The organism is Streptomyces sp. LE64, from assembly GCF_052606915.1.
Genome location: NZ_CP199708.1, coordinates 2,765,382 through 2,821,163 on the forward strand (window position 1 = coordinate 2,765,382; position 55,782 = coordinate 2,821,163).

Here is a 55,782-nt window from a genome sequence, read left to right on the forward strand (position 1 = left end):
GAAGAAGCTGTGGGCAGCCGCGGCCGTCGCCGCCTCCGTCGCCGGAGTAACGGCTGCCGCCGCCCCCGCCATGGCGATCGGCAACGACGGTGGCGCCACCACCGTCAACGGCAACGGCGCCACCCAGGCGTACGGCAACTCCGCCACCCACGGCAACTGGAGCCCGCAGTTCGCGCTGATCCAGGGCTCCCTGAACAAGCCGTGCGTGGGGCTGCCGGCCAAGGTCAACGCGGGCTCGCTGATCGGCCTCATCCCGATCACCGTCCAGGACGTCAACGTCCTGTCCTCCCCGCAGAACCAGCAGTGCGTCGAGAACTCCTCGCAGATCAAGGGCGACGAGCCGCTGTCGCACATCCTGGAGGACATCCCGATCCTGTCCGGCAACGGCGCCGGCAACAGCTGACGCACCCGCCCGGGTCACGAAGGGGCCGACCGTCCACCGGTCGGCCCCTTCGCGTTGCCCGCACCGCCCCCGGGGCCGGCGGGCGGCGCCGCGGCCCGGGGCGTCTACCGTGGCCCGGACGACCGGACGACGCAGGGGGGCCACCGATGACGACCACGACCGGGACGCCGCCGCCCGCCGAGCGCGTCGAGGGCCCGGGCGACGGCATCGCCGGCCCCCGGCTCGACCTCGACGACTACGCGCGGGCGCTCGCCGAGGTCGCCGCGACGGGGCGACGGCTGACCCGCGAGGAGCTGACCGCCCGGCGCGCCCTCGGGGAACTGGCCGCCGAGGGCGGCCACCCGATCCGGCCGTTGATCGCCGCGCACCTCGCGGCCACCCGCACCCACTGGCCCGCCGCCGGCTCCCCCGACCGGGTCCTGGCCGCCGTCGAGCAGGCCGTGGACGCGGTCGCCGAGGGGTACGAACGGGCCCAGCGGGTGGCCGTCCGGCAGGAGGCGGCGGCCCGGCGGGAGTTCGTCGACGACCTGCTGTACGGGCGCAGCGACGTGGGGCGGCTCGCCGCCCGGGCGGAACGATTCGGGCTGCGGTTCTCCTCCGCGCACGCGGTGGCGGTGGCCGCCGGGCCGACCGCCTACGAGGAGGGGGACGCGGTGCCCCGGCGGGTCGAGCAGGCGCTGCTGGCCCGGTTCGGGAACCGCAGCGTGCTGGTCACCACCAAGGAGGGGCTGTTGGTGTGCGTGGCCCCCGGCGACCGGGACGACGGCGAGGGGGTCCTCACCCACTTCGCCAAGCAGGCGTACGCGGCCACCGGGGGGTCCCGGGTCGCGGTGGGCCGGCCGAAGCAGGGGGTGGGCGGAGTGGTGCACTCCTACGAGGAGGCGCTGAACGTCCTCGACCTGGCCGAGCGGCTGGACCTCGAAGGGCCGGTGCTGCGCGCCGCCGACCTGCTGGTGTTCCCGGTGCTGACCCGGGACCGGCAGGCCATGACCGAGCTGGTGCACCACACGCTGGGCCCCCTGGAGCAGGCCCGGGGCGGGGCCGGGCCGCTGCTGGAGACCCTGACCGCGTACTTCGACGCCGGGTGCGTCACCGCCGAGGCGGCGCGCCGGCTGTCGTTGAGCGTCCGGGCGCTGACCTACCGGCTGGCCCGCATCCACCGGCTGACCGGCGCGGACCCGGCGGACCCGGTGCAGCGGTACACCCTCCAGACCGCGGTGATCGGCGCCCGGCTGCTGGACTGGCCGCGGCGCGGGGGCGGCGCCCGCTGAGGGGCGGGCGGCGGCCGGGGTCGTGCCGGTGCGGGGATCGGGTTGGATGGTCGCATGACTGATGCAGGGGCGATGCCCGACTGGGAGAAGCGGTTCCGTGCGGCTCGGGTCTCGTTGCCGGGGTGGGCCGAGGACGCGCCGCAGCGGGCGCTGTTCGTGTCGAACGCGACGGGGACGTACGAACTGTACGCCTGGGACCGGGACTCCGGGGCGCAGCGCAAGGTGACCGAGCGGGCCAACGGGACCACGGACGGGGCGCTGTCCCCGGACGGCGCGTGGATCTGGTGGTTCGACGACACGGACGGCGACGAGTTCGGGATCTGGCGGCGGCAGCCGTTCGCCGGACGGCCGGCGGGACGGACCGGGCCGGACGAGCCGGCGGTGCCGGGGCTGGCCCCCGGGTATCCGGCGGGCCTGGCGATCGGCCGCGCCGGCGGGCCGGTCGTGGTGGGCCGGTCCACCGACGAGGAGGGGTCGACGATCCACGTGGTGCACGGGGACGGGCCGCCGGTGGAGGTGTACCGGCACCGGCAGTCCGCCGGGGTCGGGGACCTGTCCCACGACGGCGCGCTGATCGCCGTGGAGCACACCGAGCACGGGGACGCGATGCACTCCGCGCTGCGGGTGGTCCGGCCGGACGGGACGACCGTCGCGGAGCTGGACGACACCGCCGGGGGCACGGTGGAGCTGGGCCTGGAGGTGCTCGGGTTCGCACCGGTCGCCGGGGACGCCCGGCTGCTCGTCGGGCACCAGCGGCGGGGGCGCTGGGAGCCGATGGTGTGGGACGTGGCCTCGGGCGAGGAGCGGGACCTGGCGCTCGACCTGCCGGGGGACGTCTCCGCCGAGTGGTACCCGGACGGTTCCGCGCTGCTGGTGGTGCACGACTTCGAGGCGCGCAGCGACCTGTGGCGGTACGACCTGGGCACCGGGGCGCTGGAGCGGATCGACACCCCGCGCGGCACGGTCTCCGGGGCGACCGCCCGGCCGGACGGCAGCGTCGAGTACCTGTGGTCCTCGGCGGCCGAGCCGCCCGTGGTGCGCTCCACCTCGGGCGCGGTGGTGCTCGACCCGCCGGGGCTGCGGGCGCCGGCGTCGGTGCCGGTGGAGGACGTGTGGGTGGAGGGCCCCGGGGGCCGCATCCACGCACTGGTGCAGCGGCCCGCCGGGGCGAGCGGACCGCTGCCCACGGTGTTCGACGTCCACGGCGGGCCGACCTGGCACGACAGCGACTCCTTCGCGGCGGGCCCGGCGGCCTGGGTGGACCACGGGTACGCGGTGGTCCGGATCAACTACCGGGGCTCCACCGGTTACGGGCGGGAGTGGACCGACGCGCTGAAGCACCGGGTCGGGCTGATCGAGCTGGAGGACATCGCGGCGGTCCGGGAGTGGGCGGTGTCCTCGGGGCTCGCCGACCCGGGGCGGCTGGTCCTGACCGGCGGCTCCTGGGGCGGCTACCTGACGCTGCTGGGGCTGGGCACCCAGCCGGCCGCCTGGGCGGTGGGCATCGCCGCGGTGCCGGTCGCGGACTACGTCACCGCCTACCAGGACGAGATGGAGGCGCTGAAGGCGATGGACCGGACCCTGCTGGGGGGCTCCCCGGAAGAGGTCCCGGAACGGTTCGCGGCCTCCTCGCCGCTCACCTACGTGGACGCGGTGAAGGCGCCGGTGTACGTCTCCGCCGGCGTCAACGACCCGCGCTGCCCGATCCGGCAGATCGACAACTACGTCGACCGGCTGCGGGCCCGGGACGCCGTCCACGAGGTGTACCGCTACGACGCCGGGCACGGGTCCCTGGTGGTGGACGAGCGGGTCAAGCAGGTGCGGCTGGAACTGGAGTTCGCCCGCAGGCACCTGGACGGGCGGGGGGCCTGACGGCCCGGTCCCTCCCCGGCCGGTCGCGGCCGGCCGGGGAGGCGACCCCCGTACCCCGGTGGCGGCCGGGGACCCGTACCGTGGGGGCGTGTACCGCTTTCTGCTGACTCCGCGCTGGTGGGGCATCAACGTCTTCGTCGTGCTGGCGATCCCGTTCTGCCTGTTCATGGGCTCCTGGCAGCTGGGGCGGTTCGAGGACCGGGTCGACGACCACCGCTCGGCCACCGAGCGGACCGCTGCCGAGGACCGGGCCGAGGCCCGGCCGCTGGCCGAACTGCTGCCGGTCACCAAGGAGACGTCCGGCGAGCGGGTGAGCGCCACCGGCCGGTACGCCGAGCAGTTCCTGGTGCCCGACCGCACCCTCGACGGGAAGCGGGGGCACTACGTCCTGGGCATGCTGCGCATCGAGGGCGGACCGGCGCTGCCGGTGGTCCGCGGCTGGCGCCCCGGTGCCGCCGACCCGGCCGGGGTGCCCGCGCCGCCCGCCGGCGAGGTGACCGTCACGGGTGCGCTCCAGGGCTCGGAGAGCCCGGGCAGCGACGGGGCCCGCACCGCGGGCGGGCTGCCGCCCGGGCAGGTCGGGATGATCAGCGCGGCGACCCTGGTGAACCTCGTGCCGTACGAGGTCCAGGGCGCCTGGGTGACCTTGGACCCGGCCGACGACGGGATGACCGCGGTGCCGGCGGCGGCCCCGCAGAACACCGGGCTGGACCTGAAGGCGTTCCAGAACCTCGGCTACACCGGCGAGTGGTTCGTGTTCTCCGGCTTCGTGCTGTTCATGTGGTTCCGGTTGCTGCGCCGCGAGGTCGAGGCAGCACGGGACGTCGAACTCGGGCTGGCCCCCGCGGCCGGCCCCGACCCGGAGGCCCCCGTGGAGGGCTCCGGGACGCGGCCGGTCGATCAGGAGGCGGGCAAGGCGCCCGTGTAGTACACGGTCCCGGCGCAGGCGTTCGGGATCGTCGTCGAGGTCGAGGGCGCACCCGGGTCCGCGGTGTGCGACACCGCCACGCTGCCGTCGCTCGGCAGGCCCTCCTGGCCGCCGAGTTGGGTGACGGTCCCGGTGCCCGAGTCGAACTCCCCGCTGCCGGTGCCGGTGGTCTCCCCGGCGGAGGCGGACGGGTCGGGCGAGGGGCCCTCGGTGCCGCCCCCGCCGGGACAGGACGCGGACGGCACCCAGGCGAAGTGCACCTCGTACGCCGCGCCCGGTTCCAGGATCAACTGCGCCGGCTCCTCGGAGGGGGCCGGCAGCATTCCGCTCGCGGCGTCACCGGTGGTGTGGGTGAGCGAGGCGACCTGGGCCGGGTCGGCGGAGCCCTGGGCGACGGCGTCCACGCTGCCGCCGCCGTCGACCGTGCAGTTGCCGGCGGAGACGTTGGCGACCCGGAAGGTGCCCTGGACCGAGCCGTCCGCGCCGGGCGCGCCGAGGCTGGCCGCGGCCGAGCCGAGGTCGGTGGGGCCGCACCGGGGCGAGGTGGCGTTGTCGAAGACCGGACCCGAGCCGGGGGCGATCGGGCCGCTGCCGGAGGGTCGGTCGCCCCCGCCGCCGGTGGAGCCGGGGCGGTCCCCGCCGCCACCGGAGGTGCCGCCGCCGCCCTTGACGGGCTTCTCGGTGCTGCCCTTCCCCTCGCCCTTGGCGGGGCGGCTCGGGGCGTCGGACGGCTTGGGGGTGGTCTTCCGGGAGGGTGCGCCGCTCTGCCGCTCCGCGGGGGCGGTGCCACGTGTCTCCTCGCCGTGGCCCACGTGCGACACCGTGGTGTCGGTGGAGCCCGGCGCGTTCGCCACGTGGACCAGCGCGGGGATCGCGGTGCCCACCAGGACGGCCGCCGCGGCGACCCCCACCAGGGCCTGCCGCTTGCGGGCCCGGCGGGCGGGGACGGCGTGCCGCAGGCGTTCCAGGGCGCCGTCGGCGGGTTCGAGGCCGTCGACGCTGCGGTGCAGGAGCCGGTGGAGGTCCAGGTCGAGGTCGGCGGCGGGGGCCGGCGCCGGTTCCTCGGGGTCCTCGGCCTCGTTGACGGGGAGGTCGGCGGGGTCTTGGGCGTCCTCGGGGGCGGCGGGCCCCTCGGCCGGCGGGGCCGGGGGGGTGCCCGTGCGGTCGGTGCGGTGCGACGTCGAGCCGTCGTCGGGCCCGGTGGGGGGAGAGTCGTTCACAGGAGTGTTCCCAGCGTCTCGCTCGTTCTTCGGGGCGCGGTCGGCTCCGGGGCGGGGCTCCGGGGCGGAGCCGCTGCCGGGCGTGGGGGTGCCCCCGCGGCTCACTTCTTGGCTCCCATCGCCACCCGTAGGGCGGCTATGCCCCGCGAGCCGTACGCCTTCACGGAGCCGAGGGAGACCCCGAGGGTCTCCGCGACCTGGGCTTCGGTCATGTCGGCGAAGTACCGCAGCACGAGGACCTCGCGCTGTCGGCGCTGGAGGCCCTTCATCGCCTGGATCAGGGCGTCCCGCTCCAGTTGGTCGTAGGCGCCCTCCTCGGCGCTCGCCATGTCGGGCATCGGCTTGGAGAGCAGCTTGAGGCCGAGGATGCGGCGGCGCAGCGCGGAACGGGAGAGGTTCACGACCGTCTGCCGCAGGTAGGCGAGGGTCTTCTCGGGGTCCCGGACGCGTTTGCGCGCGGAGTGCACCCGGATGAACGCCTCCTGGACGACGTCCTCGCAGGAGGCGGTGTCGTCGAGGAGGAGCGCCGCGAGGCCGAGCAGCGAGCGGTAGTGCGCCCGGTAGGTCTCGGTGAGGTGGTCGACGGTGGTGCCCTCCGCCGGTACGTCCTCCGCGCCCTGGCGCGGGGTCGGCACCGACGTGGGTCGGGTAGCGGGCACGGGGGCGATCACCGGCATGCCGCCGGGCGCGACGGCCGCGCGGGGCCGTCGGGGCGGACGCAGGGCGCTGCCGCGCACCTGGACCTTCGGGAAGTCGAGTACCTCTGCCACGCCAGTTGGACGCGTTCCCCGGGCCCAGGGTTGTACGCGATGGACTCCCGAGTGGTTCCGGTGGTTCCGGGCGCTCTGCCCGGCCCGGCGTCATCCGCCCACATGCGTACCAGCTCTTCCCTCGCCCCGATGGTGTCCGCGCCCCCCGCGCACCCCTGGCAGGCCGTTCCAGCACGCCCCGCAAGGGCGTGGGGGAAGACGCGGGCCGCCGTCCGTTCGGTTGCAGCGCACGGGAGGGCCGCGAGAACGGGCCCGTGGCGCCCTGGGTGTCCCTGTGAGACTTACGGTGATCCTACAAATGAATTCGGCCTTGGCCACCAGGGATTTCCTCCGGCTGGGGCGGCTTGGGCGAGTTGTGACCTCTGCCGCCCGGTGCGGCGTTTCGGCGGGTTACTCGCGGCCCTTCGGGATCAGGCTCCGGGTCGGGCGATGAGTTCGGCGAGTTGGGTGGTGTTGAGGGCGGCGCCCTTGCGGAGGTTGTCGCCGCAGACGAAGAGTTCCAGGGCGGTGGGGTCGTCGAGGTGGCGGCGGACCCGGCCGACCCAGGTGGGGTCGGTGCCCACGGCGTCGACGGGGGTGGGGAACTCGCCGGCCTCCGGGTCGTCGAAGAGGACCACCCCGGGCGCGGTGGCGAGGACCTCGCGGGCCCGGTCCACGGTGACCTCGTCCTGGAAGCGGGCGTGCACGGTCAGGGCGTGCGTGGTGACCACGGGGACGCGGACGCAGGTCGCGGTGATCCTGAGGTCGGGCAGGTCGAGGATCTTGCGGGACTCGTCCCGGACCTTCATCTCCTCCGAGGACCAGCCCCCGTCCCGGACGGTGCCGGCCCACGGGACGACGTTGAGGGCGACCGGTTCGGGGAAGGGCCCGGTGCGGTCGCCGACCGCACGGCGGACGTCGCCCGGGGCGGTGCCCAGTTCGGTGCCGGCGACCAGGGCGAGTTGCTCGCGCAGGATGTCGACGCCGGCCTGACCGGCGCCGCTGACCGCCTGGAAGGCGGAGACGACCAGTTCGCGCAGCCCGAACTCGGCGTGCAGCGCGCCGATCGCGACGATCATCGACAGGGTGGTGCAGTTGGGGGTGGCGACGATGCCGCGCGGGCGGATGCGCACGGCGTGCGCGTTGACCTCGGGGACGACCAGCGGTACGTCCGGGTCCATCCGGAAGGCCGCCGAGTTGTCGACGACGACGGCGCCCTTGGCGACGGCGATCGGCGCCCACCGGGCGGCGACCTCGTCGGGGACGTCGAACATGGCGATGTCGACCCCGTCGAGCGCCTCCTCGGTGAGCGCCAGCACCTCGACCTCCTCGCCGCGTACGACCAGCCGGCGGCCGGCCGAGCGCGGCGAGGCGATCAGACGGATCTCGCCCCAGATGTCCGCGTGCTGGGACAGGAGCTGGAGCATGACCGAGCCGACGACCCCGGTCGCTCCCACGACCGCGAGCGTCGGGCGGGCGGTCATCGCCCGGTGCCTCCGTAGACGACGGCCTCGTCGGAGTCGGAGTCGAGGCCGAAGGCCGTGTGCACGGCCTGGACGGCTTCCTTGACGTCGTCGGCGCGGGTGACCACCGAGATGCGGATCTCGGAGGTCGAGATCAGCTCGATGTTCACCCCGGCGTTGCTGAGCGCCTCGAAGAAGGCGGCCGTGACGCCCGGGTTGGTCTTCATGCCGGCGCCGACCAGGGAGATCTTGGCGACCTGGTCGTCGTAGCGCAGCGACTCGAAGCCGACCCCGTTGCGGGCGGACTCCAGGGCGTCGATCGCCTTGCGGCCCTCCGCCTTGGGGAGGGTGAAGGAGATGTCCGTGAGCCCGGTCGAGGCGGCCGAGACGTTCTGCACGATCATGTCGATGTTGATCTCGGCATCGGCGATCGCCCGGAAGATCGAGGCGGCCTCGCCCGGCTTGTCGGGGACCCCGACGACCGTGATCTTGGCCTCGGAGGTGTCGTGCGCGACACCGGAGATGATGGCCTGCTCCACCTTGCGCTCTCCCTTACCGGGGTGTGGTTCGTTGCTGACCCAGGTGCCTTGGAGTCCGGAGAAGGACGAACGGACGTGGATCGGGATGTTGTAACGGCGGGCGTACTCCACACAGCGGTGGAGCAGCACCTTCGAGCCCGAGCTGGCCAGCTCCAGCATGTCCTCGAAGGAGATCCGGTCGATCTTGCGGGCCTTCTTCACCACGCGCGGGTCGGCGGTGAAGACGCCGTCCACGTCGGTGTAGATCTCGCAGACCTCGGCGTCCAGAGCGGCGGCGAGCGCCACGGCCGTGGTGTCCGAGCCGCCGCGCCCGAGCGTGGTGATGTCCTTCTTGTCCGCGGAGACGCCCTGGAAGCCGGCGACGATGGCGATGTTGCCCTCGTCCAGCGCGGTCCGGATGCGACCGGGAGTGACATCGATGATGCGGGCTTTGTTGTGGACGGAGTCGGTGATGACGCCGGCCTGACTGCCGGTGAACGACTGGGCCTCGTGGCCCAGGTTTTTGATCGCCATCGCCAGCAGGGCCATGGAGATCCGCTCTCCCGCGGTCAGCAGCATGTCGAACTCGCGCCCGACGGGCATCGGTGACACCTGCTCGGCGAGATCGATCAGCTCGTCCGTCGTGTCGCCCATCGCGGAGACCACGACAACCACCTGGTTGCCGTTCTGCTTGGCCTCGACGATCCGCTTGGCGACGCGCTTGATGCCTTCGGCATCGGCTACGGAGGAGCCTCCGTACTTCTGCACGACAAGGCCCACTTGCGTACGCTCCTCGCTCGGTCCGGTTTGCCCACCTTGCGGCGACCGGATCGGTCAGTTGGGGGGTCAGGACAGTCTAACGATCGGGGTGGAATCGCCCCGAAGGGGTCGCATCCTGAGACGGGGTGACCACAAAGTGATCACCGCGTCACCTGCCCAGCCGACCGGCGCCGCACGCCCGAAGTGGGCGGCCTCACACCCCCGACCGCCCCCGCGCCGGGGAGGAAACCCCACAAGGGACGACGAAAGGACCGGCACCCCCCGATCAGCGGGGGCTGCGCAGGCCCAGCGGCTCCGCGATCTCCTCGGTCATCACCCGGCCCGCCTCCTCGGCGAGCACGTCGTCCCCGAGGTCCTGGTCGGTGTCCAGCCCGTCGAGTTCCTGGAGCGGCTGGTTCAGCCGCACGTGGGCCACCAGCGACTGGAGCGCCCGCAGCGCGCCGGAGGCGGTGGAGCCCCAGTTGGAGAAGTACGAGAACTGCCACCACCACAGCGCCTCGGTGGTGCGCCCGGCCCGGTAGTGGGCCATCCCGTGCCGCAGGTCCGCCATCACGTCCGCGAGGTCGTCGGAGATGCGGCAGGGCACCGGGGCCTTGCGCGGCTCGTACGGGTCGAAGACCTCCGAGTACACGTCGACCGGCTCCAGCAGCACGGCCAGCCGCTGCCGCAGCTCGTCCACGTCGGGCTCGTCGCCGAGGTCGGGCTCGTACCGCTCCTCGGGGACGATGTCCTCGTGCGCCCCGAGCCGGCCGCCGGCCAGCAGCAGTTGGGAGACCTCCAGGAGGAGGAACGGCACCGCCGAGTCCGGCTCGTCGCCCTTGGCGACCTCGGTGACCGCCACCAGGAAACTGGCGATCTGGTCGGAGACCTGGACGGCGAAGTCGTCGGGATCCTGCGTCGTGGAGTGCAGCGTCACATCAGACATCTAGGAGTCTTCTCCCCTCGAAGGCGCGGCCCAGGGTCACCTCGTCCGCATATTCCAGGTCGCCGCCCACCGGCAGGCCGCTGGCCAGCCGGGTGACCCGCAGTCCCATGGGCTTGATCATGCGCGCCAGGTAGGTGGCGGTGGCCTCGCCCTCCAGATTGGGATCGGTCGCCAGGATCAGCTCGGTGACCGACCCGTCCGCGAGCCGGGCCAGCAGTTCGCGGATGCGCAGGTCGTCGGGGCCGACGCCCTCGATCGGACTGATCGCCCCGCCCAGGACGTGGTAACGCCCGCGGAACTCCCTCGTCCGTTCGATCGCGACGACGTCCTTCGGCTCCTCCACCACGCAGATGACGGCCGGGTCCCGACGCGGGTCGCGGCAGATGCCGCACCGCTCCTCCTGCGCCACGTTGCCGCAGACCGCGCAGAAGCGGACCTTCGCCTTCACCTCCATCAGCGCCTGGGCGAGCCGGCGCACGTCCGTCGGCTCGGCCTGGAGGACGTGGAAGGCGATCCGCTGCGCGCTCTTGGGCCCGACGCCGGGCAACCTGCCCAGTTCGTCGATGAGGTCCTGGACCACGCCTTCGTACAACGAATCAGCCTTTCCAGCGGGCCCGGTCTTCGGCCGGGGCCGTGCGGTCGGTGGTGAACGGGAGGCCGGGTGCGGCCCCCGGTTCCCCGGGTGGTGCTACGGACGCCACCGTAGTTGCCCGCGGGCCGCCGCAGAAGTACGGGGACCCCTGCCGTTCCCGTTCGGGTGCGGGACCTCCTCCCGTGGGGGTGGATCAGAAGGGCAGGCCCGGGATCGAGCCGCCGCCGAGCCCCTGCGCCAGCGGGCCGAGCTTCTCCTGCTGGAGCCGCTGGGCGTTCTCGTTCGCCGCCTGGACCGCGGCCAGCACCAGGTCCGCGAGGGTCTCGGTGTCCTCCGGGTCGACGGCCTTCGGGTCGATCACCAGACCGCGCAGTTCGCCGGAGCCGTTCACCGTGGCGCGGACCAGGCCGCCGCCCGCCTGGCCCTCGACCTCCGTCGACGCCAGCTCCTCCTGCGCCCGGGCGAGGTCCTGCTGCATCTTCTGGGCCTGCTGGAGCAGCTGCTGCATGTTGGGCTGGCCACCACCGGGAATCACGATCAGCTCCTGTTGCCGGCGCCTGGCGCGCCGACGGGGACGACAGTACGGTCGGCGGGCTTGCCCGCCTGGCACGAGCCTACGTGCTCCGGGGGCCGCTCGCCCCAGCACTCTTTCGAGTGACACGGCAGCACCGGCGCCGGGCCCCCGCGCCGGGCCCCCGGGCGCGTGACCGGCGACCTGCTGCCCGCGGCCGGGCAAGGGCGCGGCGCGCCGGGGCGCACCGGGCGTCCGGAGCACCCCGACGTCCACCCGCCACGTCACGTACGGTCACAGTGTGCATACGGAACGGAGTGCATGGCCCTGAACGGCCGTCCGCACCCCGCGAACGGATGAGCGATCCGGTGTCCGGGCCGGAGCCCGGCCGGCCGCCCCTTCGCGAGGCCGCACCGCCGCACCACCGACCGACCGCGACCGACGGAACGCACGAGGGAACAAGGGGAGTGCCGGGTGACTCAGCCGGAGATGCAGCCCGAAGGGGCGTCCGAGGGGAACACCCCGGACGACCGTGACGGAGGCAGGGGCCTCCGGCCGGGCGACCTGGTGGGACGGCCGCTGCCGCTGGGCGACTGGGCCGACCCCACCGAACGCCTCGACGAGCTGTACCAGTGGGTGGAGCGCGGGGCGCTGGACATGGCCGAGTGGTACCTGGCCGACCGGGTGTGGAAGCGCCGGTGCGCCCGGGTGCTGCGGGGCGGGGCCGCCGCGCTGGCGCTGATCGGAGTGGTGCTGCCGCTCGTCCCCGGGGGCGGTCTCGCCCGCTGGGGGTACCTGGCGCTGCTGCTCGCCGTCGCCTGCCTGGGGTGCGACCGCTTCTTCGGCCTGACCTCCGGCTGGATGCGGGACGTCGCCACCGCGCAGGCGGTGCAGCGCAGGTTGCAGGTGCTCCAGTTCGACTGGGCGTCCGAGTGCGTGCGGGAGGTGCTGGGGCCGGCGGAGGGCACCGCCTCGGAGGCCGTCGAACGGTGCCTGGGGGTGCTGCGGCGGTTCTCCGACGACGTGTTGGAGCTGGTGCGGGTCGAGACCGCCGACTGGATGGTGGAGTTCCGCGGCGGCCCCGCCCCGCTGGGCCTCCAGGTGGGGTGTGCGGGGGCCGGCCCCGGCACCCGCCCGGACCTGGTGCCCCCGCGGTTCGCCCTGGCCCACCCGGCGACCGCGCCCCGACCCAACATGCCCCGGCAACGCCCGCCGGAGCCGCGCTGACGTTCCGTCCCCGGGCGGGCGCCGCCCGCGTCCGCCCGGGGCCGACCGTCAGCTGAAGATGATCATCGAGCCCTGGGCGAGGCTCCGGGTGGCGGCGGCGTGCAGGCCGAGCCAGACGTGGCGCTCGCGGGCGTAGGGGCCGCCGTCGAGCGGGATCGGGGCGGCCGGTTCCTCCAGGGTGGTGGGGCCGGCCGGCGGCAGGGGGGCCAGCGGCGGGTTGCGCGGGTCGATGCCGATGGCCGGGGCGACGTACTCCAGCTCCCGCAGCAGCCCGTGCGAGGAACCCAACGGGCCCCCTCCGGCGAGGAGTTCGTCATTGGAGAGCGGGGCGGGGAAGTCCAGCGGGACGTAGGCGCCGGCGTGGTCGTAGTGCCAGACCAGGTGCGACTGCTTGGCCGTCGCCTCGAACATCTCCAGCAACTGCTCGTAGTCCCCGCCCAGCGCGTCCACCGGGGTGACGGTCAGTCCGCAGAGCTGGAGCAGGTACGCCCGGCGCAGGAAGTGCAGGGCGTCGTAGTCGAATCCGGCCACCGGGGCGACGTCCCCGGAGAGCCCCGGCATATAGGCGTAGACGGGGACCGGCGGTAGGCCGGACTCGGCCAACGTCCGGTCGTAGAGCGCGAGTTCCTCGGCGAAGGGGTTGTCGGGGCTGTGACAGAGCACATCGACGAGCGGGACCAGCCAGAGGTCACAGGCCAAGGGTGGGCACTCCTTGCAGAAGTCCGGCGGACGGGGCGGAACCGGGGCCACCGCGCACCCCGGTCCACCGAAGGGTAATGCGCCCGCGGCGGCTTGGCGCCCGGTCGTCGGGACCGACCTCGTCAGTCGGACGGCACGGTGGCGTCCAGCCCTCGGATCAGCTCCAACGCGTGCGTGTTGTACGCGGCGAACACCGATCGGGCGGCGGCCGGATCGCGACGGGCGAGGGCGTCGACGAGTTCGGTGTGCGCGGACCACAGCCGGCCCGCGAGGCTCGGCTGACGGCGCAGCAGCGGCACCGCGCAGCTCCAGGACTGCACGCGCAGCCGGTGCAGGAAGTCGGTGAGGTACGGATTGCCGAAGATCGCCCCGAGTTCGCGCCAGAACCGCAGGTCGTAGCCGATGAGGACGTTGAGGTCGCCGGCGAGGGCGGCGCGTTGCGCCTCCTCCCCGCGCCGGCGCACGGTGTTCAGCGCCTCCTCGACGTCGGCGTTCCAGGCGGTGCCGGTGAGTCCGCTGAAGAGGGCGTCGGTGACCAGGGCGCGGGCCTCGACCATGCCGCGGAAGTCCGCGAAGGAGTAGGCGCGCACCTCGAAGCCGCGGTGCTGGACGGCGTCCAGGAGCCCCTGCGCGGAGAGGTCCACCAGGGCCTCGCGCACGGGGGTCGCGGAGACGCCGTACTGCTCGGCGATCTCCTTGACGGTGAACTCCTGCCCCGGTTGGAGGCGCCCGGCCAGCACCTCGTCCCGCAGGGCGTCCGCGATCTGCTGGCGCAGCGTGCTCCGGGTCACGGCGGGGGCCGTACCGGTCCCCCCGTGTCCTCTGCTGCCGTCTGCGCTACCGCTTCCGGACATGAAACGCGTCCCTCCCCCGCGTGACAGTGGCGAAATCGCCGCTACGGGCGGAGGAACACCCTACGCGCTCCCCGGGCCGTCGGACCCCTCCGTGACGGCCCGGGAACGGCGCCCGGGGTCACACGGTGTGCTCGTCGGCCACCGACAGGGCGGCGTCCAGGGCGGCGAGCCCCTCCGCGGCCTCCTCGGCGGTGAGGTTGCAGGGCGGGACGACGTGGGTCCGGTTCATGTTGACGAACGGCCAGAGTCCGTGGCGCTTGGCCTCGGCGGCGAAGGCGGCCATCGGGGCGTTGGCCCCGCCGGTCGCGTTGTAGGGAACGAGCGGTTCGCGGGTCTCGCGGTCCCGGACGAGTTCGAGCGCCCAGAAGGCGCCGAGGCCGCGCACCTCGCCAACGCTGGGGTGGCGGGCGGCGAGTGCGGCGAGGCCGGGGCCGAGCACCTCCCGTCCCAGGCGCTCGGCCTGCCCGACGACGTCCTCGTCCGCCATCGTCTCGATGGTGGCGACGGCGGCGGCGCAGGCCAGCGGGTGTCCGGAGTAGGTGAGGCCGCCGGGGTAAGGGCGGCGGGCGAAGGTGTCGGCGATCTCGGGGGAGATCGCCACGCCGCCGAGCGGCACGTATCCGGAGTTGACGCCCTTGGCGAAGGTCAGCAGGTCGGGCACGACCCCTTCGTGGTCGGCGGCGAACCAGGCCCCGGTGCGGCCGAAGCCGGCCATGACCTCGTCGAGGATCAGCACCACGCCGTGTTCGTCGCACAGGGCGCGGACCCCGGCGAGGTAGCCGGGCGGCGGGGGCATGATGCCGGCGGTGCCGGGGACCGTCTCCAGCACCACGGCCGCGACGGTGCCCGGGCCCTCGAAGGCGAGGGTGTCGGCGAGGTGGGCGAGCGCCCGGTCCCGTTCCTGCTCCTCGGTCTCGGCGTAGAACGGGGAGCGGTAGAGGAAGGGCGCCCAGAAGTGGACGACGCCCGCCGAGCCGCTGTCGGAGGGCCAGCGGCGGGGGTCGCCGGTGAGGTTGATGGCCGCGGCGGTGGCGCCGTGGTACGAGCGGTAGGCGGAGAGCACCTTGGGGCGGCCGGTGTGCAGCCGGGCCATCCGGACGGCGTTCTCGACGGCCTCGGCGCCGCCGTTGGTGAAGAAGACCTTGTTCAGGTCGCCGGGGGTGCGTTCGGCGATCAGCCGGGCGGCCTCGGAGCGCGCCTCGACGGCGAAGGCCGGCGCGAAGGTGGTGAGCTTGGCGGCCTGTTCCTGGATCGCGGCGACCACCCGGGGATGCTGGTAGCCGATGTTGGTGAAGACGAGCCCGCTGGTGAAGTCGAGGTAGCGGTTGCCCTCGTAGTCCCAGAAGTGGGCGCCCCGGGCGCCCGCGACGGCGAGCGGGTCGATGAGTTCCTGGGCGGACCAGGAGTGGAAGACGTGCGCGCGGTCGGCGGCCTTCACCGCGGCACCGGTCGCCGGGTCGGGCTGCGGCTGCCGGGTCGTCGGCGGCTGCGGCATCGGCGGCTGCGGTGTCGGGGCCTCGGGGGTGCCGGTCGTCTGAGGGCTCATGGTCGCCGAGCGTAGGCGGCCGCCGGGACGGGGCGGTATCGGCGGGCTGTACGGCTCTGGGGGTGCGGGGCGGACAGTTCGTCCAGGGGTGGGCGGCTTCCGGGGGCAGTTATTGACAGCACCCTGTCATGATGACAGGGTGCTGTCATGAGCCGGGCGGTAGCCGCGGGTCGGTTCGCCGGCCGGTCCGGCCGGCCCGGCATCACGCTCACCCATCGCGCCCATTGCAGTCATTGCAGTCATTGCAGTCATTGCAGTCATTGCAGTCATTGCAGTCAGGAGATCGTCATGCCCGGCTCCCCCGCCCCCGAAGCCGCTCCCGTGCACCTCGCCGTCTACGACACCTTCGCCGACTGGGAGACCGGCCACACCACCGCCTTCCTCGCCCGCGGCGGCTACCGGGTCCGCACCGTCGGCCCGACCCTGACCCCGGTGACCAGCATCGGCGGACTGCGGGTCGCCCCCGACCTCACCCTCGACGAACTCGCCCCCGAGGACGCCTCGCTGCTGATCCTGGTGGGCGCCGACCGGTGGGACACCGGGGACGACCTCGCGCCCTTCGCCGAGAAGGCCCGTGCCTTCCTCGACGCCGGCGTCCCGGTCGCCGCGATCTGCGGGGCCACCGCGGGCCTCGCGCGCGCCGGGCTGTTGGACGACCGCGCCCACACCAGCGCGGCGGCCCCCTACCTCGCGGCCACCGGCTACCGGGGCGCGGCGCGGTACGTGGAGACGGACGCGGTCACCGACCGCGGCCTGGTCACCGCAGGCCCCACCGAGCCGGTCGCCTTCGCCCGGGAGGTACTGGGGCTGCTCGGGGTCTTCGAGGGCGAACTGCTGGACGCCTGGTACCGGCTGTTCCACGACTCGGACCCGGCCGCGTACGAGGTGCTGGCCGCGGCGGACGGCGATGAGTGAGGCCGGCGCGAGTGAGCACGGCGCCGACGAGGGGCGCGCCCGGCAGGACCTGTTGAGCGCCACCGCGCTCGGGGTGTTCCGGTTGAACGGCCAGTTCCTCGCCGTCTCGGAGGCGCTGGCCGCCCCGGCCGGGTTGTCCGCGACCCGCTGGCAGGTGCTGGGTGCCGTGTTGCGGGAACCGCTACCGGTCGCCGGCATCGCCAGGGCGATGGGGATCACCCGGCAGAGCGTCCAGCGCACCGCGGACGCCCTGGTCGCCGGGGGCCTCGCCGCCTACGACCCCAACCCGGCGCACCGGCGGGCCAAGTTGCTGCGGCCCACCGCGGCGGGCCGGGCCGCGGTCGAACGGATCGGCCCGGCCCACGCCCGCCTCGCGCAGCGGCTCGCCGAGGAACTCGGCCAGCCGGAGTTCGCCGCTGCCGCGCGGGCCCTGGAGCTGCTGTCGGCGGCGCTGGAGCGGATCGACCGGGACCCGGACCGGGAGCTGGACGGGCTCGGGGACGGCTGACGGGTCGGGGCGGCGGGCGGCGGGCGGCGGATCAGCCGAGCTTGCCCAGTCCGCGCTGGAGGTCCTCGGCGTTCATCACGGGCAGCACCTCGACCTCGGCGTCCATCTCCACGAAGAACGGCTCCCCGGCCGGCACCAGGTCGGAGCTGTCGGCCAGGTCCATCACCAGCAAGCAGGTCCGCTTGCCGCCCAGCGGCAGGAAGTAGGCGGCCTCGGGCTTCAGGTGATCCATCGTCTGCTGGATCATGTGTGGCATCTTGCCGCTGCGCAGCAGCTCGTTGCCCTTCTCGGTGTCCAGGGTGGCCCGGAGCATGACACGCATGACACTCACCTCGACTGTGGCGGTCCCCCCGTTCCCCTTTTCTCCCAGAATATTCCTCATGGGGCGGGTCGGCTCGTGATCGATGAACGATCGGGTCCGCCCCGTCGTCCGGGCCCGACCTCGGACGGCGGGGCGCCCTCGTCCCTGGCCCCGTCGCGCGCCCTCAGCGCCGGCCGAGCAGCGCGGCGACCCCGACGAACCCGTCGGCGTCGTGGCCCCGCCCGATGGCCCGGCGGGCCAGGCCCTCCGCCGCGCGCATCACGCCCGCGTCGATGCCGTGCGCCTCGGAGGTGTGGATGACGTGCGCCATGGACGAGGCCGCCGAGGTGAGCGGGTTGCCCTCGCCGGAGGTCGTCCCGTTGTCCATGTCCGGTGCGAGTTCCTCGAAGAACGGCGGGAGGATGTCGCCGATGCCCTTGGCGAACGGCGCCAGTTCCCGCGCCGTGATCCCTTCCGCCCGCGCCACCGCCACGGCGTGGGCGTACCCCGCCATGGCCGTCCAGAAGACGTCGAGCAGCGCGACGTCGAACGCCGCCGCCCGGCCGATCGGCTCGCCGAGGTGGGTGTGGGTGCCGCCCAACACCTCCAGGACGGGCCGGTGCTCCTGGTAGAGGTCCCGGGGGCCGCTGTGGATGAACACCGCGGCGGGGGTGCCGATGGTCGTCGTCGGCGTCATGATCGCGCCGTCCAGGTAGCGGATGCCGTGACCGCTCGCCCAGCCGGCGGTGTCCCGGGCCCGGTCCGGGGTGTCCGCGGTCAGGTTGACCAGCGTGCGCCCCCGGAGCGCCTCGGCGACCTCCCGGCGTCGCAGGATGCCGTCGGCCGCGTCGTAGTCCAGCACGCAGACCACGGTGAGGTCGCTCGCGGCGACCGCCTCCTCCGCCGACCGGGCGCCGAACGCGCCCTTCGCGACCAACTCCCGCTCCCGGCCCGGCGTCCGGTTCCAGACCGTGGTGCGCAGACCGGCGTTCAGGAACGCCTCCGCCAGGGCCCGCCCCATCGGCCCGAGGCCGAGAACGGTGACGGTGACGGTGACGGTGGCGTCAGACTGTTCGGTGTACGGGGACATGACGCAACTCCGTGGGAATCTCGTGGAAATGGATTGATGGAACGGGGTGAAGATGACGCGCAAGCGCGCCCAGGACCCGAACGTCTGCGGGGTGACCGCCGCGATCGCCGTGATCGACGGCAAGTGGAAGACGAGCCTGCTCTGGCTGCTGGAGCCCGGCCCCTGCCGCCCGGGCGAGCTGCGCCGGCGGCTGCCGGGGCTCAGCGAGAAGGTGCTGACCCAGGCGCTCCGCGACATGGAGGCCGACGGACTGGTGCACCGCGAGGTGCACGACGTCCTGCCGTTGAAGACGCTCTACTCCCTGACCGCCTTCGGCCGGGACCTCTCCGAGGCCCTGGCCCCCCTCTCCGACTGGGGCCACCGTCGCCTGGAGCAACTCACCGACACCCGGCCGGACACCCCCTGACGCATCGCCCCTTCCCCGGATCCTGGTGGTGGTGGAACCGCTTCCACCACCACCAGGATCGGCCCGTCGCCCGGCACCGCCAAGTACCCACAAAAAAGTGGCTACCGCGGACGGTGGTGAACCAACCGCCCCACCGGTCCGCCCCACCGGTCCGCTCCGTCGTTCCGTCGAAGGACCGCTCGTGTCCGTCGCCGGGGCGGGCGGTGTCGGAGGCGGGAACTACGGTGCCGCCATGACACCTGAACCCGCCGGTCCCCCGAACTCCCTGGCCACCACGGTCCCTCCGGCTCCTCCCGAGGCCCGACGGTCGTCGGAGGGTGACTGGAGCCGGCAACTCTCCGACGCCTTCGCCGTGTTGCTGGGCCGCCCCCTGGAGGAGTACGACCCCGACGCGGTGTACGCCGCCTCGGTCAACGGCAACCTGATGTACGAGACCGGGTTCGCACGGGACCCCGCCTGGGTGCGTCCCGCCGCCCTGCGCGGCGGCCAGCCGGTGGTGTGGGACTGTCCCCTGTTCGACGAGTCCGACCGGTTCCCGACCTTCGACGCCGGCGGGTCGGTCTTCGACTTCTCGACGTCCGGGGAGGGAACGACGGCGCTGCCCCGTGACTTCGCCGACGCCGTCGACACCGTGTGCTTCGGCCGGGGCCTCGTCCGCGGCGCCGACCTCGCCCCGTTGACGGAACGGTACGGCGTCGACCTCGCCGATCCCGCCCTCGCCGGCGCCTGGACGGTGTTCTTCCCCCGGTTGGTCTCGGACGGCACGCTCCTCGACGCCCTGCGGGCGGCCCTCGACACCGGGCACGCACCCGAGCAACTCCTCCCCTTCGAGGTGGAACCCGACGAGGAGTGGCAGGAGGAGCTGGCCGCCATCGACCACCCCCGACTCCGCGCCCACCTCGGGTACTTCTGCACCGACGGCGAGGAAGGGTTGATGCCCCTCCTCGACGACGCCACGACGGGCGGCCTCCAGGACGAGGGGTGCCGGCCGGTGGTCGGCTGGGAGGACGGGCACGGTCAGATCGACATCAGGGTCGTGCGGCTGAGCGACCGGGTCGCCGGGCCGCCCCGCGTTCCCCGCACGCCGTCGCGCCACTGAACCCGATGACCCGCCCCCCGTCCCGTCGAGCGGGCTCCTCCGTCCGATGCGCACGGCCGCGCCGGGCCGACCGCGCTTCACCCGTGGACGGGACCGTGCGGCGGTGCCGCGACCGGGACGCCCCGGGGCCCGGGCCGGGGCGCCACCGGAAGGCGCCGACCGTCGAGCCGCTGGCAGCCGACCTGGACACCCAGCGCCACCAGGAGCAGGGCCGCCGCGACGGGTGCGCCGAAGGACAACACGAAGCCTGCCTTCACCCTCGTCTTCGTACTCCCCGGTCCCCCGGGTTTATGCCACAACGCGCATAGTCATCCTCCGATGTGGACGCCCGTGACGGCATGCCCCTACGGTCGGGGGCGTCAAACTCCAGCCCGCACCGGTCACGAGGGAGTTCCATCATGGCTCGCGCAGAACTGATTCGGCTCACCGGCAACGGAACCGGTACGTGCGGAGGAGAGGACTGCCCGAACGTCTACCGGACGCCGACCGGTTCGTTCCTGGTCCAAGGCAACGTGTCCCACGCGTTCGACGCTCCCCGGGGTGAAGGGCTCGTGGAGATCCCGGAGGAGACGTTGAGGGAGGCTGTCCGTGGTCCGAGCGGGAGACGACATCCGCATCCTGGACGTGACCGACCGACCGAATCCCCTGGAGGGAGTCCAGGACTTCTGGATGTTCGACCGGTCGGAGGTGGTCCTCACGAACTACGAGGCGGACGGCACACAGATCAACCGCACGGTCTTCGAGGGTGACGTCTCCGCCTTCGTCGAGTACCAACGCATCGCCGTCGCGGAGTCGGTGCCCTTCGAGGAGTACGTCGACGGTGGCCATCCAGCCTGAACGGCTCGACCAGTCCCGGATGGAACTGGCTGCCATGCTCCAACGCCTTCGCAAGCAAGCCGGGCTCTCAGGAGCCCGGCTAGCCGCACGTTGCAACATGTCGCAGTCCAAGATCAGCCGTATCGAGGGCAACAAGATCCGCCCGTCCCTCGTGGATGTCGAGCAGATCCTGAAGGCTCTGGGAGCGCCTCCGACCGTCACGGCCGAGGCCACGGCACTGGCTCGCATCTCTCAGACCGAATGGCAGGGTCGGAGAACCCTCCATCGCAAGGGGCTGGAAAAGAAGCAGTGGGAACTGGCAGGGATCGAAGCATCCACAACGGACTTCCGGTACTTCCTCCTCTCCATGACCACCGGACTGTTGGCAATCCCGGAATACATCACGGCGAGCATCTCCGACACGCCACCCGCACAGCAGGCCCAGGCCGTTGCCATGAAACTCGAACGGCAGGCCGTGTTACTCGATCACGCCAAGAACTTCACGTTCATCCTCACCGAACAGGCGGTCAAGTACCCACTCCTCCCCCCTCCTTCCATGGCCATGCAGATTGACCGTTTGACCCTCCTTTCCCATCAGGTGAACATCGAGATCGGGCTGCTGCCGCTGGGCGTGAATTTCGGTAGCACTCCACTCAGCACGTTCACGGTGTACGACGACCGATTGGCGACCATTGAGACAGACCTGGGCGCAGCCGTGTTCAGGGACCCCAGGGACGTCCGCTCACTCCTCGATCGTTTCGACGGGTACCAGTCGCGAGCCGTCTTCGGCGACGAGGCCAGGGGGCTGCTGACCCAGTGGGCACGGGCATTCCGGCGGTGATCTTTATTCCGGAACGCGCACGATTTCACCAGGCCCGTCATTTTTGGGGAAGATGGCATTTCAACGGGCCGACTGATTTTGAAGGCCAGTGGGATGACCGAAGTCTGTCCAGGATTCCCGACCGGTCGACCAGGCCCGTACCCGTGCCGTGCGCTACTCCACACAGCAGGAGGTCTTGCACCATGAGCACAGCGGTTCAGACGAGGACCCGTGATCCTCGCACCATCCTCAACGCCTTGGAGGAGCGTGTTCCCCACCTCGTGACGGACACGGGCGTGGCCGATCTGTGGGAGCGCGAGGTTCGCCTCCTCCTCCGCGACAGCGTGTCCGTACGCAGCCTCGCGGAGCGCGTCCTGGGGCAGGGCATCGCATACGTCGTCACCGCGATGGAGAAGCCCGGCACCGACATGGGTGTCGGGTACACCGTGGACATCGGAGTCCACCAACTGATCCTCGACACCCCTCTGTACTTCGCCCTGTGCGACGCGCACAACGGCGGCCGGTACAAGCACCACGCCCCGCTGATCGAGCGACGCCGTGACGGCGTGGTCGCGCGCACGGCCGAACTCATCCGCGCGGCCGGGTTCGCGGTCGACGACGAGCTGTGGGAAGTCGACGCGTCGGACTGCTCGCCGTGCGACGACAAGGTCCCCGACAGCCACTGAACCGGCCCGGTTCTCCTTGCCCCTGCCCCTCCTTCCGGAGGGCAGGGGCAACCTGCACACCCCGACCAGACACGAAGGACACTCCGTTGCCCGCACGGCACGACCTCGACAGCGAACGCGAACTCTGGAACACCTATGCCGAGAGCACCCGGAAGGACGTGTTCGAATCGGACCCCGGCTTCCGCTGGACGCAGTACGCGGGGCACGGGCCGGGGCCGGAGCTGCTCGGCTCACCGGAGTCCGTCCTCGAAGTCGGCTGCGGGACCGGGCGCGCCCTGGCATACCTCGCCCAGCAGGGCGTCAAGGCGACCGGCGTCGACATGTCACCCGTCATGGTGGCGAACACCACGGAGCGATGGGGGCCCTTGGGGGTCCGGTTCGTCTGTGCGGACGTCCTCTCTCACCTCGCCGAGAGCACGGAGACCTACGACGCCGTGTACTCGATGTTCGGCGCGGTCTGGTTCACCGACCCGGCCAGGCTGCTCCCCCTGGTCGCCGACCGACTGAATCCGGGCGGCGTGCTCGTCTTCTCCCACCCCCCGGCCATTCCCGGCGCGTACGGGCCGCAGGGGATGTACAAGGGGGGATTCGCGGGCAAGGCGATGTACACGTACCGCTACAGCTACACGCCCCGGAAGTGGAAGGGGCTTCTCCTCAAGGCCGGGTTCCGGGAAGCGGAGGTGTACGAGCTGGCGGCCCCGACACGGGGCCACATCGGGACCCTGATCGGTCGCGCGGTGGTGGACTGAACGACGAGCTGCACCGGGGTGCGGGTCGGGCGCGGCAGCGCCCGTGAAAACCCGGCGACCTCGGCCGCTCCTTCCCGGAACACTGGTCGCCCATGGACGAGGTACAGGTCGTGGTGGCCCATTCCGAGCGGGTGACCCTTCGCGTGGGGGACGTGTTCCTGAAGGTGGACGCCGATCAGGCCCGCGTCGACGCCGAGGTCGAGGCGATGTCCCTCGCGCCGGTGCCGACCCCGGAGGTCCTGTGGCGCGAACCGCCCGTGCTCGCGATCGCCGCACTCCCGGGAACGACGCTCGGGCGCCTCGGCGGGCCGTCGACCGGAGCGTCGACGGCGTGGGCCGCGGCGGGCGCCGTCATCAGGACGCTGCACGAGGCGCCGCCCCCGCCGTGGCCGGGCCGAGCCGGCCGCGACGTCCTGGCGCTGGCGACGGAACTCGACGACGAGTGCGCGGCGCTCGTGGCGAACGGCGTGCTGCCCGCCGACCTGGTCACCCGCAACCGCCGGGTCGCCGAGGCCGCGCTACGGCCGTGGACTCCGGCCTTCACCCACGGCGACCTCCAGATCGCCCACGTCTTCCTCGACGGCGACGAGGTCACGGGCGTCATCGACTGGTCCGAGGCGGGCCGGGGCGACGCCCTGTACGACCTCGCCACCTTCACGCTCGGACACGAGGAGCACCTCGACGACGTCATCGCCGGCTACGGCACCGAGGTCGACCTCGACGTGATCCACGCGTGGTGGTCCCTACGGAGCCTGCTGGCCGTCCGCTGGCTGGTCGAGCACGGCTTCGATCCCTTCGCACCGGGCTGCGAGGTCGACGTGTTGAAGTCCCGTATGTGAGGCGGTGCCTGAGCCCACGTCAGCTCTTCCCAGGTCGGCGACGACTCCTGAGGTGCTGCCCTGGGGGCCACCGGGCACCGCGCCCCCGTCCGGCGCTCGATCGGACGGGAGCGGTCCGCGTGCTTCCGGGCTACGCGCGGTCGTGCTGGAGGCCGGCCACGAACGCGGACCAGCCCGGAACGGACACGGACACGGCCGGCCCCGAATCGGCGCACTTGCTGTCGCGGAACTGGACGGTGCCGCAGAGACCGCGAACCTCCACGCAGTTGTGCGTGTTCCCGTTGCTGTACGACGACTTCGTCCAGTCCTGTCCTATGGTGCTCATGTCTCTTGATAGCTCCTCGCTGCCTCAGCAAGGACGCGACTACTCGCGTCCTCGTCAAGTGCCTTGGACCAGATACTTGCAAAGGCAGCACCGTACTGTTCAACTTCGGCGCCCTTGTCAAGGTAGTACCCGCTGGTCAGCGTATCGCCGTAGACCGTGGTGGGCTCTCCTCCAACTCCGGGAGGAAAGCCCATCATCACGAATGGTCCCGCCAGGACTCCGGGGTGAACGCCCACCGACAACGGGACCACCCGGATCGATGCCCGTCGGACACCTGCCACGTAGACCAGATGCCCGATCTGCGCCGCCATCACCGCAGGACTGCCGACGGGCCGAAGCAGCGCGGCTTCGTCCAGGGCGACCCGAACCCTGGGTGCCCCATCCGTCCGGGTCAGGATCCTCTGCCGTGCCATTCTGATGTCGACGCGGGTCTCCACCTCTTCGTCAGTCAGGTTGGGGTAGTGGCAGCGCGCGATGGCACGGACGTAATCAGGCGTCTGGAGCAGTCCCGGCACCAGACCGCTTTCGTACGTGTCGATCTGCCAGGCGGCTTCCTCCAGGCTGGCGTACACGTCGAAGCCGGGGACGCCGTAACTGTGCCACCAGGCGCGCGCCTTCGACTCCTGGGCCAGCTCCATCAAGCCTGCCGCCGCCTCGTCAGCGCCGTACACGCTGCACATGTTCTGTACGTCCATGGACCGGAGCGGAGCTTTGCCCCCTTCGATCCGCCAGATCTTCGACTCTGACCATTCCAGGCGATCGGCGGCCTCCCGCTTCGTCATCCCCGCCGCTTGACGGAGCTGACGGAGGTTCCGGCCGAGTTGTCGCCGCGCGACGGTTGTCTCTCCCCTGCCCATTCGGCCCTCCCAAAAAGTCGTGCACGGTACATGACCCGTCACGCACCGTGCGCTGACGAAGGACTGTTCGCACCTCTTTTGGTGCCAATCCCACGGTGCACTGTTGCACGGTACGCCGCTTCCCCGGCAACGTTGAAGCCACACAACACCCGCCAAAAGGCGCGTAGTTGACAGACGTCACCCACACGAGGAATCTCATGCAACAGCCAAACCTTCAGCCCCATGAACCCCAGTCACCCCAACCGCAAGAGCCGTCCGAACCGTCCAACCCGCCGCGTCCGTCGTTGGCCGAGATTCGGTCGGGCGACCGTGGCGCCCCGCCTCCGCCCGGTGGGGACTGGGCGGCGGATCTGGCCGTCGAGTTGTTGTCCGCTGCGGCGAAGCAGGCACGGATCGAGTTGCCGGGGTTGTCGGTGTTGGAGGACGGGGCGCGGCCTCCGCTCGTGTATCTGGGGTGGTGCAACGGTCGGGCGGCGGAGATCATCGCGGAGGCGTTGACGATCCGGCACCTGGCGAACGTGCGGGCGGACCGGGGATGAGCGGTCGGAGCCGAGCGCGCCGTGGTGGTCGGCGGCGGTACCGGGTGACGGCGGACGGGGCCCTGTGGGGCGGCATCATCGCCTTGATGACCTGGGGGTCGCTGATGGTGGTCGCCGTCTTCGTCGCCACGGAAGGCATGTGAACCCCGCCCCACCCGACGCCGACACCCACGCCGACGAACCCGCCCCCGTCGGCACGCTCGTCTACGACCCCACCAAGGGCACCACCGGACGCGTCATCGACCGCTACCACCGCCACCACCACCCCGTGGCGCTCCTCCAACGCCCCGGCGGACGCCCCTGGGAAGCGCGCCCCGAAGCCCTCCGCCCCGCCACCACCCACCAACGGCACTGCTTCGCCGCCCTGGACCGCCGACACGTGTCGGCGAACCGATCGGCAGGCGGCCCGCGAGCCTGAGGGAAGCACCCAGAAGACGGGACGTGCCCCGTGCCCGGTCGCAGGACCGGGCACGGGGCACCGGGGCGCACTCCGTGGAACGGGGCAGGACTACAGGAAGGAGTTGATCTCGATCGTCTGGTCCCGACCCGGGCCGACGCCGATCGCGGAGATCGGGGCGCCGGACATCTCCTCCAGCGCCTTCACGTACGCCTGCGCGTTCTTGGGCAGCTCGGCGAAGGTCTTGGCGCCGGTGATGTCCTCCGTCCAGCCCGGCAGGTTCTCGTAGATCGGCTTCGCGTGGTGGAAGTCGGTCTGCGAGTAGGGCAGCTCCTCGACGCGCTTGCCGTCGATCTCGTAGGCGACGCAGACCGGGATCTGCTCCCAGCCGGTGAGCACGTCGAGCTTGGTGAGGAAGAAGTCGGTGAGGCCGTTGACCCGGGTCGCGTAGCGGGCGATCGGGGCGTCGAACCAGCCGCAGCGGCGGTCCCGGCCGGTGGTGACGCCGCGCTCGCCGCCGATGCGGCGCAGGGCCTCGCCGTCCTCGTCGAACAGCTCGGTCGGGAACGGGCCGGCGCCGACGCGGGTGGTGTACGCCTTCAGGATGCCGATGACGCGGCTGATCCGGGTCGGGCCGACGCCGGCGCCGGTGCAGGCACCGCCGGCGGTCGGGTTCGACGAGGTCACGAAGGGGTACGTGCCGTGGTCGATGTCCAGCAGGGTGCCCTGGCCGCCCTCGAACAGGACGACCTTGTCCTCGTCCAGCGCCTGGTTCAGGACCAGGGTGGTGTCGGCGACGTAGCGTTCGATCTGCCGTGCGTAGCCGAGCAGCTCCTCGACGACCTGCTCGACGGCGATGGCCCGGCGGTTGTACAGCTTGGCCAGCACCTGGTTCTTGAAGGCGAGGGACGCCTCGACCTTCTGGGTCAGGATCGACTCGTCGTAGAGGTCCTGGACCCGGATGCCCACGCGGTTGATCTTGTCCGCGTAGGTGGGGCCGATGCCACGACCGGTGGTGCCGATCTTCCGCTTGCCGAGGAAACGTTCCGTGACCTTGTCGACGGTGACGCTGTACGGCGTGATGATGTGGGCGTTGCCGCTGATCAGCAGCTTGGACGTGTCGACGCCGCGGTCGTTCAGGCCGCTCAGCTCGGAGAGCAGGACCGAGGGGTCCACGACGACGCCGTTGCCGATCACGGGAACGCAGTCCGGCGAGAGGATTCCCGAGGGGAGCAGGTGGAGCGCGTACTTCTGGTCGCCCACGACGACCGTGTGGCCGGCGTTGTTGCCGCCCTGGTAGCGCACCACGTAGTCGACCGAGCCACCGAGCAGGTCGGTGGCCTTCCCCTTGCCCTCATCACCCCACTGAGCACCGAGCAGCACAAGTGCGGGCACAGGCGTACACCCCTTCCGGGCGGGGCATGTCCAGGGTCAGGGGCGTGCGGGTCGCACACCCCGGCGACCCTCGTTGGCCGCACCCGTCGGACCGGTGCCCCGGTATAGACGAAGCCCCTGGCGCAATAGCGCAAGGGGCTCTTGCACAAAGATGCTACCCGAGGAAGCGAGGAAGGACCGAGGTGTCGGTTTCCGACCAGTTGCTGCTCCTCGTCGATCCGGTCGCCCGGCGGCACGACGGGGAATCGGTGCGCATCGCGAAAGACGTGCTCAGCGGGGGTGCGGGGGTCAAGGTGTGCCTGCCGGAACACCCCGGGGAGTTCGCCCGCTCGCTGGCCCGGAGGGGCTCCCGGCGGCCGGTGGTGGTCGGCGACGACCACGCACTGTTGCGGACGGTGACCCTGTTGCACCGGGAGCGGGAGCTGGAGTCGACGGCGTTGTCCCTGGTCCCGGTGGGGGGCGAGGTGTCCTTGGCGAGGTCGCTGGGGGTGCCCGCCGGGACGGTGGGGGCGGCCCGGGCGGTCCTGGAGGGCACGGCCCGGCGGTTGGACCTGCTGGTCGACGATGCCGACGGGGTGGTGCTGAGGGCGCTGCGGGTTCCCCACGGCGACGGGCCCGGGCCGGTCGTGACCGGAGGCGGCGCCGGGTGGTTGCGGTCGTCCTGGGCGCGGGTGCGGGGCGCGGTGGTACCGGTGCCCGCCGGGGCGGTGCGGGTGCGGGTGGAGGTGGACGGCGAGGTGCTGGTGGAGCCGGCGACGCCGGTGGCGGCGGTGGACGTGGGGCCGGGCGGGGACGGGGAGTGCGAGGTGGTGGTGCGGTGGGCCGGCGCCGGGGCGCGGGCGGTGCGGGCCCGGGGGCGCACGGTGGCCGTGTCGGGGGCGGGGGCGTCCGGGGAGGGCTTCCGGTACCGGGCGGACGCGGTGGCCGGCGGCCCGGTGCGGCGGCGGACCTGGACCTGCCGTCCGAAGGGGTGGACGCTGACGCTGCCCGCGGGGGTGTGAGGAGCCGTGGGGGCGTGAGGGGCGCTTCCGGTCCCGGTCAGGGCTGCTGCCGGGACCTGCGGTAGACCTCCCAGCGGGCCATCAGGTCGCCGAGTTCGCGGTCGACGAACTCGAAGAACATCAGGGTCTCCACCAGCCTCTCGCCGGCCGGGGAGTCGGCGCCGAGGCTGGCGACGCCCTCGCGCAGCGACTCGGTCCACCGCTTGAGCACCGCCTCGCGGTTGGTGAGGGCCTCGTACCACTGCCAGCCGTGCACCACGTAGCGCTCGCGCCGGGTGCCGGGCTCGCGCTGCCGGGTCACCATGTGCTGCTGGGAGAGGTACTTCACGGCGCCGGAGACCCCGGCGGGGCTCACCTTGAGCCGCTCGGAGAGTTCGGCGGAGGTCATGGAGCCGCTGTCGGAGGAGAGGATCGAGGCGAACACCCGGGCCGCCATGGGGGGCATCCCGGCGCCGACGAGTTGGGCGGCGAAGTGTTCGACGAACCGGGCGACCCTGTCGTCGTCCCGCGCGGCGCCCTGCCCGGGGTCCCGCGCGGGCTCGGCGGACACCGGGTCGTTCTCCGTCATGCCTCGACCATCCCCTCGTGCGACGTGCCTGGGCAGAGGCTATACGGTTCCTTAACTTCACAATTTTCTGAAACTAGCGTACCTTCCGAATATGACGAAGGCCATCACCGTATCCGGTCTGTGCAAGTCCTTCGGTCGCACCCGGGCCCTGGACGGACTCGACCTCGCCGTCGAGAAGGGCGAGGTGCACGGCTTCCTCGGGCCGAACGGGTCCGGGAAGTCCACCACCATCCGCGTCCTGCTCGGCCTGCTGCGGGCCGACTCCGGCGCCGCCCAACTCCTCGGTGGCGACCCCTGGCACGACGCCGTCGACCTGCACCGTCGGCTCGCCTACGTCCCCGGGGACGTCACCCTGTGGCGCAACCTCAGCGGCGGCGAGGTCATCGACCTGTTCGGGCGGCTGCGCGGCGGCCTCGACCGCGACCGCCGAGACCGGCTGCTGCAACGCTTCGAACTCGACCCCACCAAGAAGGGCCGCGCCTACTCCAAGGGCAACCGGCAGAAGGTGGCCCTCGTCGCCGCCTTCGCCTCCGACGCGGACCTGCTGGTCCTCGACGAACCCACCTCCGGCCTCGACCCGCTGATGGAGGAGGTCTTCCAGGACTGCGTGCGCGAGGAGCGCGACCGCGGACGCACCGTACTGCTCTCCTCCCACCTGCTCAGCGAGGTGGAGAGCCTCTGCGACCGGGTCAGCATCATCCGCCGGGGGCGCACCGTGGAGAGCGGTTCCCTCGCCGACCTGCGCCACCTGACCCGCACCAGCGTCAGCGCCGACCTCGCCACCGACCCCGGCCCGCTGACCGAGCTGCCCGGGGTGCACGACCTCCAGGTGCAGGGCCGACGCGTCCGCCTCCAGGTCGACACCGACCGGCTCGACGGCGTGCTGCGCGCCCTCACCCGGTACGGCGTCCGCTCGCTCACCTCGACCCCGCCCACCCTGGAGGAACTCTTCCTCCGCCACTACCAGCAGGACGAGCCGGACGGGGCGAGCACGGCGGTGGCCCGATGAGCGCCACCGCCGCCCCCGGCGCCCGCCGGCCCGGCCCGCTCACCGGCGCCGGCACCCTGCTGCGCCACGCCCTGCGCCGGGACCGGATCGTGCTGCCGGTGTGGGTGCTCGTCATCGCGGTCATGGTCGTCAGCGGCCCCGGCTCCCTCGGCGCGCTCTACGGCACCGCCGCCGAACGGGCCTCCTTCGCCGAATCGGTGACCGCCAACGGCTCGCTGCGAGCCATGTACGGGCCGGCCTTCGGCGATTCGGTGGGCGCCCTGACCGCCATGCGGCTGGGGGTGTTCGCCGCCCTGTTCGCCGGGATCATGAGCCTGATGCTCGTCGTCCGGCACACCCGGGACGAGGAGGAGAGCGGACGCCAGGAGCTCGTCTCCGCCCTGGTCGTCGGCCGCCGCGCCCCACTGACCGCCGCCCTGTCGACCGCCGCCGTCGCCAACGGGGCGCTGACCCTTCTCGTCGTCGCCGGACTGTGGGGAGAAGGACCGGCCGGGGCGCTCGCCCTCGGGCTGGCCATCGGCGGCTCCGGCATGGTCTTCGCGACCGTGGCCGCCGTCGCCGCGCAACTCACCGAGAGCGGCCGACTCGCCCGGGGCCTGGCCGTGGGGGTGCTCGGCGCGGCCTTCGTGCTGCGCGCCGCCGGCGACGCCGGAACCGCGGACGGGTCCTCCGTCCTCACCTGGCTCTCCCCGCTCGGCTGGGCCGAGAACCTGCGGTCCTTCGGCGGGGAACGCTGGTGGGTCCTGCTGCTCCTGCTCGCCGCCGTCCTCGTCCAGACCGGGGCGGCGTACGCGCTCGCCGAGCGCCGTGACATCGGCATGAGCTTCCTCCCCGGCCGGCCCGGACCGGCCGCCGGCCGGCTCGGCGGGACCGGCGCCCTCGCCTGGCGCCTCCACCGCGGCAACCTGCTCGGCTGGGGTGCCGGGTTCCTGCTCAGCGGGGTGGCCCTCGGCGGCGTCGTGTCCAGCGCCGACGACCTCGTCGGCACCAACGAACGGACCCGGGACCTCATCGAGCGGATGGGCGGCACCACCGCCATCGGCGAGGCGTTCCTCGGCACCATGGCCGGACTCCTCGGCCTGATCGCCGGGGTGTACGTGGCCGCCGCGGTGCTGCGCCTGCACGGCGAGGAGGTCAGCGGCCGGGTCGAACCGCTGCTGGCCGCACCGGTCGGACGGGTCCGCTGGGCCGCCGGCCACCTGGCCGTCGCCTTCGGCGGCGGGGCGCTGCTCCTGCTGCTGGGCGGACTGGGCCTCGCCCTCGGCCACGGGCGGGACCCCGGTCAGGCCCTGGCCGCCGCCCTCGTCCAACTGCCCGCGGTATGGGTGATCGGCGGCCTCGCCACCCTGCTGACCTGCGCCTCCCCCCGGCTGGCCGTGCTGTCCTGGGCCGTCGCCGGCGGGGCGGTCCTCCTCGGATGGATCGGCCCCGCGCTGAAGGTGCCCCGGGCCGTACTGAACCTGTCCCCCTACGAGCACTTGGCCAAGTTGCCCGGCGAGGAGCTGCGCTGGACCCCGGTGCTCCTGCTGACCCTGCTGGCCCTCGCCCTGGTGGCGGCCGGCCTGACCGCCCTGCGCCGCCGGGACCTCGTCCCCTCCTGAACCGGGCCGCGCCGGGGGCGCCCGACCGCCGCTCCGGGGGGGCGGTCGGTCACCCCGGCGTGACCAGCCGGGCCTCGTACGCGAAGACCGCCGCCTGGGTGCGGTCCCGCAAGCCCAACTTGACCAGGATGCGGCTCACATGGGTCTTCACCGTCGACTCGGCCACCACCAGCCGGGAGGCGATCTCCGCATTGGACAGCCCCTGCGCGATCAGGACCAGCACCTCCGTCTCCCGCTCCGTCAACTCCCCGTAGGAGCCGGCGGAACCGGCGGCGCCCGCCAACGACCTCGGGGCATCGGCCAGCTTGGAGAACTCGGTGATCAAACGCCGGGTGACGCTCGGCGCGAGCAGCGCCTCGCCCGAGGCCACCACCCGCACCCCGTCGGCGAGTTGACGTGCCGAGGCGTCCTTCAGCAGGAAGCCGGACGCCCCCGCGCGCAGCGCCTGGTACACGTACTCGTCCAGGTCGAAGGTGGTGAGCACCAGCACCTTCGCCCCGCTGCCCGAGGCGACGATCTCCCGGGTGGCCTCGATCCCGTTCAACTCCGGCATCCGGATGTCCATCAGCACCACGTCCGGGGCCACCTCCCTTACCCGCCGCACCGCTTCCAGCCCGTTGACCGCCTCCCCGACGACCTCGATCCCCGGCATCGCGTTCAACAGCACCGAGAAGCCCTCGCGCACCATCATCTGGTCGTCCACGACCAGCACCCGGATCGTCATGCCGTCTCCTCCGCCCCGGCCGCCGCCGGCACCGGCAGGAACACCGCCACCTCGTAACCGCCGTCCGGCTGCTCCCCCGCCGTCATCTCCCCGTCCAACATCGCCACCCGCTCCCGCATCCCGGTGATCCCGTGCCCGGCGCCCGGCGAGGGCTTCACCAGCCCCCGCGCCGGACCGTTCACCACCCGCAGCCCCAGTCCGCCGAGGACGTAGCCGACCTCCACCCGGGCCGCCGCGCCCGGCGCGTGGCGCAGGGTGTTGCTCAACGCCTCCTGCACGATCCGGTACGCCGACAGCTCCACGCCCGGCGGCAGCTCCCGCACCGCACCCGTCATCACCTTGGTCACCTCCAGCCCCGTCTCCCGCACGTTGGTGATCAGCGCGTCCAGATCGGCCAGCGTGGGCTGCGGGGCGTCCGGCGCCTCGTAGTCCTCCGCCCGGACCACCCCGAGCACCCGGCGCAGCTCCGTCAGCGCGGCCACCGCGTTCTCCCGGATGGTGGCGAACGCCTGCTCCAGCTCCGGCGGCGGGTTCTCCACCCGGTACGGAGCCGCCTCCGCCTGGATCGCCACCACCGACATGTGGTGGGCCACCACGTCGTGCAGCTCCCGGGCGATGGTGGTGCGCTCCTCCAGCAGCGTGCGCCGGTCGCGTTCGGCAGCGGTCACCGTGCGCTCGGCGGCCACCTCCTGCTGCGCCACCTCCACCTTCTGCCGGGCCTCCCGCCGCACGTGCCACACCGTGAGCAGCAGGACCAGCATCCCCGAGACGAACACCATCGCCCCGGCGTCCGAGGAGTCGCCGCGCCCGTCCCCGGAGGTGGCGAGCGTCCCGAACACGGTGGTGACGATCCACATCCACAGCCCGGTACGGGCCCGGGCGCGGGCCGTCACCACCGCCATCACCACCAGGTGCGCGAAGAACCCGGCCCCCGTCCACGGCCAGGCCGCCCCGGTGAAGCCGCTGATCCCCATCAGCACGGGCACCGAGGCCAGCGAGAGGAAGAACGCGAGCACCGGACGGACCAGGGTGAACAGGATCGCCAGCGCGGGCAGCGCCCCCATCACCAGGGCGGCCGGCTCGGACACCCCGTACGCGGACACCGAGCCTGCGAAGAAGGTGAACCCGGCGAGGGCGACGACCAGAGCGTGCGGCGCCCACCGGCCGCGTCCCCCGAAGCGGGCGGCCAACCGCCGGCCGGGGCCCAGCGGCGCCAGCGGACGGTAGGCGAAGGCGTCCTGGAAGAGGTCCTCGCGCACCCCGCCGAACACGTCCTTCACCAGGTCGAACTCGGGACTGCGGTCCCGGGCCGGGCGGGGGTGCGGGGGCGGCTGCGGATACGGGTGCGGAGGCGGTGTCCGCGGGGTCTGGGTCACCCTACGACGGTAAGGGCCCGGGAAAGGGCGGGTCGTCCCCACGGAGTCGGGTCGTCCGGGGTCCGCCTCAGGTACTACCCGCACCGCCGGGAGTCGGAGCGCCGGCGGTGTGGGCCCGTACCGGCTGCTCACCAGGCGAGCTGGGCGATCTCCTCGGCGACCACCGCGCAGGCGTCCGCCGCCGGGTCGATCAACGGGAAGTGCCCCACCCCCGGCAGCACCGTCAGCCCCACCACCTCGCCGGCCGCCGCCGCGGCGGCCACGTACGCCTCGGCCACCGCCACCGGCACGTCCAGGTCGGCGGCGCCCTGCACCACCACCGTGGCGATCCCGGTGGGCAGCAGCGCCGCCGGATCGACGTACCCGACCCGCGCCGCGTACGGCTCGGGCCCGCCGCCCAGGAACTGCCGGGCCGCGTCCCCGCACACCCCCAGCGCGGTGGCGGTGGCGAAGTCGGCGATCGGGGCGAGCGCCACCACCCCGCGCAGCTCCGGGGGCCGGGGCAGCCGCCAGCCGCTGTCGGCGGGCAGGGCGTGCCGGGCCGCCGCCCACAGCGCGAGCTGCCCGCCGGCCGAGTGCCCGGTCACCACCGTCCGCCGCACGTCGACCCCCGGCAGCGCCGCCGCGGCCAGCGCCGGCAGGGCGTCCAGGGCCGCCGCCACGTCGTCCAGGGTGTCCGGCCAGCGCCCCGCCACCGGGCCCGTCGCCGGCTCCCCGGTGCCGCCGCGCTGCGCGGGCAGCCCCGGGCCCCTGCGGTACTCGACGGAGGCGACCGCGAGGCCCGTCCGCGCCAGGTACCCGGCGAACGGACTGATGTGCGCCCGGCCGTACGGGGCCCGCCAGGCACCGCCGTGCAGCACCGCCACGAGCGGCGCCGCGCCGGTGGCCCCGGGCGGCGGGTGCGGGGCGTAGAAGTCGACCACCTGGTCGGGGTGCGGCCCGTAGGCCGCGGTGGCGTCCGGCGGGAGAGCCGGGTGCGCGAACGCGGACGCCTCCTCGGCGGCGGCCCGGGCCACCGCCCCGGGGTCGGGGGCGCGGCCGGTGCCCGGTGCGGGGCCGTCGGCTCGGGGGTCGTCGGCGTCGTCGTCCGGCATGTGGGGCCTCTCGGTGCGGGCTCGGGGCAGGGCGTCCGGACGCTACCAAGCCGTGGGGCCGCCCACCGGGAACGGGCCTCCCCTCGGACCGGGCGGAGGCGGCGCCGCCGTGCGCCGGCGCCGCCCGCCCCTCCTGCCGCTCAGTGGAACACCAGGGCGTGCCCGCCGGCGATGCCGGCCCGGCAGGCGGCACGCAGTTGGTGCAGGGCCCGGCGCTCGGGGGCGTGGGGGTCGCCGTCCGCGGGGACGGCGTCCGGGGCGCCCAAGGCGGCGGCCACCCGGTCGAGTTCCCGGAGGAGGCGGTGCGTGGAGCCCACCATGCCGCCGCCGGCCACCCCCGATTCCGGCGGGAGGAAGAGGGGGTCGGCGAAGTCCACCGGCACGTAGTACCCGGAGCTGTCGGAGTGGCACAGCAGGTGCGAGGCGAACATCATCGTCTCGTCCTCGATCCGCTCCAGGTCCCGGCGCCACGCCGGGCCGTCGACGGGCGGCGCGGGCGGGAGGGGGGCATCGCCGCCCGTCGGGGACAGGACGTAGGCGCGGCGCAGGCGCATCAGGTCGCCGTACGGGAATCCGCCGGAGTGGGTGTGGGCGGTGGGCGGATCGGTGATCTCCGGTTCGCCCCAGTCGACGCCCTCGGCGCGCAGGGCCAGCGCGAGGCGGTCGAAGGCGCGTCGGTGGTGTGCGTACCCTTCCGGGTCGTTGCGCTTCTGGTCGTACAGCAGGCCCACGGAGATGGAGAGTCCCATGGGTGCGGAGCCTAGTTGTATTGCCCTGTGAGGTTAGGGACGCGGCTGGCGGGTGGTTTGCCTGCGAGTGCGGTGTGTCCGCGGTGGTGATTGTAGGTGTGGAGCCACTGTGGGAACGCTGCCCGGCGTTCTGCTTCTGACTGGTAGGGGCGGGCGTAGGCCCACTCGTCCAGGAGGGTGCGGTTGAGGCGTTCGACTTTGCCGTTGGTCTGCGGGCGGTAGGGCCGGGTTCGCTTGTGGGTGATCCCGGCCGCCGCGAGCAGGTCGCGCCAGGCGTGGGACTTGTAGCAGGAGCCGTTGTCGGTCAGGACACGCTCGACGGTGATGCCGACGTCGGCGTAGTAGGCCTGTGCTCTGGCCCAGAAGGCGGTGGCGGTTTCCTTCCTCTCATCGGCGTGGATCTCGCTGTAGGCCAGGCGGGAGTGGTCGTCGACGGCGGTGTGGATGTACTGGTAGCCGACGCCGGACTTGGTTTTCCGGCCCGCCTGGCGGCCGAGGGTCTTGTGGCCGCCGCCGTCGGGGATGTTCCCGAGCTTCTTGATGTCCACGTGCACGAGTTCGCCGGGCCGGTCGCGTTCGTAGCGGCGTATGACGGTCCCGGTGGCCCGGTCCAGATGCGTGAGCCGGGCCAGGCCGAACCGGGTCAGGACGCGATGGACGGTCGAGGGCACCAGACCCAGCAGATGCGCGATGCGGGCAGGTCCCCACCGCCGCGCGAGGCGAACCTTGATGATCCGGCGCTCGGTCCGTGTCGGTGTCCGTCCGGGACTGTGGTGCGGGCGGGAGGAGCGGTCGTTCATCCCGGACTCGCCCAGGGCCTGGTAGCGGGCCGCCCACCGCTGAGCCGTGGTCGGTGAGACCTGGAAGCGTTCGGCGGCCCGCCGCAGCGGCCAGCCGTCCTCGACCACACAGCGGGCCAACCGCAGCCGTCCGGTCTCGGTCAGGGGTGCATTACGGTGGGGCATGAGGGCCTTCTGCTGATCGGTGTAGACATCGCAATCCACACCGAACCCGGAAGGCCCTCACCCATTCAAGACGCCTCAGCCGAGACCTACATCACCCGTCCACAACCTCCCGGGGCAATACACCTAGGGCGGACCGACCGCGGGCGGTCAGCCGGGGCCGGGCGGCGGAGGGGCACGGGTCCGCCCGCCACCGAGCGGGACCCGTGCCGACCTCCCTCATCCGTCCTGCCGCTCCAGCCACTGCGTCAGCACGCGGTTGGTCTGCTCCGGCTCCTCCTGCTGGATCCAGTGGCCGCAGTCCAGCTCGACCACCTCCGCGCGGGGCACGAACTCCGTCAGCCGCTCGGACCTCGCGACCAGGTCCCGGGTGCCGTAGATCATCAGCGTGGGCTGGTGGACGATCGGGTCCACGCCGGCCAGCAGGTGCCAGTTGCGGTCGAGGTTCCGGTACCAGTTCACGCTGCCGGTGAACCCCGACTCTTCGAAGGCGGCGACGAAGACGTCCAGTTCCTCGTCGCTCATGACGGGTTCGCCGAGCGGGGTCTCGGCCCGGGCCAGATCGATCATCGCCATGCCCGGCTGAGGGGCCCTGGGGGGCTCGTTCTTCCGGTACAGGTTGCGGAGGAACCGGAAGGCGTCCTCTTCGAACACGGCGTCCGCCACGCCGGGTCGGCGGTTGAAGTGGACGAAGTAGAAGTCGCCGCCGAGCACGGCCTCCATCGCCTCGATCCAGGGCCGCTCACCGCGCTCCTGGTAGGGAAGGCTGAGGTTGATCACCTTGTTCACGCGGTCGGGGTGCAACAGGGTCAGCCCCCAGACGACCATCGCGCCCCAGTCGTGGCCGACGAAGGCGGCGTCCTGGTACCCGTAGTGGTCGAGGAGGGCGACGAGATCGCCCGACAGGTGCTCGATGTCGTACGCCGTCACCTCGGTCGGACGGGACGACCTGCCGTAGCCCCGCTGGTTGGGGACGATGACGTGGTAGCCCGCGGCCACGAGGGCGGGCACCTGGTGACGCCAGGAGAAGGCGTGCTCCGGCCAGCCGTGGCAGAGCACGATGGGCCTTCCGGCGTTCTCTGCACCCGCCTCGAATACTTCGAGCACCACGCCGTTGACCGGAACGAGGGTGGGTTCGGGAAATGCGCTGGGGTCGGGCATGGCTTCTGCTCTCCGTGTTCTCGGTCTTTGTTCTCGGTCTTTCCGGGTGACAGCCCGGTTGCTCCGGCGGCGAGGGTCCCCGACGACGGCGTCGGCACGCCCCCGGTGGGCGCCGGGGCGATCCGGGCGGACGTGGGCGTGGAACTCCTCGCTGAGTGCCGTGTCGCCATCTTGGCCACCGAAACCGGTCACCCCATGACCGGTTTCCTGTGGAAGTGTGGGCGATGTGCGAACCGACCGGCTGGTGGCCGTCCTCCTCCTGCTGCAACGGCGCCAGCAGGTGACCGCGGCGGAGGTCGCCCGGGAGCTGGAGGTCTCCGAGCGCACCGCCCGCCGCGACCTCGACGCCCTGGCCACGGCCGGGGTCCCCGTGTACTCGGTGCAGGGCCGGGGCGGCGGCTGGCGCCTGGTGGGCGGCGCCCGCACCGACCTGTCCGGGTTGACCGCGGGCGAGGTCCGCGCCCTGTTCCTGCTCGCCGGTCAGGCGTCGGCGGCGACGCCGACCGTGAAGGCGGCCCTGCGCAAGCTCGTCCGCGCCCTGCCGGAACCCTTCCGGGCGCAGGCCGAGGCGGCGGCGTCCTCGTTGGTCACGGACCCGCAGCGGTGGGGGGCGGGCCGGATCGAGCACCGCTCCCCGCCCTTCCTCGACGCGCTCCAGGACGCGGTGATCCGCGGCGTCCAGGTGCGGCTCGGCTACGTGGACCGCACGGGCACCGGTACCGAGCGGACCGTCCACCCGCTGGGCATCGTCGCCAAGGGCCCCTCGTGGTACCTGGTCGCCGCCACCGGGGCCGGCCGGCGGACCTTCCGGATCGACCGCGTGTCCTCCGTCGCCCCGACCGACGAGCCGGTGCACCGGCCCGAGGACTTCGACCTCGCCGAGAGCTGGCGCGAGATCGCCGACGGGATCGACCGCCGGCGGACGCCCCTCGAAGTCCAGGCGGTGTGCGCGCCCGAGGCGATGGGCCGGCTCCGGCTGGCGTTCGGCGAACGGCTCGACGTGGGGGGCGCCACGCCCGACGGCCGCGTCGAGGTCGTGATCCGCGGCCGTGACGAGTACGTGCTCGCCGGCGAACTCGCCTGGCTGGTCGAGTGGCTGGAGGTGACCGGTCCGCCGGGGGTGCGTGACCACCTGGCCGCGCTCGGCGCCGCGCTCGTTCGCCGCTACGGCTGAGACCGTCCCGCAGGGGCGGGACGCGGACCGTGACGGCGTCCGCGGGCCAAGCATCCGCCCGGGCGACCCTTCCCACGGTGTCCCGTTCCGAAGGGCCGCCCGAACCGAAGGGGGGTCGGCTCAGTCGGTGGGGGTCTGGCGCATGCCGTCGACGACCGCGCGGGTCAGGATCGCGCTGGTGTACAGCACCATGCCGGGCTTGAGCAGGGCGTCCTCACCGGTGCCGGGCAGGACCTGGACCGTGCGGCTGCCCAGGTAGGCATGGGTCTTCCGGTCGAAGATCCACTCCTCCCGATGGCCGCCGGTCTCGTCGAGCCGGGCCACCGCGACGCCCTTGCGCCCCGCGGCGTCGACGGCCTCGTCCACCACCACCACCCCCGGGATCTTGGCGGCCGTCTTGAACAGCGCCGCCGACAACTCCGCCGGCGGGTAGCTCTCGGCCAGCAGGTCACCGATGGTGGCGAAGGCCTGCTGGTCCGGGGAGGTGCCCATGCCCTCGGTCTCCTCGTAGATCTTGGCGAGGAGCTCGTCCGGGTCGGTGGTGAGTTCGGCCAGGTACTCGTGGGAAGGGGCGTTCAGGTACGCCTTCGGGGTGTCGCCCTTCTCGTCGGGGAGGCTGAGGGTCTCGCCCTCCGGGCCGTCGTTGACCGCGGGATCGATCAACCAGCCCTCGGTGCCGTCCGCGGACTTCCAGATCTGCCGGCGGTGCAGCCCGTAACTGGCCAGCTCGGTCCTGCCGTTGACGTGTCGGACGAAGGTGTTCGCCACCTCGGACTCGACGTACACGAACTGCCCGTCCTCGACGGCGGGGTGGGTCGCCTTGCCGGCCGCCGTCGAGATCCGTTCGAGGAGCTGCGGCACCCCCTCGGTGGTCGCGGCACCGACCGGGGTGGTCAGGGCGGGACCGGTGGCCAGTCGGCTGTCCCGCACCCCGCCGCCGTCGCCCTGCACGAGGGCGAGGACGACGACGCCGGCGACGGTGGCGGCCACCAGGGGCAGGGCGACCGAGGGGCGCGGCAGCCACGGGCGGCGCCGGGGGGCGGGAGCCGTGGCGGTGCGCTCGTCCTGCTGCGGGTCGTGGATCTGGGCCATCAGACGCTCCTTGTGGAACTCGTGGCGGCCCGTCGGCAGGTCGCGCGTGGTGCCGGAGAACAGGCTGGCGTGCCCGTCCGCTCCGTCCGGGTGGGGCCGGGACGTGTTCGCGTTCATCGGTGTCCTTCCTGTGCGGGCCGGATCGCAGGAGTGCGGTCGTCTCTTGTCTGTCGGCGGAGCGGTCCGACTTCCCGGTCGCGACGGACTTTCCCGCGCGGATCCACGAACGCCCGTCTCCCCCGCCCGACTTCGTCCGCGGTCAGGGCGCGCAGCTTCCGCCGGGCGCGGGACAGTCGGGACGCCACCGTGCCGACCGGGATGCCGAGCGCTTCGGCGGCGGCCTCGTAGTCCAGGCCCTCGCCCAGGCAGAGCGCGATGACCTCGCGTTCGGGGCGGCGCAGGGCGGCGAGCGCGGAGAGAGCCGCGGCGAGTCGGCGCCGGTCGTCGACCCGGGAGGCCACCGCCTCGGCGTGGTCGGGCAGCGAGAGTTCGGCCACCGCGGCGGCGTTGGCCGCGGCCCGGTACCTACGGTTGCTGCGGTGGTGGTTGCGCGCCGTGTTGGTGGCGATGCCCAGCAGCCAGGGCCGCAGGGAGCCGCCCTCCGGCGAGACCCTGGCCCGTATCCGCCACGCCTCCAGGAAGGTCGCGGACATCACGTCCTCGGCGGTCGACCAGTCGGCGGTCAGCCGGAAGGCGTGGTTGTACACCGCACGGGCGTGACTGTCGAAGAGTTCCGCGAACGCGGTCGGTTCCCCGGCCCTGACCCGGGTGCGCAGATGTGTGTTCACTCCCGTCAACTGTCCGGCACCCCGCACGGACTTCCCGTGACCCGCGTCACATCGCGGGGGGCGACGGGGCGGGTGTTCCGGACCGAGCGGGCGGGGCGGCGGTCGACCGGTGGCGAACCGCCCTGACCGCGAAGCGGCCAGGGCGACCTGCTGGTGCGCCGCTACCGCTAGGCGCTGCCGCTGCCGCTGCCCGGGAACACCAAGTTCCACGTCGCGGCGTACGCTATGCAACTGAGCGCAGCAGCCATGAGGGTTGCTTTCTTCACTTCCTTCTGTACCCTTCTGCGAACTTTTATGTTCGACGAGAGCTGCTCCGCACAAAAACCACACGTGGACATCACATGACGATGGCGCAGCCTCGTCGATCCGAGCCTATCTCGAAGATCGAATGCTCGTGGACGCAGATCTGTTCAACACGGCCGCCTCACGGACAGCACATGGAAAAGAGGGTTCCGCCCGCCGGAGAACGAGCTAACCGACCGCGCTCACAGGGCGCGGTGGGAGTTGTTGAGTTCGGCCAGCGCGCGTGCCGCACGGGCTTCTTCGGCCGGCGCGCCCAGGCGCCTGCTGACGGCCAGGCTCTCCCTCAGGTGTGCCAGGGCCTGCTCCGTGCGTCCCGTGTCCCGCTCGGTGACGGCGAGGTCGTACAGCACATCGGGCTCCTCGCCCAGAGCGCTGATCCGGCGCACCACCGCGAGCGCCGCGACGTGGTACCGCAGACCCTCGTCACCTCGGCCGATGGCGCGGAGCGCCCGTCCGATGCCGTTGAGCGCCACGGCCTCGTTGCGCCGGTCACCCACCTCGCGCAGCACGGGCAACGCAGCTCCGTACAAGGCGAGCGCCTCATCGGGGTTGCCGAGCGCGTCGAGCACCGCGGCCAGGTTCATCTGGACGGTCGCCGCGTCCCTCCTGTTTCCCAGCCGGACGGCAACCAGGAGTGCCTCGCGATAGACTTCTTCTGCGGCACGTGGATCGGCCAGCCTACGTCGATACAATTCTGCCGTGTTGTTCATGGCACTGTACCGGCCCCGCTGATCTCCCATTTGCGTGAACTCTGCGAGCGCCAACGTAAAGCATTCCAACGCCTCGGTGTTCTGCGCGAGGTGGAGGTGAATAATCCCCAGGAGATTCCGGCACCGCGCGACGCGCAGCACGTCACCCGTCCGCAGAAGGAATTCCAGGGAACGCCTCTGGAGCACCTGCGCCTGCTGGTACTGGCCGGTTTCCCAGAGCGAAATGGAGAGCTGGTGAAGCCCTTCGCTCTCCACGTCCGCGTCGCCGAGGGAACGGGCCGTGTCCACGGCCTCCTGGGCCGTGGCGATCGCCTCGGTGTAGCGCGAGGTGTGGGTGTGGATCACGCAGAGGTCGAGGAGCGCCCGGGCGGTGGCCGCCCCGTCCCCCGCTCCGCGCCAGTGGGCGACGGCCCGGCGCAGCAGGGGCTCCGCCGCCGTCGAGTGGCCGCGCACGTCCAAGAACCCCGCCAGTGCGTGCACGCCGAGCGCCAGCCGGCGTTCGTCGCCTTGTCGCGCGAGCGCGTCCAGGGCGTCCAGGAGGTTGGCGGACTCCACGGTCAACCAGTTCTCCGCGCTCCGGGCGTCGACGACGTGGGGACACGCGGTCACCGAAGGACCGGCGCCGTCGAGGGCCGTGCGGAGGCGAAAGGGATAGGCCAGCCGGTCGGCGGCGTCCGCGGTGCGCAGGTAGTACTCCAACATCCTTTGTCCGGCGACCTGTTCGGGAGGATCGTCTTCCGCTTCCACGAGTGAACGGGCGTAGTCGCGCAGAAGGTCATGCATGGTGAAGCGATGTGGTACAGGCTCGGACACCAAGTGATAGGAAAGCAGTTCCTCAAGCGTTTGTTCGGATTCCGCCACGGTCGATCCGGTGAGCGCCGCCACGCTCGGGGCGTCGAACTCCACGCCGGCGTGGAGACCCACGCAACGGAATGCGAACTGTTGTTGCGTATCCAGGGCCCGGTAGGAGAGCGCGAACACATGGGCGAGCGAACGCTCGCCGTCCCGGAGGTGCACCAGGCGCCGGCCCCCGACGCACAGCTGCCGCAGGAGGTCGCCGCTGGTCCACGAGGGACGGGAGAGCAGCCGGCTCGCGGCGATCTCCACCCCCAGCGGGATGCGCCCGCAGACCTCGACGATCTGCGCCACGTCCTCGGACCGCACGCCGCCGCGCGGTCCCAACCGCTGACGGAACAGGGAGACGGCGTCCTCGGGCGGGAGCACGTCCAGGGACAGGGGGCGCACTCCAGGCAGGCCCGGCAGTCGACGGCGACTGGTGACGACCACCACGGTGGGGGACGCCCCCGGGAGCAGCGGACGGACCTGCTCGGAACCGGCGGCGTCGTCGAGGATCACCAGCATGTGCCGGTCGCGCGCCACGGTGCGCCAGCGCTCCACCAGTTCGCCGAGTTCCCGGGGCAGGGCGTTGCCGTTCTCGCCGAGCAGGCGCAGCAGTTCGGTGAGGACCCTGGCGGCGGAGGGGGGCGTCCGGTCCGGGCCGCGCCCGCCCAGGTGAAGCAGGAGGCGACCGTCCGGGAAGCGGTCTCGCAGTTGGTGCGCCAGATGCACGGCCAGCGCGGTCTTGCCCACCCCGCCCAGGCCGTCGATGGCCTCCACGGTCACCACCGCCCCGGCTCCGTCCCCCTCGCAGACGGCCGAGGCCAGCCGGTGCAGTTCGTCCCGCCGCCCGGCCCACGGCACGTCGCGCGGGAGGTTGTCGGGGGCCTTGCGCACCGGCGCCGAGGGCGCCTCGCCCCGGCCGACGACCGCCCGGACCAGGGTCACCGCGGGGGTCCCGCTCAGGATTCCCTGCTGGATGCGGTGGACCCGGCGGCCCGCTTCGAGTCCGCTGTCCCGGGCGACGTGCTGCCGGGTGCGGTGGAGGAGCCTGGCGGCCTCCGCGGTGCGGTTGCCGCCGTACAGGGCGACGGCCAGTTTCACGGCCACCGCCTCGTCGGTGGGGTGGACCTCCGAGAAGGGCCCGAGCAGGGCCACCACCTCGGAGTACCTCCCCGCGGCGAGGAGGATCCCGGCCCGGGTCACCGCGGCGGACAGGGTCGTCTCGGCGAGGAGCGCCCGCAGGTGTTCGGCCCAGGAACCGGGGATGCCCGCCAGGGGCTCGCCGCGCCAGAAGGTGTCGGCGCGGTCCAGCAGCCTCAGGGCCGACTCCTCGTCGTCGCTGTCCCGCAGAACCCGTGCCTGGCCGACGCAGTTGGTGTAGCAGCGCAGGTCCACCCGGTCCGGGTCCACCTGGAGGACGTACGCGTTGCCGCGGTTGACGACCCGGGGACGGGCGTCGCCGGCGATGCTCAACGACTTCCGGATCCGGGAGACGTGCGAATGCAACGCCTCGCGCACCTTGGCGGGTGGACGGTCGTCCCAGACGCGGTGCACCAGGGTGTCCATGCTCACGGTGCGGCCGGCGTCCCAGGCGAGCGCGGCCAACGCGAGCCGCGTCTTCGTCGGGCCGACGTCGCTGTGGAGGGCACCCGCCCGGACTTCGACCGATCCCGAGAGCCGGATCTCGAACTCCACCAGGGACCCCTCCCGTCGGACAGGACCATCGGGATTGCCAAGTCTTCGATGGTGACACGGACGGCCGGTGTTCACGCCTGCGAGTGATGGAACCCGGTCAAGAATGACCTACGGAGGCGCCACTTCGTTCATACCTTTTACGGACCGGGGAGTAACGCCCTTGACACTGAAGGGAGTCACGGACATGCGAGCCTTCTCCTCACGTGCACAAGAAGCGTTGCGGTCGGCGCTGGTGACCTGGAGCACGGACCGGGACTCCCCCGCGTGGCAGGCGTTCGGCCGGGTCGTGGCCACCGCCGCCCGGGCGAATCCCGCGGTGGCGGGGCTCTGGGACCCGCACCCCCCGCTCCCCGGGCCCCCCTGGCAGGCGTTGGCACGGGAACTCGGCGCCACCGGCGCCCGGGACCCCGCAACGGAGCGGGCCCTCACCGAGTGGCTCCGCCACCATCCGGCTCCGTCCCCCGGGACCCCGGCGGACGACCGGCCCGCCTCCAACGTCCTCGCCGGGAACGCCGCGGTCCACGGCCCCAGCGTGCAGGCCCGGGACATCCACGGTGGCGTGCACTTCCACCAGAGGCCCGCCCCCCGCGCCCCGCTCCCCCGTCAACTCCCGCCTGCACCGCCCCGGTTCGTCGACCGGGAGGCGGACCACCGGGCCCTGGACTCGTTACGCGCCCGGCGGCCCGACAGGGCCGCCCAAGTGCTGGTGGTCAGCGGTCTCGCCGGCGTGGGGAAGACCTCCTTGGCGACCCACTGGCTCCACGAGCACCTGGACGACTTCCCCGACGGGCAACTCCACGCCGACCTCGGCGGCCAGGACGGTCGCCCCACGCCCCCCGGCACCGTGCTGGAGACCTTCCTGATCGCCCTGGGCTCGCCCTCGGTGCCGGCCGGCCTCTCGGATCGCAGCGCCCTGTGGCGTTCCCTGACCGCCGGGATGCGGCTGGCCGTCATGCTGGACAACGCCTTCACCGCCGCCCAGGTGCGCCCGCTCCTCCTCGGCTCCCCGACCGGACTCGTCCTGGTGACCAGCAGGAGCAACCTGACCGGGCTACGCATCGACGGGGCCGCGGTCCACCGGTTGGACGGACTCACCGTCGACTCCGCCGTCGAACTCCTCGCCCTCGGCGGCGGGGCCAGGGTGGAGAGCGAACCGGACGCGGCGCACGAGGTGGTGCGGCTGTGCGGGCGGCTCCCGCTGACCGTCGCCCTGGCCTCCGCGCAACTCGCCGCCCGCCCGCACCGCTCGGTGTCCGCCCTCGTCGACAGCCTGTCCTGCGGCACCGGCGCCGTCGACACCCTGCGCGTCGACGGCGAGGCCGTGATGCGCACGGCGCTCGACCTGTCCCACGAGGTGCTGCCGCACGAGAGCGGCGAGCTCTACCGCCGGATGGGGCTCCTGCCCGTGGAACGGCACGACTTCCACCTGCTGACCGCCCTCACCCCCGACGACGGGCAACCGGAACGCTCCCAGCAGACCGCCGACATCGCCGTCCACTCCCTGGTGGAGGCGAACCTCCTGGAGGAGACCGGGCCCGGGACGTACCGCTTCCACGACCTCGTCCACGCGCACGCCCACCAACTCGGCCAGCGGCTGGCGCCCGACGACCGGGGCCGGGTGCTGCGGCGCTTCGTGGACTGGTGCATGTCCACCGCCGCTTCGGCGGAACGCATCCTGACCCCCAAGCACCCCCTGCCCGGCCACGACCTCGCCGCCGACATCGTCCCGCCCACCCCGCTCGACGGCCCGCAGGCCGCCCTGGCCTGGCTGGACACCCACCGCAACGGGCTGATGGGCGCGGTGCGGCACTGCGCCCAGGTGGGGTGGGACCACTCCTGCTGGAGGTTGACGGACCTCCTGTGGCCCCTGTTCCTGCGCCTGCGGCCCTCCGACCTGTGGCTCGAAGCCCACCGGCTCGGCCTCGAAGCGGCCCGCCGGTGCGGCTCCCGCCCGGGCGAGGGCCGCATGCTCACCTCGGGGGCGATCGGTCTGCGCAACGCCGGACTGTACCGGGAGGCAGGCGACTGGTACCGGCAGGCGCTGGCGATGGCCGTCGAGGACGGCAACCTGTCCCAACAGGCCCAGGCGGTCAGCGGAATCGGGCACCTCAGCCTCCTGGAGCACCGCCTCGACGAGGCCCGGACCCACTTCCAACACGCCCTGGAACTGAGGGAGTCGACCGGCAACCGCCGGGGTGCCGCGCTCTCCCGACGACGCCTCGGCGAAACCGCGCTGGAGGACGGGGACCTGGTCACGGCCAGCGAGCAGTTGCACCGGGCCGCCGGCGAACTGGAGGCGCTCGGCGAGACGTACGAGGCGAACCGGGTGCGGGCCCAGTTGGGCCACGTCCTCGTCCGCGCCGGCCGCCACGCGGAGGGCACCCGGCTGGTCACGGAGGCGCTCGACCGCTTCCACTCGGGCGCCGACCGCTCGCCGCACTGGGAGGCGCGCTGCCTGGAGTGGCTCGGCGAAGCCGCCGAGACCCGGGGCGACCGGGCGGCCGCGGCGCTCCACTACGAGCGGGCCAGGGAACTCTTCCTGCGCTGCGGCCCCGCGGACGCCCGGCGACTGGACGAACGGTTGCGGAAGCTGTGAACGCCACCGCAACCGAACGACGCGCCGCCCCCGCCGTCAACGGCGCGGCAGCGGCGACACCGCGCACAGCGCACCCAGCGGCCGGCCGGACACCACCCAGGCGTGCACGACGGCCGCAGCCAGGTGCACCGGAACCACCGGTCCCCGGCCCCCGCACTCCAGCACCGCGTGCTCCACGCCGCCGTCCCGGGTGCGGACCCCCACCAGACACCCGCCGCGGTCCGGCCCGGGCACGACGGCCGTGGAACACCCCGCGTAGCGGGCCAGGAGGCCGCTGACGCGCCGTCGCGCCGAGGCCGGCGCCAAGGGGCCCCGGCTGACCAGCACGTCCGCGTGCTCACCCAGCCGCGGGAGGGCGGGGGAACCCGTGTCGACCCACAGGTGGACGTCGCAGGGGAACCGGCCGGAGGGGTGCCGGCAGGCCGCCGGATGCCGGCACCCGGCGGCCACCGCATCGACGCGCACCAGGGCCGGGCCGTGCCCGCCCGGCGTGCGCCAGAGCGCACCGGTGGTGCGGGTGTCGAGCCCCCCGCCCCGTCCCGGTCCCCGGAAGCACACCGTGGCCCAGCCCGCGCCCGGCCGCGGGCAGGGCCGGGCGGGCCGCACCCCGACGCCCACCGGAGACGGCACCGCGCTCACCGGAACGCCCCCCGGTCGGCCCCGCCCACCCAGTGTTCCAGGGACGGCGGGACCGCCGGCGGCGGCACGAACGGCGGGCAGGCCGGCTCCCCCAGCTCCAGGCTGCGGTAGAGGAGTGCGCGCACCCGCCGGTGGAACTCCCCCGGGGCCGAGGAGAGCGACTCGGCCACCCGCGCGTACAGGGTGGCGTGCCGTCGTTCCGAGGCGTAGGCCAACTGCGCGGCCAGGGAGTGCCCGGGGACGACCACGGGAGCCACCGCCGCCAGCAACGCCGCGGGCGAGTCCGGGGACACCTCGCGCCGCACCGACGAGGTCAACAGCACCGTCGCCTCCGTGAGCGTCCCGTAGGCGGTCAGCGATCCGTGGTCGCCGATGATCCAGTCGGCGGCTATCAGCAGCGCCTGCCAGTCGGCCTCCGGCGGCACGACCGCGATCCCCCGGCTCCGGAGCGCCGTCAACCAGCCGTGCACCTGCGACCTGCCGTGCCCCGCGAACACGTTCGGGTGGATGAGCATCGCCACCCGGCAGCCCTCGTCGGGGAGTTGCCCCAGCAACTGCGGCAACAGGGCGTCCAACCGTCCGAAGGTCGAGGCGGGGCCCCAGGTCGACGCGACGACCACGAGCCGTTGCCCCTCCTCGATGCCCAGGGCGCGCCGGTAGCCCTCGCGACCTGCCGCGCCGGCCTCGATCCGGTCCACGCAGGGGTCCCCGGCCACGTGCGCGGCCGGCAGGGCCTCCGGGCAGGAGCGGGCCAGCTCCGTGACGTCCCGCTGGTGGGCGTAGACGAGGGAGGACGGCACCACGCGCCCGTCGTGCAGGAGGTGTTGGCGACTCAGCATGCCCGGCACGCGGCGCTCGCCGGGCGCCAGCAGCGAGACGTCGGTGAGCAGCTTGATGTGTCCCGCCCCGTGCGAGAAGCGCACGACGGGGGCCCGCAGTCGGTGCAGACCGCGGGAGCCCGTGGCCAACACCAGGTCGAACTCCGCCCGCAGGGCCTCCTTCCAGGGCACCGTGGCGATGCCCTGCCCCCGCAGGTAGTCGGTGACGCCGCCGCCGAAGGCGTGCGGGGCGACCGTGAAGACCAGTTGGATGCGCAGGTCGGTCTCCAGCAGCCCGAAGACCTCCCGCAGGCGTTGGGCGAACGCCACGGTGTGCACCACCACCAGGACCCGCTTGCAGTCCGGCACCGTCAACCAGTGCCCCTGCTCGATCAGTGCCGTTCTCGTCGTTTCCACGGACATGCGATCCCCCGTCGCTCGTCGATACGGTTGGCGTACGACGGGGGATCCCCCTTCCGCTGCGCGCCTTCCTCGCACGGACCTTGCAGTTCCCTTGCCCCGCTGGTCAGCGCGGTGGTGACGGTGGCCGCGGAGACGGCCGTCGAGGCGGTGCGCCCGCCCCGACGGCCGGTGGACCTCAGCGCCGGTGGTGCTTGTGCTTAGCGCCGGTGGTGCTTGTGCTTGCCGGGCTCGCCGCGCCCGTTGGCGACCTCCACGACGACGGGCGAGCCCGCGTTCTCCGCGGTGATCGCGTACGGCCCGCTGACCGGGTCGGCGGGGAGCACGTAGCCCTCGGGCACGTCGGTCTCCCGCAGGTAGTACTCGCCGACCGGCAGGTCGGCGAAGACGCAGTCACCGGCCGGGTCGGTGGAGCAGGCGTCGCCGACCTCGGTGTCCGCCGGCACGGAACCCGCGGGGCGGGTCTGGAGTCCGGCGACCCCGTTGGACTCCCGCCACAGCTCGAACACGGCGCCGGCGAGCGGCCGGCCGTTCTTGGCGTCGGTCTTCACGACCTCGATCCGACCGCGGACCGGGACCACCGTGACCGTCTCGGTCGCGGGGTCGCTCACCACCGTGTTCCCCGCGGGGTCCTCGCCCGCGGCCCGGGCCCGGTTGGTGACCTCGCCGGCCTCGCCGTCCGCCTCGCTGACCACGTAACTGCCGCGGCAGGTGGTCGAGCCGCCCGGCGCCAGGGTGGTCTCCTCGCAGGTGACCGGGGTGACGTGGTCGTCCTCCACCCGCACCCCGGTCAGGGTCTGCCCGCCGCTGTTGGTCACCGTGTAGACGTACTCGACGGTGTCGCCCACCCGGTACGGGCCGGGGTCGGCGGCCTCCTTGACCACGGTGACCGCGGGGCCCCCGACGATCTCGACGGTGGCCCGGGCCTCCGGCGAGGTCACCGGCCCACCCGGGGCGGTACCGGTCGCGGTGACGGTGTTGGTGACCGATCCGGCCTCGGCGTCCGCGGCGGTGACGGTGTACGTGCCCCGGCAGACCGTGCTGTCGCCCGGCTCGCCCCCCGGCGCCAGGACGGTCGCCTCGCAGGTGATGCCGGTGACCCGGTCATCGGTGAGCTGGACGTCGGTCAGCTCCTCGCCGCCGGTGTTGCGCACCGTGTAGGCGTACTCCACCTCGGTGCCGACCGTGAACGGTCCCGGACTCGTCACCTGCTTCTCCACGCTGATGCCCGCGGGCCGGGCGATGGGCACCGTGGTGCTGGACGGCGGGGAGGCGACCGGGTCCCCGCCCGAGGTGCCGTTGGCCGTCGCCGTGTTGGCGATCTCCCCCGCCGCCACGTCCTGCGCGGTCACCGTGTACGTGGCCGTGCAGGTGACGGTCTCGCCGACCGCCAGGGTGGTGACCGGGCAGCTCACCGGACCGATCTTCGGGTCGACCACGGCCAGGTCCTCGACCGTGGCGCCCCCGGAGTTGGTGACCACGAAGTCGTAGGGGACCTCGGTCCCCTCCTCCAACAGCGCGGGCAACGGCTGGTGGACCTGCTTGACCAGGTTGAGCGCCGGCAGCTCCTGGTCGGTGTGCACGGACACGTTCCTGATCAGGTGCACGTCGGTGAAGAGACCGGTGGAGCCCGCGAAGCCGAACTTGTACGTGTCGGGCACCGGCACCGGCGCCGGGGTGGAGAGCACCTGCTGGAGGCCCTGCCCGTCGTTGAAGTCCACCGAGACGGTGAGCTGCGGGTCCGGCGCGGGCGTCAGGTGGACGTTCACCCGGCGCCGGGACGGCTCCAGCGCGGCCTCCGCCTCGGCCGGCGTGGCGTCCGGCGGCAGCACGGTCAGCGGCCCCTGGAGCTGGCCCGGCAGGGTCGAGGGCCAGGGGCCCGTGGTGCTGAAGTTGCTGGTGGTGGCCGTCAGGAAGCAGTACCCCTGGATGCCGTCGCCGGGCCCGCGGACCGTCACCATGTTGGCGCCCGGAGCCGGGATGCGGAACTCCGTCCCGGCCGGGGAGCGCTGCTCACAGCCGTTGCCGCGCTGTTCCCAGTCGCCGAAGTAGTTTCCCAGCACGTCCAGCCCGATGCCGACGTACCCCCGGTCCACCCCGGGCAGGAAGGGGTTGGCCGGATTGTCGTCCGGCAGCTTCTGCGCGTAGCCCAGGCTGCCGCCGAAGGCCCCCGGGTGGGTGAGCGAGGTGGCGCCGTCGACGAGGAAGAACGAGATCCCGTCGGCCGGCGTCGCCGGGGTGGTGCTGCCGTACTGCCACTGGTCGAAGGTGACGTCCAGGCCCTGGGCCGCGGGCAGCGCCTGGTCGAACAGGACCGCCCCCGCCTGGTCGTTGGAGGCGTCGGTGAGTTGGAGGTAGCCGTTCGGCGCACCCCCGAGCGGGGGCACCGGGCCGGTCCGCACCTCGGGGCACCCGCCGAGCGGGTGGTTGCCCGGCCCGGGCGGGGCGGCGGCGGGGGCACCGGTCAGACAGGCCGACCCCACCGCGACGAACCGGTCGTCGGCGGTGGCGCCGGTGAACGTCTCCGTCAGCAGCGGGGTGGTGACGGCCCGGGGCTCGGCGGCCCCGGGCAGCGCGCTCGCCCGGACGCCGCCCGCGGTCAGGACACCGGCGAGGGCGGCCGTCAGCGATACGGCCACCCCCAGGGCACGCCGCCGGCGCGGTCCGGGATTCTCGTTTCTTCGGATCATGAACAGCAGGGGTACCCCCGGATCGCCCCCACCGGCCGCCGAACACCCGTCCGGCTCCGCACGTCAGTCCGGCGCCACGGCCACTGCCCCCGAACGGCCCTGTCCTCCGGCGGCTCTCGACTCACCCGGACTTCTGCGGAGGCCCCTTCACCCCTCCTCCTAGGGCCGTCCGGTCACCGGGTCGAACTCGTCGCCGAAGGGGCCGGGGGCGACGGTGGGTGCGTGGGCGGGGCAGGCGTAGAGGGCGACGGTGTTGCCGCCGCCCAGGCCCCCGGCGTGCCGGACCGCGACCGCTGCCGCCGTGCGGCGGTGGCAGACCACGCACCGCGCGGTGAACGGCTTCGGCGGCGGCCCGGTCAGGGCGTCGCGCGTCACGAGCACACCGCCGCCCTCGGGTGCGCCTGTGCTTGCGCTTGGCGCGGGTGCTGGGGTCGGGGGCGCCCGTCCCGCCGGCCGTGGGGTGGGGATGACCCCGGGTGGTCGGCGGGACGGGTTCCGTCCCGGTTCCCGGGCGCGGCCGACGCCCTGGAACCGGGTGGGGGCGGAGTGTGCGTTCTCCGCGCCCCTCCGCCCGACCGGCCGTCGTCCACGGCGATCGGGCGGGGCCTTGACGGGCGGCCCCGCGGGGCCTGGTGGGTCCTGGTGGGGGCCCCGGGGTGTTACGGCTGGTTCGGGTCGACGGAGCGGATGGACCGCCGGTGGGCGTTGCCCTCGCGGACCCTGGCCCGCAACTCGCTCAGCGCCGGACTGTCCGTCACCTCCGGCTCCACTCCCGGCTCCGGCTCGGCCCGCGCGGCCGGGGGCACCGGCTCCGCCGCGCCGTCGTCTTCGGATTCCCGTGCCCGGTCCGGGCATTGGGGGTAGCCGCAGGCGCACGGCGGGAACGTCAGCGCGGCAGCGGGAGGCAGAACCTCTCCCTCGTCATTGAGGAACATCGGTCGTCTGACGATGACGGCCACGCTCGGGAACGCCGCCGCCGAACTCGGTGGCGGTCACGCCAGCACCTGGCCGTGCGGTCTGACCGACCTCGCCGCACGCCCGTCGTCCGTGCCCGCCACCGCGCTGGCAGCAGAACTGGAAGAGCGGGTGACCAGCCGCGTACGGGCGAATCGGGCGTGAGGGTCGGTCCGTCCCGGGGTATCGGGAGGGCTGCCGGGTACGCCCGCGGTCAGGACGGGAGGCCTCGCTCGGTCCTCGCCCGATCGACCCGTTCCTCCTGGTCGTCGGGCTCCAGCGCCTCCAGCAGGGGCACCGACCACGGGATCGGGCAGGGCGGGGCGTCGACGCGATACCGCCGAGGGCTTTCGACGCCGTGCCCGGCCGTCAACCCGCTGCGGAGGAACGCCTTTCGGGCGAGTTCGGGGAACCCCGGACCGTCCTCTCCCGCCGGGGGAGACGATGGGGCGACGGGTCAGCCGGTGCGCCCCGCGCCACCGGCCGAAGCCCCCACCCGGAAGGCGACGGAGCGGACCGATGCGCATCGTCCTGGTGTCCTACGCGGCGAACGGCTTCGCCGTCCTCCACCGCACCTGCGAACGGGCCGGCCACACCCCGGTGGCCTATCTGCACGCCCGGTCCCTGCGTCCGCGCGGGCCCGCGCGGGGCGGGGCGGGCGAGACCGTGGCGGGCATCGTCGACGCCCTCCCGGACGGGGTGGACCTGCTGCTGCCCGGCCGGACCGGCGCCCTGGCGGCCAGCCTGCGCGCCCAGGAGGCCGACCTGCTGGTCTGCTACGGCTGCCCCTGGCGCTTCCCGGCCGCCGCGCTCGCGGCGACCCGGCTCGGCGCGCTCAACGTGCACACCTCGCTGCTGCCCCGGTACCGGGGGCCGCTGCCGATCCACTGGGCCGTCCGCAACGGCGACCCGGAGACGGGGGTCACCGTGCACTGGATGGACGAGCGGTTCGACACCGGGAACGTCCTGGTGCAGGAGGGCGGCGTGCGGCTGCCCGACGACGTGGTGCCGGCGGTGCTGTTCGACGAGGTGGACCGGGTGATCGGCCGACTGCTGCCCACCGCGTTGGAGCGGGCCGCGGCCGGCGACCCCGGGGAGCCGCAGGACTCCGCCGGGGCCTCCTACGCGGGGTGGTGGGAGCCCTCGTTCTCCACCGTGGACTGGGGGTGGCCGGCCCGGCGGATCCACGACCAGGTGCGGGCGCTGCGGTTCGGGAGCTCGGGCCGCTCGGGGCCGCGGGCCCGGCTGGACGGCGCCCGGGTCACGGTGCTGCGGACCTCCCTGATGCCGGCGCCCGGGGTGGAGGTGGCCTGCGGCGACGGTCCGCTGTGGGTCACGGAGTTCACGTCCGACGCGGAACCGGACGAGCATCGCCTTGCGTAACGGTCCCCATCCGGTCGTTGACGGAGAGTGATGATGTGATGTACGCTACACACCGCTACCCCTGTCGTGAGTTCACCTGGGAAGGAACCGACATGGAGCGCGCGTGGGAAGCCGACCCGTCGGCCGCGATGACCCGCCGACTGGGCCGCTCACCAGAAGAATTGGGGACGACGGGAGGGGAGACGGGGTGCCCCGACGTCTGGGAGCTGGACAACGGCGACATCGTGGTGATCGGGCGGGACCTGACCGACTCCTACGCCCCGCGCCTGCCCGCCGGGGTGACCCTCGCCCCGGACGAACGACTCGTGGTCATCCCCCGAATCACCGCCGCCGCAGCGAAGGCCGACCTCCCCGATGCATGACCTCCTGAACCGTTCGACCGGCACCCCGCTCGAACTCGACGACTACCTCGGCGACTTCGCCGCCCGCTTCTGGGACACCGACCCCTCCGGCTCGTGGAAGCTCGAACGCCAGCAGAGCTTCCGGGAACCCGGGGTCGCCAGTTGGGAGGCGTTCGCCCGGGGGGACTGGGACCGGTCGCTGCACCTGCTCGCCGAGCAGCGCGGCCACTACGAGGAGTACCTGGGGAAGATCGCGGACCACGGCTTCGCCCTGCACCGGGTCCGCGTCGTCGAGGAACCCCTCGACCCCTACCTCCAGTGGGAACTGCACCTGCTGCGGCTGAAGGAGGAGTGCGGCGAGGTCACCCGGGTCGTGGGCCCGGAGCGGGTGCGGGCGTGGGAGGCGGCCGGGCCGCTGCCCGAGGTCATCGTCCTCGGGGACGCCGTGCTCTACGACATCCGCTACGACGCGCGCGGCGTCCTCGCCGGGGCGGTACGGCACACCGACGCCCCCACCGTCACGGCGGCCCGACGCTTCATCCAGGAGTTGCACGGCGACGGCGAGCCCCTCGCCGGGTACTTCCGCCACCACGTCGCCGAACTGCCGCCGCCGGCGGTCGTCCCGGACCGCTCGCCCGTCCCGTCCTCCGCCCGCACCTGACCGACCGGCGCCGGAGCCGGCGACGGGCCCGGGCCCGGGCCACAGCAGGTCCGGCGGCCCGGGAGGGTACCGCTCCGCGTCCGATTCCCCGACCGCACCTAGACCGTAGAGGACCGAAACCACGCATGGGGGTTCCCGAAGAGCGCGCACAGGACGACGGGACGGTTCGGGGCGGAGGGGGGTCGCACGCGGACTTCTCCGGCTCCGCCCGGGGCGTCGTCCAGGCGCGTAGCGTCCACGGCGGCGTGCACTTCCACCGCTCGGCACCGGACGCCGAGCCCGTCCCGCAACAACTCCCCGGTGATGTGCGGGGGTTCACCAATCGGGTGGTGGACCTGGCGCATCTGGAGGAGTTGCTGGAGGGGGAGGGCGGCGAGGGCTCGGGGAGCGTGAACGTGGCGGTGATCGCGGGCACGGCGGGCGTCGGGAAGACCTCGCTGGCCGTGCACTGGTCCCACCGCATCCGCGACCGCTTCCCGGACGGGCAGCTGTACGTCAACCTGCGCGGCTACGATCCGGGGCCGCCGGTCGGCCCCGAACAGGCGCTGGACCGGTTCCTGCGCGCCCTCGACGTGCCGCCGACGCGCATCCCCGCCGACCTGGAGGACAAGGCCGCCCTCTACCGCTCCCGACTGGCCGGCCGGCGCTACCTCGTGCTCCTCGACAACGCCTCCGCCGTCTCCCAGGTCCGCCCGCTGCTGCCCGGCACCGCCGGCTGCCTGGTGGTCGTCACCAGTCGGCACCGGATGTCGGGGCTGGTGGCCCGGGACGGGGCCCGCCGGGTCACGATCGGCACCCTGAACGAACCGGAGGCCGTCGCCCTGCTGCGCCGGGCCACCCGCGGCTACCGCCACGACGACCACCCGGCCGAACTCGTCGAACTCGCCCGGCTGTGCGCCTACTTGCCGCTCGCCCTGCGGATCGCGGCCGAGCGCGCGGCCAGCCGTCCCCGGATGCCCCTGCGGGAACTGATCCGGGACCTGCGCGACGAGTCCGCTCTGTGGGACGCGCTGACCGCGGAGGAGGGCGAGGAGTCGGACGCGGTGCGCACCGTCTTCGCCTGGTCGTACCGGGCCCTGCCCGGGGACGCCGCCCGCCTGTTCCGGCTGCTGGGCATGCACCCGGGTCCCGAC

Annotated in this window: 55 protein-coding genes and 2 pseudogenes (2 of these 57 running past the window's edge); 27 read left to right on the top strand and 30 right to left on the bottom strand. The window is 73.1% G+C overall.

Features of this window, described 5'->3' with window-relative positions; genetic code table 11:
* From ACSMX9_RS12420 to ACSMX9_RS12435, 4 genes are all read left to right on the top strand, one after another.
* A protein-coding gene (locus ACSMX9_RS12420; RefSeq protein ID WP_445402375.1) for a rodlin crosses the window boundary here: on the top strand, positions 1-403 show its 3' portion. The gene continues 2 nt to the left of window position 1, outside the view; 403 of the gene's 405 nt are visible here — the last part of the coding sequence; the start codon is cut by the window's left edge — 1 of its three bases falls inside, at position 1; it ends in the stop codon at positions 401-403.
* 146 nt (positions 404-549) lie between these two features.
* Positions 550-1,674, top strand: a complete 1,125-nt coding sequence (locus tag ACSMX9_RS12425) for a PucR family transcriptional regulator (protein WP_445402377.1) — start codon at positions 550-552, stop codon at positions 1,672-1,674.
* 54 nt (positions 1,675-1,728) lie between these two features.
* On the top strand, positions 1,729-3,546 hold the full coding sequence (locus tag ACSMX9_RS12430) for a S9 family peptidase (protein WP_445402379.1): 1,818 nt from the start codon (positions 1,729-1,731) through the stop codon (positions 3,544-3,546).
* A gap of 88 nt (positions 3,547-3,634) precedes the next feature.
* Positions 3,635-4,474 (top strand): SURF1 family protein, encoded by an 840-nt coding sequence (locus tag ACSMX9_RS12435; protein ID WP_445402381.1) that lies wholly within the window; start codon positions 3,635-3,637, stop codon positions 4,472-4,474.
* Here ACSMX9_RS12435 and ACSMX9_RS12440 read toward each other — a convergent pair.
* The 7 genes from ACSMX9_RS12440 to ACSMX9_RS12470 all read right to left on the bottom strand — a co-directional run bounded on the left by ACSMX9_RS12440 (position 4,447) and on the right by ACSMX9_RS12470 (position 11,256).
* On the bottom strand, positions 4,447-5,694 hold the full coding sequence (locus ACSMX9_RS12440) for a hypothetical protein (RefSeq protein WP_445402383.1): 1,248 nt from the start codon (positions 5,692-5,694) through the stop codon (positions 4,447-4,449). The genes ACSMX9_RS12435 and ACSMX9_RS12440 overlap by 28 nt on opposite strands.
* Positions 5,695-5,795: 101 nt before the next feature.
* Positions 5,796-6,464, bottom strand: a complete 669-nt coding sequence (locus tag ACSMX9_RS12445; RefSeq protein WP_351238024.1) for a SigE family RNA polymerase sigma factor — start codon at positions 6,462-6,464, stop codon at positions 5,796-5,798.
* Positions 6,465-6,874: 410 nt separating this feature from the next.
* The gene (locus ACSMX9_RS12450) at positions 6,875-7,927 is read right to left on the bottom strand and encodes an aspartate-semialdehyde dehydrogenase (protein ID WP_445402385.1); all 1,053 of its coding nucleotides are present in this window, start codon (positions 7,925-7,927) and stop codon (positions 6,875-6,877) included.
* On the bottom strand, positions 7,924-9,204 hold the full coding sequence (locus tag ACSMX9_RS12455) for an aspartate kinase (RefSeq protein WP_351238020.1): 1,281 nt from the start codon (positions 9,202-9,204) through the stop codon (positions 7,924-7,926). The genes ACSMX9_RS12450 and ACSMX9_RS12455 overlap by 4 nt, the downstream gene beginning before the upstream one ends.
* 265 nt (positions 9,205-9,469) lie before the next feature.
* Complete coding sequence (locus ACSMX9_RS12460; RefSeq protein WP_445402387.1) at positions 9,470-10,129, bottom strand: DUF5063 domain-containing protein; 660 nt, start codon at positions 10,127-10,129, stop codon at positions 9,470-9,472.
* Positions 10,122-10,721 (bottom strand): recombination mediator RecR, encoded by a 600-nt coding sequence (recR, locus tag ACSMX9_RS12465; protein ID WP_351238016.1) that lies wholly within the window; start codon positions 10,719-10,721, stop codon positions 10,122-10,124. Before recR ends, ACSMX9_RS12460 begins: the two co-directional genes overlap by 8 nt.
* Before the next feature lie 193 nt (positions 10,722-10,914).
* Positions 10,915-11,256 (bottom strand): YbaB/EbfC family nucleoid-associated protein, encoded by a 342-nt coding sequence (locus ACSMX9_RS12470; RefSeq protein ID WP_351238014.1) that lies wholly within the window; start codon positions 11,254-11,256, stop codon positions 10,915-10,917.
* A 450-nt stretch (positions 11,257-11,706) separates the two neighbouring features.
* Between ACSMX9_RS12470 and ACSMX9_RS12475 the strand changes: the two genes are divergently transcribed.
* Positions 11,707-12,459: an SLATT domain-containing protein gene (locus ACSMX9_RS12475; RefSeq protein ID WP_351238012.1), complete on the top strand. Its 753-nt coding sequence runs from the start codon at positions 11,707-11,709 to the stop codon at positions 12,457-12,459.
* Positions 12,460-12,507: 48 nt separating this feature from the next.
* Here the strand turns inward: ACSMX9_RS12475 and ACSMX9_RS12480 are convergent, their stop codons facing one another.
* From ACSMX9_RS12480 to ACSMX9_RS12490, 3 genes are all read right to left on the bottom strand, one after another.
* The gene (locus ACSMX9_RS12480) at positions 12,508-13,158 is read right to left on the bottom strand and encodes a hypothetical protein (protein WP_351238010.1); all 651 of its coding nucleotides are present in this window, start codon (positions 13,156-13,158) and stop codon (positions 12,508-12,510) included.
* A 122-nt stretch (positions 13,159-13,280) separates the two neighbouring features.
* A complete protein-coding gene (locus ACSMX9_RS12485) occupies positions 13,281-14,012 on the bottom strand; it encodes a GntR family transcriptional regulator (protein ID WP_445402389.1) in 732 nt (243 codons plus the stop codon).
* Between the two features lie 118 nt (positions 14,013-14,130).
* Entirely contained in the window at positions 14,131-15,507 is a 1,377-nt protein-coding gene (locus ACSMX9_RS12490; protein WP_445402973.1) for an aspartate aminotransferase family protein, read from the bottom strand.
* A gap of 339 nt (positions 15,508-15,846) precedes the next feature.
* On the opposite strand from ACSMX9_RS12490, the gene ACSMX9_RS12495 reads away from it, so the two are divergent.
* Positions 15,847-16,473, top strand: coding sequence for a DJ-1/PfpI family protein (locus ACSMX9_RS12495; RefSeq protein ID WP_445402391.1), 627 nt, complete (start codon positions 15,847-15,849; stop codon positions 16,471-16,473).
* Entirely contained in the window at positions 16,466-16,981 is a 516-nt protein-coding gene (locus ACSMX9_RS12500) for a MarR family winged helix-turn-helix transcriptional regulator (protein ID WP_445402393.1), read from the top strand. Before ACSMX9_RS12495 ends, ACSMX9_RS12500 begins: the two co-directional genes overlap by 8 nt.
* 31 nt (positions 16,982-17,012) lie before the next feature.
* On the opposite strand, the gene ACSMX9_RS12505 is transcribed toward ACSMX9_RS12500, so the two are convergent.
* Both ACSMX9_RS12505 and ACSMX9_RS12510 read right to left on the bottom strand, forming a co-directional pair.
* A complete protein-coding gene (locus tag ACSMX9_RS12505) occupies positions 17,013-17,303 on the bottom strand; it encodes a hypothetical protein (protein ID WP_351238001.1) in 291 nt (96 codons plus the stop codon).
* 163 nt (positions 17,304-17,466) lie between these two features.
* On the bottom strand, positions 17,467-18,372 hold the full coding sequence (locus ACSMX9_RS12510) for an NAD(P)-dependent oxidoreductase (protein ID WP_445402395.1): 906 nt from the start codon (positions 18,370-18,372) through the stop codon (positions 17,467-17,469).
* Between the two features lie 52 nt (positions 18,373-18,424).
* On the opposite strand from ACSMX9_RS12510, the gene ACSMX9_RS12515 reads away from it, so the two are divergent.
* Together ACSMX9_RS12515 and ACSMX9_RS12520 are read left to right on the top strand one after the other, a co-directional pair.
* Positions 18,425-18,778, top strand: a complete 354-nt coding sequence (locus ACSMX9_RS12515; RefSeq protein ID WP_445402397.1) for a winged helix-turn-helix transcriptional regulator — start codon at positions 18,425-18,427, stop codon at positions 18,776-18,778.
* Positions 18,779-19,010: 232 nt separating this feature from the next.
* Positions 19,011-19,877: a hypothetical protein gene (locus tag ACSMX9_RS12520; RefSeq protein ID WP_445402399.1), complete on the top strand. Its 867-nt coding sequence runs from the start codon at positions 19,011-19,013 to the stop codon at positions 19,875-19,877.
* Between the two features lie 77 nt (positions 19,878-19,954).
* Here ACSMX9_RS12520 and ACSMX9_RS12525 read toward each other — a convergent pair whose 3' ends face one another.
* Complete coding sequence (locus ACSMX9_RS12525) at positions 19,955-20,134, bottom strand: hypothetical protein (protein WP_445402401.1); 180 nt, start codon at positions 20,132-20,134, stop codon at positions 19,955-19,957.
* Positions 20,135-20,275: 141 nt separating this feature from the next.
* Here ACSMX9_RS12525 and ACSMX9_RS12530 point away from each other — a divergent pair.
* From ACSMX9_RS12530 to ACSMX9_RS12555, 6 genes and pseudogenes are all read left to right on the top strand, one after another.
* Positions 20,276-20,467: pseudogene (locus tag ACSMX9_RS12530) on the top strand (hypothetical protein); the annotation flags it as partial.
* 7 nt (positions 20,468-20,474) lie between these two features.
* A pseudogene (locus ACSMX9_RS12535) lies at positions 20,475-20,714 on the top strand (DUF6879 family protein); the annotation flags it as partial.
* On the top strand, positions 20,698-21,534 hold the full coding sequence (locus ACSMX9_RS12540; RefSeq protein WP_445402403.1) for a Scr1 family TA system antitoxin-like transcriptional regulator: 837 nt from the start codon (positions 20,698-20,700) through the stop codon (positions 21,532-21,534). The pseudogene ACSMX9_RS12535 and the gene ACSMX9_RS12540, both read left to right, overlap by 17 nt.
* Positions 21,535-21,716: 182 nt before the next feature.
* Complete coding sequence (locus ACSMX9_RS12545) at positions 21,717-22,199, top strand: hypothetical protein (RefSeq protein WP_445402405.1); 483 nt, start codon at positions 21,717-21,719, stop codon at positions 22,197-22,199.
* 86 nt (positions 22,200-22,285) lie between these two features.
* On the top strand, positions 22,286-22,948 hold the full coding sequence (locus ACSMX9_RS12550; protein ID WP_445402407.1) for a class I SAM-dependent methyltransferase: 663 nt from the start codon (positions 22,286-22,288) through the stop codon (positions 22,946-22,948).
* Between the two features lie 92 nt (positions 22,949-23,040).
* Complete coding sequence (locus tag ACSMX9_RS12555) at positions 23,041-23,787, top strand: phosphotransferase family protein (RefSeq protein WP_445402409.1); 747 nt, start codon at positions 23,041-23,043, stop codon at positions 23,785-23,787.
* Positions 23,788-23,917: 130 nt separating this feature from the next.
* Here the strand turns inward: ACSMX9_RS12555 and ACSMX9_RS12560 are convergent, their stop codons facing one another.
* The gene (locus ACSMX9_RS12560; RefSeq protein ID WP_351237991.1) at positions 23,918-24,112 is read right to left on the bottom strand and encodes a DUF397 domain-containing protein; all 195 of its coding nucleotides are present in this window, start codon (positions 24,110-24,112) and stop codon (positions 23,918-23,920) included.
* Complete coding sequence (locus tag ACSMX9_RS12565) at positions 24,109-24,969, bottom strand: helix-turn-helix domain-containing protein (protein WP_351237990.1); 861 nt, start codon at positions 24,967-24,969, stop codon at positions 24,109-24,111. Before ACSMX9_RS12565 ends, ACSMX9_RS12560 begins: the two co-directional genes overlap by 4 nt.
* Before the next feature lie 284 nt (positions 24,970-25,253).
* Between ACSMX9_RS12565 and ACSMX9_RS12570 the strand changes: the two genes are divergently transcribed.
* Entirely contained in the window at positions 25,254-25,508 is a 255-nt protein-coding gene (locus ACSMX9_RS12570; RefSeq protein WP_351237989.1) for a hypothetical protein, read from the top strand.
* Positions 25,509-25,647: 139 nt separating this feature from the next.
* A complete protein-coding gene (locus ACSMX9_RS12575) occupies positions 25,648-25,926 on the top strand; it encodes a hypothetical protein (RefSeq protein ID WP_445402411.1) in 279 nt (92 codons plus the stop codon).
* Between the two features lie 90 nt (positions 25,927-26,016).
* Here the strand turns inward: ACSMX9_RS12575 and ACSMX9_RS12580 are convergent, their stop codons facing one another.
* A complete protein-coding gene (locus tag ACSMX9_RS12580) occupies positions 26,017-27,300 on the bottom strand; it encodes an adenylosuccinate synthase (protein WP_366113402.1) in 1,284 nt (427 codons plus the stop codon).
* A 182-nt stretch (positions 27,301-27,482) separates the two neighbouring features.
* Here ACSMX9_RS12580 and ACSMX9_RS12585 point away from each other — a divergent pair, with 182 nt between their 5' ends.
* Complete coding sequence (locus ACSMX9_RS12585; protein WP_445402413.1) at positions 27,483-28,301, top strand: diacylglycerol kinase; 819 nt, start codon at positions 27,483-27,485, stop codon at positions 28,299-28,301.
* 37 nt (positions 28,302-28,338) lie between these two features.
* Here the strand turns inward: ACSMX9_RS12585 and ACSMX9_RS12590 are convergent, their stop codons facing one another.
* Positions 28,339-28,869 (bottom strand): GbsR/MarR family transcriptional regulator, encoded by a 531-nt coding sequence (locus ACSMX9_RS12590; protein WP_445402415.1) that lies wholly within the window; start codon positions 28,867-28,869, stop codon positions 28,339-28,341.
* Between the two features lie 91 nt (positions 28,870-28,960).
* On the opposite strand from ACSMX9_RS12590, the gene ACSMX9_RS12595 reads away from it, so the two are divergent.
* Together ACSMX9_RS12595 and ACSMX9_RS12600 are read left to right on the top strand one after the other, a co-directional pair.
* Positions 28,961-29,878: an ABC transporter ATP-binding protein gene (locus ACSMX9_RS12595; protein ID WP_445402418.1), complete on the top strand. Its 918-nt coding sequence runs from the start codon at positions 28,961-28,963 to the stop codon at positions 29,876-29,878.
* Complete coding sequence (locus tag ACSMX9_RS12600) at positions 29,875-31,479, top strand: ABC transporter permease (protein ID WP_445402420.1); 1,605 nt, start codon at positions 29,875-29,877, stop codon at positions 31,477-31,479. The genes ACSMX9_RS12595 and ACSMX9_RS12600 overlap by 4 nt, the downstream gene beginning before the upstream one ends.
* A 49-nt stretch (positions 31,480-31,528) precedes the next feature.
* On the opposite strand, the gene ACSMX9_RS12605 is transcribed toward ACSMX9_RS12600, so the two are convergent.
* The 6 genes from ACSMX9_RS12605 to ACSMX9_RS12630 form a co-directional block, all read right to left on the bottom strand.
* A complete protein-coding gene (locus tag ACSMX9_RS12605; RefSeq protein WP_445402421.1) occupies positions 31,529-32,203 on the bottom strand; it encodes a response regulator in 675 nt (224 codons plus the stop codon).
* The gene (locus tag ACSMX9_RS12610; RefSeq protein ID WP_445402422.1) at positions 32,200-33,579 is read right to left on the bottom strand and encodes a sensor histidine kinase; all 1,380 of its coding nucleotides are present in this window, start codon (positions 33,577-33,579) and stop codon (positions 32,200-32,202) included. The genes ACSMX9_RS12605 and ACSMX9_RS12610 overlap by 4 nt, the downstream gene beginning before the upstream one ends.
* A gap of 128 nt (positions 33,580-33,707) precedes the next feature.
* Entirely contained in the window at positions 33,708-34,673 is a 966-nt protein-coding gene (locus ACSMX9_RS12615; protein ID WP_445402423.1) for an alpha/beta hydrolase, read from the bottom strand.
* Positions 34,674-34,813: 140 nt separating this feature from the next.
* On the bottom strand, positions 34,814-35,422 hold the full coding sequence (locus ACSMX9_RS12620; RefSeq protein ID WP_445402424.1) for a hypothetical protein: 609 nt from the start codon (positions 35,420-35,422) through the stop codon (positions 34,814-34,816).
* An 11-nt stretch (positions 35,423-35,433) separates the two neighbouring features.
* The gene (locus ACSMX9_RS12625) at positions 35,434-36,387 is read right to left on the bottom strand and encodes an IS481 family transposase (RefSeq protein WP_445402425.1); all 954 of its coding nucleotides are present in this window, start codon (positions 36,385-36,387) and stop codon (positions 35,434-35,436) included.
* 216 nt (positions 36,388-36,603) lie between these two features.
* On the bottom strand, positions 36,604-37,545 hold the full coding sequence (locus ACSMX9_RS12630) for an alpha/beta fold hydrolase (RefSeq protein ID WP_445402426.1): 942 nt from the start codon (positions 37,543-37,545) through the stop codon (positions 36,604-36,606).
* Positions 37,546-37,771: 226 nt separating this feature from the next.
* Between ACSMX9_RS12630 and ACSMX9_RS12635 the strand changes: the two genes are divergently transcribed.
* The gene (locus ACSMX9_RS12635) at positions 37,772-38,719 is read left to right on the top strand and encodes a helix-turn-helix transcriptional regulator (RefSeq protein ID WP_445402974.1); all 948 of its coding nucleotides are present in this window, start codon (positions 37,772-37,774) and stop codon (positions 38,717-38,719) included.
* A 120-nt stretch (positions 38,720-38,839) separates the two neighbouring features.
* Here ACSMX9_RS12635 and ACSMX9_RS12640 read toward each other — a convergent pair whose 3' ends face one another.
* From ACSMX9_RS12640 to ACSMX9_RS12650, 3 genes are all read right to left on the bottom strand, one after another.
* Positions 38,840-39,928 (bottom strand): CU044_5270 family protein, encoded by a 1,089-nt coding sequence (locus tag ACSMX9_RS12640; RefSeq protein ID WP_445402427.1) that lies wholly within the window; start codon positions 39,926-39,928, stop codon positions 38,840-38,842.
* On the bottom strand, positions 39,925-40,599 hold the full coding sequence (locus ACSMX9_RS12645) for an RNA polymerase sigma factor (protein ID WP_445402428.1): 675 nt from the start codon (positions 40,597-40,599) through the stop codon (positions 39,925-39,927). The genes ACSMX9_RS12640 and ACSMX9_RS12645 overlap by 4 nt, the downstream gene beginning before the upstream one ends.
* 485 nt (positions 40,600-41,084) lie before the next feature.
* Complete coding sequence (locus ACSMX9_RS12650; protein ID WP_445402429.1) at positions 41,085-44,147, bottom strand: AfsR/SARP family transcriptional regulator; 3,063 nt, start codon at positions 44,145-44,147, stop codon at positions 41,085-41,087.
* Between the two features lie 232 nt (positions 44,148-44,379).
* Here ACSMX9_RS12650 and ACSMX9_RS12655 point away from each other — a divergent pair, with 232 nt between their 5' ends.
* Entirely contained in the window at positions 44,380-46,743 is a 2,364-nt protein-coding gene (locus ACSMX9_RS12655) for an NB-ARC domain-containing protein (RefSeq protein WP_445402430.1), read from the top strand.
* Between the two features lie 36 nt (positions 46,744-46,779).
* On the opposite strand, the gene ACSMX9_RS12660 is transcribed toward ACSMX9_RS12655, so the two are convergent.
* The 4 genes from ACSMX9_RS12660 to ACSMX9_RS12675 all read right to left on the bottom strand — a co-directional run bounded on the left by ACSMX9_RS12660 (position 46,780) and on the right by ACSMX9_RS12675 (position 51,685).
* Positions 46,780-47,382 carry a hypothetical protein gene (locus ACSMX9_RS12660; RefSeq protein WP_445402431.1) on the bottom strand — a complete coding sequence of 201 codons (603 nt, stop codon included), beginning with the start codon at positions 47,380-47,382 and terminating at the stop codon, positions 46,780-46,782.
* A complete protein-coding gene (locus ACSMX9_RS12665) occupies positions 47,379-48,623 on the bottom strand; it encodes a hypothetical protein (RefSeq protein WP_445402432.1) in 1,245 nt (414 codons plus the stop codon). Before ACSMX9_RS12665 ends, ACSMX9_RS12660 begins: the two co-directional genes overlap by 4 nt.
* A gap of 197 nt (positions 48,624-48,820) precedes the next feature.
* A complete protein-coding gene (locus ACSMX9_RS12670) occupies positions 48,821-51,310 on the bottom strand; it encodes a DUF7507 domain-containing protein (RefSeq protein ID WP_445402433.1) in 2,490 nt (829 codons plus the stop codon).
* A 159-nt stretch (positions 51,311-51,469) separates the two neighbouring features.
* Positions 51,470-51,685 carry a hypothetical protein gene (locus ACSMX9_RS12675; protein WP_445402434.1) on the bottom strand — a complete coding sequence of 72 codons (216 nt, stop codon included), beginning with the start codon at positions 51,683-51,685 and terminating at the stop codon, positions 51,470-51,472.
* A 573-nt stretch (positions 51,686-52,258) separates the two neighbouring features.
* On the opposite strand from ACSMX9_RS12675, the gene ACSMX9_RS12680 reads away from it, so the two are divergent.
* The 5 genes from ACSMX9_RS12680 to ACSMX9_RS12700 all read left to right on the top strand — a co-directional run.
* Positions 52,259-52,429: a hypothetical protein gene (locus tag ACSMX9_RS12680; RefSeq protein WP_445402435.1), complete on the top strand. Its 171-nt coding sequence runs from the start codon at positions 52,259-52,261 to the stop codon at positions 52,427-52,429.
* Between the two features lie 354 nt (positions 52,430-52,783).
* Entirely contained in the window at positions 52,784-53,647 is an 864-nt protein-coding gene (locus ACSMX9_RS12685; protein ID WP_445402436.1) for a methionyl-tRNA formyltransferase, read from the top strand.
* 92 nt (positions 53,648-53,739) lie between these two features.
* Positions 53,740-54,009, top strand: a complete 270-nt coding sequence (locus ACSMX9_RS12690) for a hypothetical protein (protein ID WP_445402437.1) — start codon at positions 53,740-53,742, stop codon at positions 54,007-54,009.
* Positions 54,002-54,649 (top strand): DUF6879 family protein, encoded by a 648-nt coding sequence (locus tag ACSMX9_RS12695; RefSeq protein WP_445402438.1) that lies wholly within the window; start codon positions 54,002-54,004, stop codon positions 54,647-54,649. The genes ACSMX9_RS12690 and ACSMX9_RS12695 overlap by 8 nt, the downstream gene beginning before the upstream one ends.
* A gap of 125 nt (positions 54,650-54,774) precedes the next feature.
* Positions 54,775-55,782, top strand: the start of a protein-coding gene (locus ACSMX9_RS12700; RefSeq protein WP_445402439.1) for an ATP-binding protein. It continues 1,431 nt past the right edge of the window; only the first 1,008 of its 2,439 coding nucleotides appear in the window; it begins with the start codon at positions 54,775-54,777; its stop codon lies beyond the right edge, outside the window.

Excerpts from the sequence above, each read along its gene's own strand:
- ACSMX9_RS12425 (WP_445402377.1), top strand. The coding sequence starts at position 550 with ATGACGACCACGACCGGGACGCCGCCGCCCGCCGAGCGCGTCGAGGGC.
- ACSMX9_RS12430 (WP_445402379.1), top strand. The coding sequence starts at position 1,729 with ATGACTGATGCAGGGGCGATGCCCGACTGGGAGAAGCGGTTCCGTGCG.
- ACSMX9_RS12450 (WP_445402385.1), bottom strand. The coding sequence starts at position 7,927 with ATGACCGCCCGCCCGACGCTCGCGGTCGTGGGAGCGACCGGGGTCGTC.
- ACSMX9_RS12460 (WP_445402387.1), bottom strand. The coding sequence starts at position 10,129 with ATGTCTGATGTGACGCTGCACTCCACGACGCAGGATCCCGACGACTTC.
- ACSMX9_RS12485 (WP_445402389.1), bottom strand. The coding sequence starts at position 14,012 with ATGTCCGGAAGCGGTAGCGCAGACGGCAGCAGAGGACACGGGGGGACC.
- ACSMX9_RS12490 (WP_445402973.1), bottom strand. The coding sequence starts at position 15,507 with ATGCCGCAGCCGCCGACGACCCGGCAGCCGCAGCCCGACCCGGCGACC.
- ACSMX9_RS12495 (WP_445402391.1), top strand. The coding sequence starts at position 15,847 with ATGCCCGGCTCCCCCGCCCCCGAAGCCGCTCCCGTGCACCTCGCCGTC.
- ACSMX9_RS12500 (WP_445402393.1), top strand. The coding sequence starts at position 16,466 with ATGAGTGAGGCCGGCGCGAGTGAGCACGGCGCCGACGAGGGGCGCGCC.
- ACSMX9_RS12505 (WP_351238001.1), bottom strand. The coding sequence starts at position 17,303 with ATGCGTGTCATGCTCCGGGCCACCCTGGACACCGAGAAGGGCAACGAG.
- ACSMX9_RS12510 (WP_445402395.1), bottom strand. The coding sequence starts at position 18,372 with ATGTCCCCGTACACCGAACAGTCTGACGCCACCGTCACCGTCACCGTC.
- ACSMX9_RS12515 (WP_445402397.1), top strand. The coding sequence starts at position 18,425 with ATGACGCGCAAGCGCGCCCAGGACCCGAACGTCTGCGGGGTGACCGCC.
- ACSMX9_RS12520 (WP_445402399.1), top strand. The coding sequence starts at position 19,011 with ATGACACCTGAACCCGCCGGTCCCCCGAACTCCCTGGCCACCACGGTC.
- ACSMX9_RS12545 (WP_445402405.1), top strand. The coding sequence starts at position 21,717 with ATGAGCACAGCGGTTCAGACGAGGACCCGTGATCCTCGCACCATCCTC.
- ACSMX9_RS12555 (WP_445402409.1), top strand. The coding sequence starts at position 23,041 with ATGGACGAGGTACAGGTCGTGGTGGCCCATTCCGAGCGGGTGACCCTT.
- ACSMX9_RS12560 (WP_351237991.1), bottom strand. The coding sequence starts at position 24,112 with ATGAGCACCATAGGACAGGACTGGACGAAGTCGTCGTACAGCAACGGG.
- ACSMX9_RS12565 (WP_351237990.1), bottom strand. The coding sequence starts at position 24,969 with ATGGGCAGGGGAGAGACAACCGTCGCGCGGCGACAACTCGGCCGGAAC.
- ACSMX9_RS12590 (WP_445402415.1), bottom strand. The coding sequence starts at position 28,869 with ATGACGGAGAACGACCCGGTGTCCGCCGAGCCCGCGCGGGACCCCGGG.
- ACSMX9_RS12595 (WP_445402418.1), top strand. The coding sequence starts at position 28,961 with ATGACGAAGGCCATCACCGTATCCGGTCTGTGCAAGTCCTTCGGTCGC.
- ACSMX9_RS12600 (WP_445402420.1), top strand. The coding sequence starts at position 29,875 with ATGAGCGCCACCGCCGCCCCCGGCGCCCGCCGGCCCGGCCCGCTCACC.
- ACSMX9_RS12605 (WP_445402421.1), bottom strand. The coding sequence starts at position 32,203 with ATGACGATCCGGGTGCTGGTCGTGGACGACCAGATGATGGTGCGCGAG.
- ACSMX9_RS12615 (WP_445402423.1), bottom strand. The coding sequence starts at position 34,673 with ATGCCGGACGACGACGCCGACGACCCCCGAGCCGACGGCCCCGCACCG.
- ACSMX9_RS12620 (WP_445402424.1), bottom strand. The coding sequence starts at position 35,422 with ATGGGACTCTCCATCTCCGTGGGCCTGCTGTACGACCAGAAGCGCAAC.
- ACSMX9_RS12625 (WP_445402425.1), bottom strand. The coding sequence starts at position 36,387 with ATGCCCCACCGTAATGCACCCCTGACCGAGACCGGACGGCTGCGGTTG.
- ACSMX9_RS12630 (WP_445402426.1), bottom strand. The coding sequence starts at position 37,545 with ATGCCCGACCCCAGCGCATTTCCCGAACCCACCCTCGTTCCGGTCAAC.
- ACSMX9_RS12640 (WP_445402427.1), bottom strand. The coding sequence starts at position 39,928 with ATGAACGCGAACACGTCCCGGCCCCACCCGGACGGAGCGGACGGGCAC.
- ACSMX9_RS12665 (WP_445402432.1), bottom strand. The coding sequence starts at position 48,623 with ATGTCCGTGGAAACGACGAGAACGGCACTGATCGAGCAGGGGCACTGG.
- ACSMX9_RS12670 (WP_445402433.1), bottom strand. The coding sequence starts at position 51,310 with ATGATCCGAAGAAACGAGAATCCCGGACCGCGCCGGCGGCGTGCCCTG.
- ACSMX9_RS12680 (WP_445402435.1), top strand. The coding sequence starts at position 52,259 with ATGACGGCCACGCTCGGGAACGCCGCCGCCGAACTCGGTGGCGGTCAC.
- ACSMX9_RS12685 (WP_445402436.1), top strand. The coding sequence starts at position 52,784 with ATGCGCATCGTCCTGGTGTCCTACGCGGCGAACGGCTTCGCCGTCCTC.
- ACSMX9_RS12690 (WP_445402437.1), top strand. The coding sequence starts at position 53,740 with ATGGAGCGCGCGTGGGAAGCCGACCCGTCGGCCGCGATGACCCGCCGA.
- ACSMX9_RS12695 (WP_445402438.1), top strand. The coding sequence starts at position 54,002 with ATGCATGACCTCCTGAACCGTTCGACCGGCACCCCGCTCGAACTCGAC.